The sequence below is a fragment of the Microbispora sitophila genome (assembly GCF_014892245.1).
Lineage (GTDB): Bacteria > Actinomycetota > Actinomycetes > Streptosporangiales > Streptosporangiaceae > Microbispora > Microbispora siamensis.
This window is the reverse complement of sequence record NZ_JADBGC010000001.1, coordinates 57191-114861: the sequence shown is the minus strand read 5'-3', so window position 1 is coordinate 114861 and position 57671 is coordinate 57191. Positions and strand designations below refer to the sequence as shown.

Genomic DNA, 57671 nt, shown 5'->3' with positions numbered 1-57671 from the left:
ACTTCGACCACGTGGACGCGAATCTGCTCAAGAACGCGAGCCCCGACCTGGAGGTCTTCACCTGCCGGGCCGTCGCCGACCAGCTCGGCCAGATCCCGGCGCAGGTCCAGGTCGTCCACCATGGGGACGCCTTCGACACGGCGGGCTTCCACGTGCGGGCGGTCGGCGAGTGGCACGCGCTCAACCTGCCCGACGTTCCGCCCGTACAGAACGTCGGTTTCTTCGTGGACGACGAGGTGTTCTACCCCGGTGACGCCCTCACGCCGCCGGGCGCCGAGGTCCCCACGCTGCTCGTGCCGACCAACGGGCCGTGGCTCAAGGCGGCCGAGACGATCCTCTACCTGCGCTACGTGCGGCCCGCCCGGGCCTACTCGACCCACGACGGGCTGGTCAACGAGATCGGCGCGAAGCTGATCGACAACTGGCTCGGCATGGAGGCGGACAAGCAGAAGGCCGACTTCCGCCGCATCCCGGCCGGGGAGTCCGTCGAGATCTCCTGAGCTCAGACGGCCGAGGCGATCGTGGCGGAGCCGATGACGGCCTCCCCGTCGTACAGGACGGCCCCCTGCCCCGCCGCGACGCCGGTCGCCGGGCGGTCGAGCTCGATGTGCAGCTCGCCTCCCGACACCTGGGCGCGGCAGCCGTACACCTCGCCGTGCGCCCGCAACTGGACCGTACAGGTGATCGGCTCGTACGGCTCCGGCACCGGGCCGTTCCACACCGGCCGCTCCCCCACGATGCTCCGGACCTCCAGAGAGGTGCGGGGGCCGACCGTGACCGTGTTGGACACCGGCTCGATCGACAGCACGTAACGCGGCCTGCCGTCGGCGGCCGGCCGGTCGATGTGCAGGCCCTTGCGCTGCCCGACCGTGAAGCCGTACGCCCCCTGGTGGCTGCCGACCACCTGGCCGGTGAGCGCGTCGACGATCGGCCCCTCGGACGCGCCGAGCCGATCGGCGAGGAACGCCCGGGTGTCGCCGTCGGCGATGAAGCAGATGTCGTGGCTGTCGGGCTTGTCGGCGACGGTCAGCCCGCGCCGCGCCGCCTCCTCGCGCACCTGCGCCTTGGTCGAGCCGCCCAGCGGGAAGATCGCGTGCGCGAGCTGCTCGCGGGTGAGCACGCCCAGCACGTACGACTGGTCCTTGGCCTCGTCGACGCTGCGCCGCAGCACGCCGTCCTCCAGCCGCGCGTGGTGGCCGGTGGCGACGGCGTCGAAGCCGAGCGCGAGCGCCCGGTCGAGCACCGCCTCGAACTTGATCTTCTCGTTGCAGCGCAGGCAGGGGTTGGGGGTGCGCCCGGCGGCGTACTCGCTGACGAAGTCCTCGACGACGTCGCGGTGGAACCGTTCCGCCATGTCCCACACGTAGAAGGGGATGCCGATGACGTCGGCCGCCCGGCGGGCGTCGCGGGCGTCCTCCAGCGTGCAGCACCCGCGGGCGCCGGTGCGGTAGGACTTCGGGTTGGATGACAGCGCCAGATGGACGCCGGTCACGTCGTGCCCCGCCTCGGCGATCCGGGCGGCGGCCACCGCGGAGTCGACGCCGCCGGACATGGCGGCGAGGACGCGGAGCTTTCGTGTGGGACCCATAACAGTTCGAGGTTACCGCCCGCCGGGCCGCGCCCGCGTTGGCATCGAGGCGGGCGGGCTGGGAGGATGCGGGGTCATGCGACTGTTCGGGCGCAAGAGCGAGTCCGCCGACCCCGCCGAGGCCATCGCGGCATTCTGGACCTGGTGGGACCAGGCCCGTCCCCAGATCGACGCGCACGTCGAGGCGGAGGACCCCGAGGCCCTGGCCGACATGATCGGCCCTGCCGTCACCGGGCTCCATCCGTCCCTCGTCTGGGAGATCGCTCCCGGCCGCATGGCCGTGAACGCCCTGGTCGTCAGCGCGTCGAACGAGCCGGAGCTGCGGCCGTTCGCCCACCGGTGGGCCCTGGCCGCGCCGCCGGCGGACGCGATGTGGGAGTTCCATCCGTCGCGGCAGGCGAACCCGCAGGCCGCGGATCTGACGCTCGACGTCGGCGGTCGCGAGTTCGGGCTCGACCGGCTGGTGGTGGCGCTGCGCGTGCCGCCCGGCACGCCGCGTGTGGACGTCACCGCCTTCCACCCGATCTTCCCCGACGTCGACGACGACACGCGGACGGAGGCGACCTTCCTCGCGCTCGACTGGCTGCTGGGCGAGGACGAGGTGGCCCGATGGGTGGGCGAGATCGTGGCCGCGGAGTTCGAGCCGATCGACGCCCTCCCCGCGATCCACCTGCCCGCCGTCGTCGCCGACGTGGCGGAGGGCTTCACGGACGAGCGGTGGGCGCTCCTCGAAGGGCACACCGCGACCGGCGGCCGGCTGATCGCCACCGCCCGCTACCCCCTCAGGCCGGTGGACTTCCCGCTGTTCGACCAGCACATCGCCGTCACGCTGCCCTACCAGGAGGCCGACGGCGACGGCCTGCCGCTCGGGGCCTCGCTCGAGGCGCTGCGCGACTTCGAGGACCGGCTGATACAGCGGCTGGCCGAGGCCGGCTCGGCCGTGCTGGCGGCCCACATGAGCGCCGACCGCAGCCGGGTGCTGCACGTCTACGCCGATCCGACGGCGGCCGTGCCGCCCGTGGTCGAGGAGCTCGCGGCCGAGTGGAAGGAGGGGCGGGCCCGCGTCGACGTGGCCGAGGATCCCTCATGGAGCGCGGTCGCCCCCTTCCTGACCTGAACCGGACATTCGGCGCGTTTCATCACATTTGACCACGGGCACGTCGCGATAGACGCGACGCGCGGGCGAGCGCCCGCGTTCCGCCCGTTCCCGCAGGCTGCGGGGCCGATCCGGCGATGGGATTGGGGTCGGACATGGCTCAGCGCACACTGGACCGGTTGCTGGACGCGATCGAAGGCGATGACCGCCTCGACCGGGCGAGTCATCGACTCGAACAGGGTCTCGCCTTCGCCGAGAACCTCCTCGGGATCACCAGGGGCCGCACCCGCGGTCTCCTGCACGGCGTCTGGCTGGGACATCCTCTCCACCCGGTGTTCACCGACCTCCCGATCGGCTCCTGGACGACGGCGCTGGTCCTGGACCTCACCGGGCAGAAACGCGCGGCGCGCGCAGCCGTGGGAGTCGGCCTCGCCGGAGCGCTGGCCGCGGCGGTGACCGGCCTGCACGACTGGCAGCACACACACGACAACGCCCGGCGCGTCGGCATGGTCCACGGCACGCTCAACACGCTCGCCCTCGTCCTGTACGGCTGGTCGTGGGTACAGCGGGGCCGGGGGCACCACCTGCGTGGGCGGCTCGCCGCCCTGCTCGGCTATCCCGTGATCATGACCAGCGGCTTCCTGGGCGGCACGCTCGTCTACCGCCACAGGATCGGGGTCGACCAGACCGGCAGGCAGCTCGATCCACGCCATTTCACCCCCGTGCTGGCCGAGCGCGACCTGACCGACAATCGCCCCCACCGGGCGCGGGCGGGCGACGTGGATGTCGTCCTGGTCCGCGCGGACGGCCGCATCCACGCCCTGGAGAACGCCTGCCCGCACCTGCGCGGCCCGCTGTCCGAGGGCTGGCTCAGGGACGGCGCCCTCACCTGCCCCTGGCACGGCTCCCGGTTCGAGCTGTCCAGCGGAGAGAGCCTGAACGGCCCGGCCTCCGCGCCCGCGCCGTGCTTCCAGACCCGCGTACGCGACGGGTGGATCGAAGTGCGCCGCGCGCCGGCCGCGGCCACCGCGCCTCCCGGGAGCGCACTGATCCACCAGCAGGAGGTGCAGCCGTGAGGAGGAGGCAGCAGGTGCTCACGGAGGCGCCGCAGGCGCCCGCCCGGCAGGAGCGGAAGACGGCGACGCGGGTGCTCGTGGAGCACCACGAGGTGTTGCGGGGGCTCATGCGGCATCTGCGGGAGACGCCGCGCTCCCAGCCCGGCCGGCGGCGCGCGCTCGCCGACGAGCTGTTCGACGAGCTGTGGATGCACGAGCGGATCGAGGAGGACGTCTTCTATCCCGCCATGCGCCACATCACCCCGGCCATCGCGGCGGCCTGGTCCGAGCACCGCCAGCTCAGCGACCAGCTCGCGGCGCTGGTGTGCGCCGACCCGCGGACAGAGCGGTTCGACCGGGAGCTGGGCGTGATGCACGACGCGCTGGAGTCGCACGCCCACCTCGACGAGGAGCGGCAGATGTTCCCCGAGATCGAGCGCTTCGCGGACGAGGAACAGCTGATCGAGCTTGGCGACCGGCTCCAGGCCCGCCTGGGGCGGCTGCGCTCGTCGCGGCGTGCGCGGGCGATCCTTCGCCTGCAGCGGGCGCTGCTGCGCCGTACGGCCCGATAGGCGCGGCGCCGGCGGCGGGAGGTCACGAGATCCGGCGGAGGCCGCTCGCGGCGGTCGTGTGGCGCTACACCGGGCACCGCGGACAGGTTACGACAAGCCGGCACGGCGGGCGCGCTCGACGACGTGCCCGATGACCTCCGCGACCCGGTCGACGTCCTCCTCCACGGAGGTGTGGCCGAGGGAGAAGCGCAGCGAGCCGCGGGCGCGTACGCCGTCCTGGCCCATGGCGAGCAGCACGTGGGACGGCTGGGCGACCCCGGCCGAGCAGGCCGATCCGGTGGAGCACTCCACGCCCTTGGCGTCGAGGAGCATGAGCAGGGCGTCCCCCTCACAGCCGGGGAACGAGAAGTGGGCGTTGCCGGGCAGCCGGTTCACCGGGTCACCGTTCAGCACGACGTCGGGCACGGCCAGCCGTACGCGCTCGATCAGGTCGTCGCGCAGCGCCGACAGCCGCTCGGCCGTGGCGGGCTGCCGCGCGACGGCCGTCTCGACCGCCGCCGCGAACCCGGCGATGGCCGGCGCGTCGAGGGTGCCGGAGCGGATGTCACGCTCCTGCCCGCCGCCATGCAGGACGGGCACCGGATCGACGCCTCGGGCCAGCAGCAGCGCCCCGACGCCCACGGGACCGCCGACCTTGTGGCCGGAGACGGTCATGGCGTCCACACCGGACTCGGCGAACGAGACCGGGAGCTGGCCGACCGCCTGCACCGCGTCGGTGTGGAAGGGGATGCCGTATTCGTGCGCGATGGCGGCCAGCACGCGCACCGGCTGCACGGTGCCGACCTCGTTGTTGGCCCACATGACGCTCACCAGCGCCACGTCGTCCGGGTCGCGGGCGATGGCCTCGCGCAGCGTCTCCGGATGCACCCGGCCCCGCTCGTCCACTTCCAGCAGTTCGATCCGGGCGCCGTGGTTGTCGCCGAGCCAGTGGGCGGGGTCGAGGGCGGCGTGGTGCTCGACCGAGCTGATCAGGATCCTGGGCCGCTTCCGCGCCCAGAACAGGCCCTTGACGGCGAGGTTGTCGGCCTCGGTGCCGCCGGCCGTGAACACGACCTCGCTCGGGCGGGCGCCGAGCGCGCAGGCGATCGTCTCGCGCGACTCCTCGACGACCCGGCGGGCCCGGCGGCCCGCCGCGTGCAGGGACGAGGGGTTGCCGACCTGCCCGAGCTGGGCCGTCATCGCCTCGATCGCCTCGGGCAGCATCGGTGTGGTCGAGGCATGGTCCAGATAAGCAGCTCCCACGACCCCTCCCTGACACGTATTCAGCCCACCAAGCGTATCCGGGCGAGCAAAGGACACCGGCACGTGTCGCAACTTAACCGTCCAGACGGTACAGTAGAGGGCATGAGGAGGGACGAACTGCTGGACGCGGCCGAGGGCCTGCTGCAGGATCAGGGCGCCCAGGCCCTGACCCTGGCGGCGGTGGCCGAGCGCGCCGGTGTCAGCAAGGGCGGTCTCCTCTATCACTTCGCCAGTAAGGACGCGCTCGTCAAAGGCATGATCGAGCGCCTGATCGCCGATTTCGACGCGCTGATCGAGGCGCAGTCGGAGAGCACCTACACCCGGGCGTACGTCGCCGCGACGTTCGAGGCCGTGGAGACCGGCCGGCTGCGACGATGGGCCGTGGTCACGGGCGCGGCCGGCGATCCCGGACTGCTCGCGCCGCTGCGCGGGGCGATGGACCGCTGGATGCGGCAGGGCCTGGACGACGAGCCCGACCCCCTGACCTCCCAGGTCGTACGGCTGGCCTGTGAGGGCGTCTGGGAGGTCGCCACCCACTGCGCGGCGATCATCGACTACGCCGCGATCCGCGCCAGGCTGCTCGCCCTGTTGTAGCGCGCCGCTTGTGAACCCCTGACCTGCACCTGGTGGTCGCCCTTCCTTCCGGCTCTGCCGTGAAAGGGCGACCTGCTGGTGTCTGCCCGTAAATCCGGGCCCGGAAACCCACTCGACTCACCTGGAAAGGAAGCTGTGATGACCCGCGCTTTGAGGAAGGCCCGTCACGGGGCAGTCCTCACCTTTGTCCTGGCCGGCCTGATGTGTGGAACTTTCACCGTGCGCCTCCCGGCGCTGGCCGACCGGCTCCGCCTGCCGGAGTCGTCGGTCGGGCTCACCCTGCTCAGCTGGGGGATCGGCGCGCTGCTCACCATGCAGCTCATGCGCGTCGTCCTGGCCAGGATCGGCAGCCGTGGCGTCCTGCGCGCGGCCGCTCCCCTGTGCGCGGCGTCACTGGTCCTCGTCGCGTTCGCGCCGTCCCTCCCGGTGCTGGCCGTGGCCGCCGCGCTGTTCGGCATGGCGTTCGGCGCGGTCGACGTCGGCATGAACGCCCAGGGCTCGACCGTCGAGCGGGCGTACGGCCGGCCGATCATGAGCGGCATGCACGCGGGATGGTGCGTCGGCGCGATCTCGGCGGGCCTGCTGGGCACGGCGGCCATCGCCCTGGGTCTGTCCCTCACCGTCCACATCCTGATCGTCGCCCTGGTGTCGGTGCCGGCGGCGCTGGCCCTGAGCCGTCTGCACCTGCCCGACCCCGCGCCCGAGGCGGACGAGGCGGGCCAGGCGCCGGCTCGTGCCCGGCGCAGGCTGCCCGGGGTCGTCTACCTGCTCGGCGCGGTCACCTTCGCCGCGTTCATGGTGGAGGGCGTCGTCGCCGACTGGAACGGCCTCTACCTGATCGGCACGCTGCACGCCTCCGAGGCGGTCGCCGCGCTCGGCTACCCGGTGTTCGAGGCGGGCATGCTGCTCGCCCGGCTGGCCGGCGACCGGCTGCGCGGCCGCTACGGCGCGCGCGGGCTGATCACGTTCTCCGGCGCCGCCACCGCGCTCGCGTTCCTCGCGGTGATCGCCGCGCCGGTGACCGTGGCCGCCGTGGCCGGGCTGTTCTTCATCGGGCTGTCGGTGGCGACGATCTCGCCGATGGCGCTGTCGCTGGCGGGGACCGCGACGCGCGAGCCCGGCCCGGCGATCGCACAGGCGAGCGCGATGGGCTACGCGGGCCTGCTGCTCGGGCCCGTGGTCATCGGCTTCCTGTCCACCGCGGCCTCACTGCGGGTCGCGATGGGTGTGGCGGTCGTGCTCGGCGTCGTCATCGCCGTGGCCGCACGGCTGCTGCCCGCCTCCCGCATGGAGATCATCCCGCTGCGGGCGTCCGCGGAGGACGAGGAGCGGTCCCTTCCCCTGGCCGCGTGACTCCCGGCCCGCCCCGGCAGGCGGAAGCGGGGGGGGGGGGCCCCCCGGCCGCGGCGCCGCGGGGGCGGGGGGGCCGCCCCCGGCCCCCCCGGGGGCGGGGGGCGGCGCGCCGCCCTCGGGGGGCCCCCCCGCTTCCGGCTCGGGTCCTACTTGCGCTTCTCGATCTCCTCGGTGAGCTGCGGGACGACCTGGAACAGGTCGCCCACGACACCGAAGTCGGCGATCTCGAACAGGGGCGCCTCGGCGTCCTTGTTGATCACGACGATGGTCTTGGAGGTCTGCATGCCGGCCCGGTGCTGGATGGCGCCGGAGATACCGGCCGCGATGTACAGCTGCGGGGAGACGGTCTTGCCCGTCTGCCCGACCTGGAACTGGTGCGGATACCAGCCGGCGTCGGTCGCGGCCCGCGAGGCGCCCACGGCCGCGCCGAGCGCGTCGGCGAGCTTCTCGATGATCGCGAAGTTCTCGCCCGAGCCCACGCCTCGGCCGCCGGAGACCACGATCGCGGCCTCGGTCAGCTCCGGACGGGCACCCTTCTCCTGGACGACCCGCTCGACGATCCTGGCCGCGCGGGCGGCGTCCGACAGCGCGACCTCCACCTTCTCCTCGGCGCCGGCCGCGGCGGCGGCGACGGGGGCGGTGCTGTTCGGGCGGACCGTGATGATCGGAGTGCCCTTGGTCACGCGGCTGTGGACGTTGACGCCGCCGCCGAAGATGGACTGCTCGGCGACGAAGCCCTCGCCGACGCCCACCGCGTCCGAGATCACGCCGGAGTCCGTCTTGACCGCCAGGCGGCCGGCGATCTCCTTGCCCTCGCCGGTCGCGGCGACGAAGACCGCCGCCGGGGACCGCTCGGTCACCAGGTGCGCCAGCACCTCGGCCTTCGGAGCCACCACGTAGTCGCCGATCTCGTCGGCCGTCGCCACGTAGATCTTCTCGGCGCCGTACTCGGCGAGCCTGGCCTTCGCGGCGTCGGAGTAGCCGGGGCCGGCCCACACGGCGGCCGGGGTGCCCAGCGACCGGGCCAGGGTCAGCAGTTCGAGGGTGACCTTCTTGACGTCTCCGTCGACGTGCTCGACGAGAACCAGAATCTCACTCATCCCAAGCCCCTCAGATGAACTTCTTCGACGCGAGGAACTCGGCGGCCTTGGCTCCGCCGTCGCCCTCATCCTTGATCACGGTGCCCGCGGCACGCGGCGGGGCGGCGGCGAAGTCGACGACCTCGCTCCAGGAGTTCGCCAGGCCCACCTGGTCGGCCGCGATCTCCGCGTCGGCGACGCCGAGCGTCTCGACCGGCTTCTTCTTGGCGGCCATGATGCCCTTGAACGACGGGTAGCGCGGCTCGTTGATCTTCTCGACCACCGACACGACGGCGGGCAGCGACGCCTCGACCTTGTCGTAGCCGTAGTCGGTGATCCGCTCGACCCGGATCGAGGTGCCCTCGACCTCGACCTTGCTGGCGAGCGTGAGCTGCGGGGCGCCGAGCCGCTCGGCCAGCATCGCGGCGAGCATGCCGGTGCGGGCGTCGGTCGACTCCGAACCCAGGATCACCAGGTCGAAGCCGATCTTCTTCAGGGCCTGGGAGATGGCGTAGGAGGAGCCGAGGGCGTCCGAGCCGTGCAGCGCGTCGTCGTGCAGGTGCACCGCCTTGTCGGCGCCCATCGCCAGGGCCTTGCGGATGGTCTCGGTCGCCTTGGCGGGGCCCATGCTGAGGACGGTGACCTCGCCTCCATGGGCCTCCTTGAGCCGCAGCGCCTCCTCGACCGCGTACTCGTCGAGCTCGTTCACGACGCCGTCGGCGGCGTCACGGTCGAGCGTCTTGTCATCGGACCTCAGCTTGCGCTCGGTCGCCGTGTCGGGGACCTGCTTCACGCAGACGACGATGTTCATGGCCGGTGGCCGACCTCCCCTTTCCGTACGGCTGACGCCGCGGTTCTCGGTACGTGGCGCGGGGTACGCGCACGTGATGCAAGACTGCCAGGTGCTCGCGGGCGCGCCTGTGCAGGTGGCCCGGGTGTCGAGCTGACCCTGGTCCCCCCCAGGCGTATGTTACCCATCGGTAGCTTAGGTGCAAACCTCCAGGTTTTTACGGCCGCGTCCTTCGGTTGAGGAATTACCCAGAACCCGGTCACGCCCACTGCCACCCTACCGAACTATGTTCCGGAGGCGTCGCGGGGTCCCTGTGGCCGGGACCTCCGAGTGGCCCCGCCGTCCACGCCGGCCACTCCATGATCGTAAGCAGGCGGGGCCGCGCGGAGCTCACCGTGCCTAGATGTCCGATATGTTGGCATTCGTAGCGTTGATCTTGGGGGTCTTCGCCGGTGCGTGGGACATGGCTGATCGTGGCTCTTGTCATAAGCCTGTCCGGCTGTGGTGCGGTCACCGACATGGTCGCCCACCGCGCCGACGCGCCGGCCCCGGTCACGTCGCCCCGGCCGACGCCGAGCGCCGCGCCCACTCCCCCGCCGCGGGGCACAAGCCGATCAACGTGACCGGCACCCCGACGATCTACCTGCCCCGGCCGGAGCGGCAGCGGCCGATCGGCGAGTGGTTCATCGCGCGGGCGACCCACAAGGACACCAAGGGGCATGCCCGCCCCCACGTGCTCGCGTTCTTCCGCTCCCCCGGGCAGTCCTTCAGGCCGGCCGTCGCGACTCCGATCCACTGGGGCCGGCGGATGCCGAAGCCGCGGCTCACCCAAGCACGTCAACCAGGTGCTCAACGAAGCACTGCTGGTGCCCAAGGGCAGCAGGACCATCCAGGAGCTCGGCGGCAACTGGTTCTCCTAGCCTCCCCGAGCGGGGTTCAACTCGCGAACACGAGCATGACGAGCAGGAACAGGACGGTGCCGACGGCCATGAGGAGCGTCGCCGTGCTGAACAGCGTGCTGAGCAGCGCCCACACCGCGACGGCCCCGACCCCGCCCGCGAGGTCCACCACGAGCCGCCGCCTCGACTTGCCCAGCACCCCGAACCCCGCGTCCACGAGCAGGGCGATGCCGTAGAGCACCAGCAGGAGAAGCGACACCTCGGGCAGGTTGGCGCGTGCCGCGGCGGCGAACAGGCCGACGACCACCGCGGAGCCGATCACCCAGCGGCGGTGCAGCTTCTCCCGGTGCGCGGCGCGCGGGTCGTCCACCTCTCCCCGCCGGGTTCCCCGGGAGGGCCGGCTCTGCCGCCGGTCACCGGGACGCCACTGCTGGGTGGGCGCCTCCGACAGGTCGGGCCGCGCCGGCTCGACCCCGTCCAGCACCGGCGCGGCGTCCTTGAGGAGCCCGGCCAGCTCGGCCGTCGCCGGGCGGTCGGCCGGATCCGCGCTCAGGCACCGCTCCACGATCGGGACGAGCCAGGACGGCACGCCCGACAGATCGGGCTCGCGGTGGACGACCCGGTAGGCGATCGCCGCGGCCGGCCCGGTCCCGTACGGCTGCCGCCCCGACGAGGCGAAGGCCAGCGTCGCCCCCCAGGCGAACACGTCGGCCTCCGGCCCGGCCTCCCGGCCCTCCAGCACCTCGGGAGCCAGGTAGCCGGGCGTGCCGACGACCGCGCCCGACGCGGTGACCGAGGCCGACTCCAGCGCGCAGGCGATGCCGAAGTCGATCACGTACGGCTCGCGCTCGGAGACGATCACGTTGGCCGGCTTGAGGTCGCGGTGGACGACGCCGGCGGCGTGGACGGACTCCAGCGCCTCCGCCAGCCCCAGGGCGAGCCGCAGCAGGTCGGCCCCTGCGACCGGCCCGTCCTTGGCCACGAGCGTGCTGAGCGGCCTGCCCTGGACGTACCGGGTGACGATGTAGGGCCGCTCCCCCGACAGCGAGACGTCCAGCACTTCGGCGACGTGGGCCCCGCGAACGCGGCGCATGGTCTCCACCTCGCGGGCGAGGCGGGTGATCGCGAACCCGTCGGAGGCGACGTGGGGATGCAGGACCTTCACCGCCACCGTGCGCCCGTCGGGGTCGAGCGCGAGGTGGACCTCACCGAACCCGCCGGAGCCGAGCGCGGAGACCAGACGGTAGGGACCAAGCTGTTCCGGCGTTCCCAAACTGTGTCTCCCGCTTCGCTCGGGGCCTCCGCTTCGCTCGGGGCCTCCCGGTTCACCGAGGGACCGGGGCGGTCAGGTCCAGAAGGTCAGGAAGCCCAGGCCGATCCTGTCCATGATGTCCCCGATCACGCCGCCGATCAGGTTGACGACCGTGTCCTGACCCTTCTGTTTGAGATCCGCGACGATGTGGTCCACCGCCACCGACGGCGGCCGCCAGGGGATCCACGAGGCGTCCGCGGACAGCGCCGTCATGATCGCGAACAGCGCGACCGTGCCGACCGCGATCGTCACGATCATTCCCGCTCCGGGGCTCCGGATCACCGCGCTCAGCGTCCGGGACACCGCCTTGCGGGGGGCTTTCCCGCCGGGGAGGAGGAACAGCCCGGCCACGAAGGCGCCCGCGGCGTACGCGGCGGCCGGGTCGGGCCTGACCCCGCCGAGGTAGTGAAACCCGCCCCACACGCACATCGCGAACATCACGGCCAGCGGCACCTGCACCACCGTCGCCAGCCCGGCCTTGATCAGCGCCCACGGCGTGCCGAGCACCGCGAGGAGCGGGTCGGCCCCACTGCTGCCCCGCGCGGCCCGGCGGTCGGCGAGATCGCCGAGCAGGTACTGCCCCACCCGCAGGCACAGCGCCGCCACGACGGCGAACAGGCTCACCACGACCGGCAGCAGGCAGGCCAGCGCCACGAGCGTGGCCAGCAGCAGGGCCGCGAGCACCGGATGCGGGGCCCGGTAGGGGGCCCGCCTCGGCTCGGGCTCGTGCGGCGCGGCGGGAGCCGGCGGCGGCGCGACCCGGGGCTCCGGGTAGCCCGCCACCCGCTGGTCGGTGTACGGCTGGTAAACGGGTTGCTGGTAGCCGGGAGGCTGGTACGGCGGCGGGGGCGGGCTCGCCTGCCCGTACGGCGGGGCCTGCGGATGCGCCGGAGGCGGCGCGGACACCGGGCGGCGCTGCCTGGGCGCCCGGGGCTCCCGGCGGGGGCGCTCCGGCTCCACGTAGTTCACTGGCGGCAGCAGGTCGGAGTAGCTGTCGTCGTCGGCCGGCAGCATGGTGGTCCGGCTCCCGTTGGCGCCGTTCACCGAGCCACCCCCATTCACCGGGCCGCCCGCGTCCCTGCGCGCCGGCTCGTCGAGCACGCGCGTGCCGTCCAGGATCCGCGTCCCGCCGTCCCGTGGCGGCTCGTGGGCGGTCTCCTGGAGCACGGTGACCGAGGGGTCGAGCGAACGGGTGAGCCGGAGCAACGACGCGCCCGTGGGACGCGACGTGGCCTCGGGCGCCAGCGCGGAGCGCAGCCAGCCCCGCAGCCAGGCCGGCGCGAGGTCCACCTGCGCCTTGCCTTCGAGGATGTTGTAACAGACCGACTCGAACGTGCCCGAGCCGAACGGCGCCTTCCCTGTCGCCGCGAAGAAGACCGTGGCCGCCAGCGCGTGCACGTCGGCGGCCTGGGTGATCTCGGTGTCCCGGATGATCTCCGGAGCGAGGTAGCCGGGCGTGCCGACGAACATCCCCGTCTGGGTCAGCCGGGTGGCGTTGACCAGGTGGGCGATGCCGAAGTCGATCACGAGCGGCTCGCCGTCCACGAGCATCACGTTGGCCGGCTTGAGGTCGCGGTGGATGACGTCGGCCGCGTGGATGGCGACCAGGGCCTCGCACAGGCCCACCGCGAGCCGGATCACGCCGTCGTCGCTGAGCGGCCCGTCCTCCAGCACCGTCTGCTCTAAGGTCCGACCGGGGGCGTACCGCGTCACGATGTAGGGCGCGGCGCCGGTCAGGTCGGCGTCGAGGACCTCGGCGACGCGCTTGCTGCGCACCCGCCGCATGGTCTCGACCTCGCGGGTGAGCCGGTCGCGCGCCTTGAGGTCGGTGGCGACGTGCGGGTGCAGGACCTTGACCGCGACCTCGCGCCCCTCCGCGTCCAGGCCGAGATGGACCACCCCCATGCCGCCCTCGCCGAGCTGCCTGAGCAGCCGGTAGGGCCCGATCCTCTCCGGAGCCTCAGTAGCCGACATGTCGTCCCCCGTCACCCGTTCCCCGCCTGGTTACGCAGGTCTCTCAGTCGTTCCAGTACTGACACAACGTCGATTGGGCCCCAGAAGTGCCCTGCTGTCTGTTTACCCAGAAGGCTGGAGAGCGCGAGCGCCGCCGTCAGCACCGCCAAGGCGCCGATCCCCCAGGCGAGCCCCTTCGCCGCTCCCTCGCCGGGCACCAGCGAGGCCAGCGTCCGCCGCATCTGCCTGCCCGGACCCACGACTCCCGGCCCCGCGCAGATCGTCCACAGGGCCGTCGCGATCCCCCAGCTCAGCGCCGCGAGCCGGAGCGCGGGCGTGGCGCCGAGGAGGACGGTGAGCAGCAGCGTCACCGGCAGTCCCAGGATCAGCGCGTACGGCACGAGCGCGATCGTGACGCCGATCGACTTCACGAGCTCCGCCGGACGGCTCAGCACCCGCAGCACGTCGGCCGCCGCGGCGCCCGCAGGGCGTCGGGAGTTGAGGTGCGGCTGGGCCAGGTCGGCGGCCCGCAGCAGCACCACGGCCGGCACGGCCACCAGGCACACCAGCAGCGGCGCCATGACCGCGAGCGACGTCATCACGACGAGCAGCAGCGCGCTGGCCACGCCGTACGTCTTGGAGCGCTGGAACAGCCCCCCGGGCGTGAACGGCATGGGCGGCACGGTCGGCGGCGGCACCCGCACCGTCGGCATGAACGGCGCGGGGTTCGGCTGGTGGATGTGCGGAGTCCGCTCGTAGATCTCGGGCGCGTGCCCGAAGAGCGCGTGGTCGCGCGCCGCCACGTCCCCCTGGTCGTAGGACCCGTGCTGAGCGGACCCATGCTGCGGCGAGCCTGGTTGCGGCGACCCGGGTTGCGTGAACCCGGGGGACGCCGCGCGTGGTCCCGTGGGATCGCCGCTGACGGCCTGACGCACCTCCTCGGAGGTCACCCGCCGGGTGGGGATGTCGCCCTCCGGGCGCAGCATCGGCGTGGGCCACTCGTCCGGCCGGCCATACGGCGGGGCGGACGGCCCACCGGTCGTGGGAGCCGGGCCCGACACGGGCGAGCCCGGGAACGCGGACGGACCGGACGGGCCGGTCGGCGGGGTGCGGGGCGGAGCCATCCGGGTGGGGATGTCGCCCTCGGCCGGGCTCTCCACCTGGCTGTTCCCTGGGCCGTTCGGTGGAGCGGCCGGCCCGAGGCCCGCCCGGCGCAGGTCCTCTCCGGTCACCCGCACGGTCGGGAAGGGATCGCCGCCCTGGCCCGCCGCGGGCGTCTCGCGCAGCAGTGAAACGAACTCCTCGGCCCGGCCGCCCGGCTGGGACGGCGTGACCGGCGGCGTCGCCACGGGCGCGACCGGCGGGGTGATCGGCGGCATCGGCGACCCGGTCGGCGGCCCGCCCGCGACGGGCCCGCCCGGCCGGCCGGCGCCGGGCGCCTGCTGACCGCCGGTGTCGTCGACGTTGGGCACCGTCGTGATCTCGTCGGGCACCCGGGGCCTGCCGCCCGGCGACTGGGGCATGAGCCACGCGAGCTGCCGTACGAGCTCGGCCGCGGTCGGCCGCCTGGCCGGGTCGCGGTTGAACGCGGCGCGCAGCATCGGCTGGATCGGCGCGGGGGCGGCCTCGACGTTGGCCCGGCCGGAGGTGATGTTGAAGAAGACCATCTCCAGCGTGCCCTTGCCGAACGGCGGCTGGCCGGTGGCGGCGAACAGCACGGTGCCGGCCCAGGCGTGCACGTCCACCTGCGGCCCGGCCTCGTGACCCTCGATGATCTCGGGGGCGAGGTATCCGGGCGTGCCGATGAACATGCCGGTCTGGGTGAGCCGGGTGGCGTCGACCGCCTGGGCGATGCCGAAGTCGATCAGCACCGGCTGGCCGTCCAGCATCAGCACGTTGCCCGGCTTCAGGTCGCGATGGATGACCCCGGCGGCGTGCACGACGGCGAGGGCCTCGGCCACCCCGACGGCGACCTTGAGCACAGCGTCGAGGGACAGCGGGCCGTCGTTCTTGACGATCTCGTCGAGTGGCCGTCCCGGCACGTAGCGCGTGACGATGTACGGCCTGCGCCCCGTGACGTCGGCGTCGACGACCTCCGCGATGTTCGGCCCGCGCACCCGCCGCATGGTCTCGACCTCGCGCGACAGACGCCTGCGCGCCACGTCGTCGCCCGCCACCTCCGAGCGCAGGACCTTGACGGCCACCTGCCTGCCCTGCGGGTCGAGGGCGAGGTGAACCACGCCCATGCCGCCCTCACCGAGCCGCCTCAGCAGCCGGTACGGGCCCAGTCGGTCGTCCTGATTCATTGCCTAAGCACCATACCGACTAAAAGAACGCCCATGAGTGAACCATCGCGCCACATCTCCGCTCAGCACAACGGTGAAAAGACGCCATCGGTTTCCGGGCAGGCTGTCAAATGGTGAGCGCGAGGACCTCCCCCCGCGTCGCCGCGACCAGCGCCTCGCCGGAAAGCGCCAGCTTGGAGCGGCGGACGCCGCTGCCGATCACCACGAACGGCCGCCGGGTCACGTTTTCGTCAACGAGCACCGGCCAGTCCTCGGGAAGACCGATCGGAGTGATGCCGCCGTACTCCATTCCGGTCAGTTCGACGGCCTCCGTCTGCGGGGCGAAGGACGCCTTCCGCGCGTCCAGGTGGCGGCGCACGATTCCGTTGATGTCGGCCCGCCCGGTGGCGAGCACCATGACGGCGGCGTACCGCGTCTCCCCGCCCCGCTTGGCGGCGACGATGACGCAGTTGGCCGAGTCCTCCATCGCCACGCCGTACCGCTCGCAGAACGCGGCGGTGTCGGCGAGCGCGGCATCGATCTCGGCGACCTCCACCTTCACGTCGAGAGAGGCCACGGCCTTGGCGACGGGATCGGCGAGCAGGTCGGGCCGGTCGGACGCGGGAACCCATTCGAGTGGCATTCAGCCCTCCTTGACGGCGCGCTCATGCAGTTGGGTGACCACCTTACGGGCCGACTCCAGCGCCCCCGCCTGCCAGGCGACGAGGTGCGTGAGCCAGTCGCCCGCGAAGTACACCCGGCCGGCCGGCCGCTGCAGGAGCGCGAAGGCGCCCTCGTAGGAGGGCCAGGCGACCCAGGCGCCCTCGATGTGCGGCTGCCGCCGCCAGGCGATCGAGACGCTGGACAGTAGTTCCGAGCGGTACTTCTCGCCGTGGATCTTCTTGCCCTGGGTGAGTGCCCGCCGCTGCCGTTCCTCGTGGGGGAGACGGGCGTACGCGTCGGCGTCCTCGTCGAGGTTGTAGTAGCCGACCACCAGCCCGCGGGTGCCGTGGAAACCGTACGAGGGATACCAGATGTGTGCGATGTCCAGGTCGGTCTCGGTGATGCCGCCGTAGATCCGCTCGTCGGTCTCCCACCAGCGGCGGCGGTACTCCAGCCCGATCTTCCCGGCCGACACCGGGGTGGGCGTCCGCAGGGCCGCGACGACCCGGGCGTCCAGGTTGCCGGGGATCCGGGCGAGCACGTGCGGCGGCAGGGCCGCGACGCAGTAGTCCGCGCGGGTACGGCCGCCCGTGTGCTCGATCTCCACTCCGTCGGGCAGGTTCGTGATCTTCTTCACTTCGGCCGAGGTGCGGACGCGGTCGCGACCGACCGCCTCGGCGAGCTTGACCGCTATGGCGTCCATGCCGCCGACCGGCTGGAACATCGGCATGGCCTGCTCGAAGCCGAAGGGGAACGCGATCGACCGGCCGAGCCCGTAGCCGAGCACCTCCGACAGGGCCGGTGGGCCGTCGAGCGGCGCCCCCGCGCCGGCGCCGGGGTACGTCGCGAAGCCCCTGCGCTCGGACCCCGTGTAGACGTAGCGCTTCCCGATGTCGCCGAACTCCGACAGGAAGTGGAGCAGGCGGTCCTTGTCCGCCGCCGTCAGCCGTGCGTCCAGCGCGCCGGTCCTCGTGGCCTTCGCCAGCAACTCGCTGATGTAGCCGTAGGTGTCGGCGCGCGCGGTGCGGGCCCGCACCGGGGCCCGCATCCCTTTGTTGAAGACGTACGCCCCGGAGTTCTCGTTGACGAACAACTCGATGGGCACGCCCAGCTCGCGGCAGTAGTCGAGGGTGACCATCCACTGGGCGATGCGGGCCGGCCCGGCGTTGAAGTAGACGTCCTCCCCGAACCGCACTTCCTGCGTCGCACCGGACAACTCGGGCAGCCGGTCGCCGCCGCGCAGTGTGAGGCTGCGTCCGCCGGCCCGGTCCCGGGCCTCCAGGATCGTGCAGTCGTACCCCGCCTTGCCCAGCTCGTACGCGGTGGCCAGGCCCGCGATCCCCGCCCCGAGGATCACGACGGACCCGGCGCCCCTCCCGCTGAGCGCGAAGTCGGACCGGCTGGGCGGCGTGTAGTCCTTCTGCTGGTGGTCGGGTGCGAGCCCGAGGGCGCCCATGGCCGCGTACATCGCTCCGGCGCCTCCGGCCGCGCCGACGCCCACCAGGAAGGCGCGCCGCGACAGCGCACCCGTACGCTCCCGGGTCACGCCGTCACTGCCCACCTTGCCTGCTCTTTCACCTGAGGGAACTGGATCTGGGAGGAGACCGGGTGTCAGCCGTAGCGGCCGCTGCCGCAGGCCACCTGACCCCCGATCATCGAGAAGATCCCGAACAGGGCCATGATCTGGTGGTAGTCGTCCGTGGTGAACTCGGTGTGCCGGGGGCCGGCGAGCCGTACGCCGGGCACGATCGAGCAGGCCGCGGCGATGGCGGTGGAGTTCCACTCCACACCGAGGGTGTACGGCGGCTCGACCACGTAGGGCCGGAAGTCGGACAGCCTGCCGAGCGCGCGGGCGGCACCCTCGCGGATGCGCCGCCAGGCGACGGCCGGGGGCAGCAGCTCGGCGGAGAACTTGTCGATGCCCTTCTTCACGGCGACCGTCTCGACCTCGCCGAGCAGTTCCCTGGCCTCCTCGCACACCGCGTCGTCGCCGGTGACGAGCGCGACCGGCACGCCCAGCGAGCCCGCGAAGCCGGCCACGATCCGGGTCTCGCCGCAGACCTCGCCGTTCAGGTAGACGTTCTGGATCTCCTTGCCCATCCACGTGTGGTTGAGCACCCCGTGCGGCACGCCGGCCCGGGCGTGGTAGCCGGCGAAGCAGGCGGCGTCCAAGCCGGCGACCAGGCCCTGCCCCATGCGGTGCGGCTTGCCCGGACCCCTGATCAGGGTGGCCCGCTCGTCCAGCAGGTCGATCCTGAGGTTCTTGGTGGACCCGTGGGCGTCGTTCACCAGCACGGACGCGGCGCCCGCGTCGAAGGCGCCCTGGACCACCGCGTTGGCGTCCCCCGTCATCATCTCGCAGCCGCGCTCGTAACCGCGGCCGCCGTGATGCATCTCCTCGGGGTCGGTCAGCCCGGTGACCCCCTCCATGTCCACCGACAGGTAAATCCTCATCGTGCCCCCCACGTCTCCACCCGGCGTGCCTCGTCCTCCGTCATCAGCCCGATGTTCTCACCGACGTACGCCTCGACCCGGGCCCGCCAGGGCTCGGGGATCTCCCGGAGCGCGGGCGGATAGCAGTGCTCCAGCCACCGTACGGACTCGGCCGTCGCCTGAAGGTACTCCGCCGCCTTGGCGAAGGGGGTGTCCTCGATGCCCGGGACGTGCGCGCACCCGTACTCGATGGTCTCCTGGCCACCGTACGGCGGGGGCTCCTGCCACTTGCGTGCGGCGGGCATCCCGGCGGTGATCGGCGTGTCGAGCGGCCGCCGCTCCACGGCCGCCAGGATCAGCTCCTTGCGCAGGCACTTCGCGCACTTCGTGCAGGGGCCGTCCATGTCCCCCCGCAGGCACCAGCGGACCAGATGCGCGAGGTCGGACTCCATGGCCATCCGCATGGTCACGGGCTCGCTCAGGCCGCCGGCGGGGAGGACCATCGCGACCCCGGCCGCGGCGAACAGGCGGCCCCACGGACCGTCGGCCGCCCACATGGGGTTGTCCGGGCTGTAGCGGTGGGTGTAGCGCTCGCCGCCGAGCCAGCGCGACCCCAGCTCGTGTCCGAAGGCGACGCCGCCGAGGTCGAGGTCGTCGGCGAGCAGGAGCGCGCCCGCCGTCACCGCGTGGTGCTCCGGGAAACCCGGCCGGGGCCGGCTCAGCACGAACTCCAGGTCCGACTGAACGACGTGTGTCTCCCGTCCGCTCTTGTGGACGAGTCGTGCCAGCACCTCGGATCGGTAGTGCGTCCACCGGTTGGGCACCCGGGGGTGGCTCACCCGCTGGAAGTGCACGAACGGCGCGTCGGGGAACATCGCGGCCACGGCCATCGAGTCCGCGCCCCCGCTGTAGGAGATGGCCAGACGGGTGCCGCTCCTGGCGTCCGCCCCGACCGGCCCGGCGTCCACGCCCCACCCCGTACGCAGCGCCTCGGCGAGCCCGGCGGAGATCGGCCGGTCGAACGTCACCCGCCGCCTGACCCACGGCGCGACGACGGTCCACGCGGTGACCGCGAGCAGGTCGGGATGCGGGGACGCGCCGGCGTCCCCGGTCCGGATGTGGCAGGAGTTCGTACGCAACTCGATGGGGTGGCCGTCGGTGCAGGCCCCCGTGGTCTCGTCCTCCGCGTCGAGCAGGAAGACCAGTCGCCAGACGTCCGCGTCACGCGTCCACCGCACCCGCACGACCGGTCACCCCGCCCGTCCGGGAGCGCCCACCCGCGCCGACAGATCGTCGATCGCCTGCCAGATGCGCATCTCGTTCTGCAGCAGCGTGTCCACCGCCTCGGCGGTCTCGGTCGCCAGCCGGTACGCCTCGGCCGCCTTGGGGTCCGCCGTCACCCGGGGCTCCGGTGCCGCCTTGACGGGCGTTCCGGTTCCCCGCCGCAGCCGGTCGACCTCGCCGCGCAGCGCCACGATCTCCCGGCGGAGCATCTGGACCTCCCAGAGGGCGTCCTTCAGGTCCTGCCGGTGGTCGGGCTTGGTGACGTATCGAGAGTCGAGCCGGGACAGCAGCGCCCGGCGCAGCCGTGACAGGCCCAGCACTCGCAACCGCATCATGAGCCGCCACGATAGCGGCATTTTTGAGCGATTCTTTACGCAAAGTACAGAGTTGCTCAAAGGTGGCTGGGAAAAGGCCTGCCGGCCCTCTCGACCGGACAAGGGCGTCGGACGCGACCTCGCCACGCAATACAGTCTGCGGTTGTGCTTTACGGCAGATCGGTGGAAACGGCCGCGATCGACGACCTGATCGATCGGGCCAGGAAAGGCTCCGGGGGCGCGCTGGTGCTGCGCGGCGAGGCCGGTGCCGGCAAGACGGCGCTGCTCGACCTGGCGGCCTCCCGGGGCGGGCCCATGCGGGTCCTGCGGACCACCGGGGTCGAGGCGGAGGCCGATCTGGCGTTCGCCGCCCTGCACCAGTTGCTGCTGCCGGTGACCGGGCTGCTCGACGCGCTGCCGGAACCGCAGGCCGAGGCCGTGTGCGGCGCGCTCGGGCTGGCCCCGGCCGGCTCCGGCGATCGGTTCCTGCTGGCGGCCGGGGTGCTGTCGCTGCTGGCCGAGGCCGCCGCGCCGGACGGGCTGATCTGCGTGGTCGACGATTTCCAGTGGGTGGACCGGCCTTCGGCCGACGCCCTGCTGTTCGCCGCCAGGCGGCTCGGCACGGAGCCGATCGCGATGCCGCTGGCCGTACGTGGCGACGTGCCGGTGAAGGGCCTGCCCTCGCTGGAGATCGCCGGGCTGGCGGAACCGGCGGCCGCGGAACTGCTCGACGCCGGCTTCACGCTCGCGGCGCCGGTCAGGCGAGACCTCGTGACACTGACCGGGGGCAATCCGCTGGCGCTGCGCGAGTCGGCCCGGCTGCTCACCCCCGCCCAGCGGGCCGGCCGGGAACCGCTGCCCGACCCCCTGCCGGGCGGCAACCGGCTCTTCGGCGACCGGGTGGCCGCGCTGTCCGAAGGGGCACGGCTGACGGCCTTGCTGGCGGCGGTCGAGAGCGATCTCGACCTGGTGCTGCGGGCCGCCGACCGGCTGGGCGCGGGCGAAGCGGCGCTGCCCGAGCTCGAGTCCGCCGGGCTCGCGGGCGTGTCCGGGACGCACGTGCGGTTCCGCCATCCGCTGATCCGGTCCGCGGTGTACGAGGCGTGCTCCCCCGCCGAACGCCGCGAAGCGCACGCGGTGCTGGCCGAGCTGTCCGACGGGGACCGGCGAGCCTGGCATTTGGCCGGGGCCGCGCTCGGACAGGACGAATCGGTCGCCACCGCGCTCGCGCGGGTCGCGGAACGGGACCGGGACCGGGGCGGGTACGGCGCCGCCGCCACCGCCCTGACCAGGGCCGCCGAACTCACCCCCGAACCGCTGGTGCGCGCCCGGCGGCTCAAGGACGCCGCCGTGGCCGCCTGGCTCGGGGGGCGTCCCGGCCAGGCGGAGTCCCTGCTGGCCGAGGCCCGAGAGTTCGCGGGGGCGGACCCCGGGCTGATCATGGAGATCGCGCAGCTGCGGGGGCGGTTCGAGCTGAACTCGGGCGACGCCGCCGAGGCCGTACGGATCCTCGCCTCGGGCGACACCCTGGACATGCTGGCCGACGCCTCGGAGGCCGCGTCGTACGTCGGCGACACGGAGGCCATCATCGAGATCGGGCGGCGGGCGGCCGCATTCCCCAAGGGGTTCCTGCGCGACGTGGTCGCCGGCCTCGGCGCGACGCTCGCCGACGGCAGCGGGCACGACCTGCTCAGGCGGGCCCTCGGCCGTACGGGCGAGTTGCGCGAGGCGGCCGAGTTCCTGTGGGCCGCGGCGGCGGCCAGCCAACTGGGCGAGGTAGACCTGTCGGCCGAGCTGGCCGAGCGGGCCGGGCGGGTGGCCAGGGTCTCCGGGATGACGGGCCAGCTGCCCGTGGTGCTGGAGTTCGTCGCCACCGCGGAACGGCTGGCCGGGCGCCTCGCGGAGAGCCGGGCCGTCTCCGAGGAGGCGCTGGAGCTGGCTCGCGAGGCCGGATACGCCAACACCGTGGCCGCGCATCTGGCCAACCTCGCGGCCGTGGCGGCCCTGCGCGGCGAGGAGGAGCTCTGCGCCCGGTACGCCGGGGAGGCGCTGGCCATCGCCGTCCCGCACCGGGTGGGCCTGCGCGCCGGGGTCGCGGCCTACGCCCTGGCCATGCTCGACCTGTGCCTGGGCCGGTTCGCCGCGGCGCACGACCGGTTTACCGCCATCGTCTCGGCGGGGCCCGGCGCCGGGCATCCGGCGGTGGTCTGGCGGGCCACGCCGGACCGGATCGAGGCCGCCCTGGGCGCCGGCGATCCGGACGCCGCCCGCAGGGCGCTGGAGGCGTACGAGCACTGGTCGGCCCACGCGGGGACGGCCGAGTCCCAGGCCTTGCTCGCCCGCTGCCGCGGCCTGGTCCTGCCGGACGACCAGGCGGTCGAGTCGCTCCTGGAGGCGTCACGACTGCACACCAACCCGTTCGAGGCGGCCAGGACGGGGCTGCTGCTGGGCGAGCGGCTGCGCCGTACGCACCGGCCGGGCGAGGCCAGAGCGCACCTGCGCGCGGCGTTCGAGACGTTCCAGCGGGCGGGAGCCGCGCCGTGGGCGCGGCGCGCGTACGGCGAGCTGCGCGCGGCGGGCGAGAGCGTGCGAACGGGTGCGGACGCGCCCGCGGTCGCCGAGGCGATCCCCGAGGTAGGAGGGACGGCGCTGGACACGCTCACCCCGCAGGAGCTGCGCATCGCCACCCTGGTGGCGGGCGGCGCGACCAGCAAGGAGATCGCCGCACGGCTGTTCCTGAGCCCGCGCACGGTCGAATACCACCTGTACAAGATCTATCCGAAGCTCGGCATCACCTCACGTACGGAACTGGCTCGGCTAGTAGTTCTACGGAAGGCGGCGGCGACCGCGGACGACATGCTTTAGCCCATGCCAAACATCTGGAGTGAAGAGTTCGGGGCCGCGGCCGACGCGCCGATCGTGCTGGTGATGGGTTCGATGTCGCAGGGGATCCTGTGGCCGGACGAGTTCGTGGGCCGGCTCGCCGCCGGCGGCCGGCGCGTGATCCGCTACGACCACCGCGACACCGGGATGTCCGACGTCGTCGACTTCGAGAAGGATCCGTACACATGGGACGACATCAAGAACGACGTGCTACGGGTGATGGACGCGCACGGGCTGGACAGCGCGCATCTGGTCTGCCATTCGGCGGGCGGGCTGCTCGGGCAGCTGATCGCGGTGGAGCGGCCGGAGCGCGTGCGGACGCTCACCGTCATCGGCTCATCGCCGCTCGGCGGCGGTGAGGGCGCGGTGCTCATGCGGGCGCTGATGGGCGAGCCGCAGCCCGAGGACAGCCTGCCCGAGCCCACGCCGGAGTTCGTCGCGTTCTACCGCGAGCTGATCACCGCGCCGCCGCCGCGCGACCGGCGGGAGCGGATCGAGCGCATGATCGCGGAGGACCGCGTGCTGCACGGCACCGGGCTGCCGTTCGACGAGGACGCCTCGCGCAGGCTGCAGGAACGCCTGTACGACCGGGCGCGGGACCTCGACGCGGCGGCCAACCACCGGCTGGCGGCAGCGGCGAAGCCGGACTTCGAGCCGGTGGGCGTTCTGCACCGGGTCAAGGCGTCCACCCTGGTCGTCGAGGGCACGCACGAGCCCGCCAAGCCGGGCCACGGCGCCCTCATCGCCGAGCAGATCCCCGGCGCCCGGCTGATGACGGTCGAGGGCATGGGCCACACCCTGCCGCCCGAGGTGCACGCGGAACTGGCCGGCGCCATCCTCGCCCACACAGCCTGACCCGCGAGGAGCGCGGCCCTGTCTGGACTGAGGAGCGCGCGGAGCGAGGAACGAGCGAGCACGCACCGAGGGAAGCGCCCATTGCGCGCCTCCGGCACGACCACGCGGACTGTAGGCGCCCCGAGCCGCCGCGCCGGAGGCGTGGCAAATCAACACAGAGGGGCGCGGCAATGTCACTGGCCGGTGAACTCAGCTGCCCGTGAACTCAGCTTCCTGTGAATTTGGGGCGACGCTTCTCGGCGAAGGCCGTCATGCCCTCCCGGGCGTCCTGGGTGGCGAACAGGCCGGAGAACTGGAGCCGCTCGATCTCCAGGCCGGTGTCGAGGTCGGTCTCGAGGCCGTGGTCGATCGCGAGCTTGGCCGCCCGGACCGCGGCGACGGGTCCCTCGGCGAACGTCGCGGCGAGTTCGAGCGCCGCCGTGTAGACCTCGCCGTCGGGCACCACCCGGTCGACCAGGCCGATGGCGAGCGCCTCGGCGGCGTCCACGTGCCGCCCGGTGAAGATCAGGTCCTTGGCCCGGGCGGGCCCGACGAGCCGGGACAGGCGCTGGGTCCCGCCCGCGCCGGGGATGAGCCCGAGGGTGATCTCCGGCTGGCCGAGCTTCGCGCTCTCTCCGGCCACCCGGAAGTCGGCGCACAGCGCGAGCTCGCAGCCGCCGCCCAGGGCGTACCCGATGATCGCCGCGATCACCGGCTTGCCGATCCGCGCGACGGCGGTGAAGCACTCCTGCAGTGTGCGCGAGTGCACGGCCATGTCGGCGTAGGACATGACCGCCATCTCCTTGATGTCGGCACCGGCCGCGAAGACGCGTTCACCGCCGTAGACGATGACCGCGTGCGTGTTCGGATCGGCGTCCACGAGCCGCGCGGCCTCCGCGATCTCCTCCTGGACCTGCCGGTTCAGCGCGTTCATCTTCGGCCGGTCGAGCCGGATCGTGGCGATGTGCTCGGAGATCTCCACCCTCACGAATTCACCCATGGCCCCCACCATAAAGGGGGATCAGCGGCCGAGCGGGAGGGGCCGCCGGGGAGCGGCCCGCGTCGCGGCCGTGATGCCGTGGTAGACCTGCTCGTATCCCTCGACCATCACGGGCACGTCGAAGTGCCGGACCACGCGGTCGCGCACCGCGTGCGGGTCGAGGGCGGAGACCGCCTCGATCGCGGCGGGAAGCTCGTCGGGCGTGTCGCGGACGTAGCCGGTCACCCCGTCCGCCACGACCTCGGGGACCGCGCCCCGCCGCAGCGCCACCACCGGCGTGCCGCAGGCCATCGCCTCGATCATGACCATGCCGAAGGGCTCGTCCCACAGAAGCGGGAGCACCAGGCATCGGGCCCGGGAGAACAGGTCGTTCTTGAGCGGGCCGTCCGCCTCTCCCAGGTATTCGACGTCGGGCCCGAGCAGCGGCTCCACCCGCTCGTGGAAGTAGGCCTGCTCCGCCCGCTCGGCTCGCCTGCCGACCAGCAGGATGCGGCGCCCCGCCGCCCGCGCCGCCTCGATCGCGAGGTGCGCGCCCTTGTCCGGGCTGAGCCGCCCCAGCCACAGTACCCAGTCGTCCTTGCGCTCCCGGAACGGCCACGCCGCGGCGTCCACCGCGTTGTGCACTCGCCCCACCCAGTTCAGGTCGGGCGCGTGGGCGCGCTGGGCCGAGGAGATGGCCACCAGGGACACGTCCGCGCCGAGGCTCCGGTAGTAGTTCCCGAGTTCCCCGCTCACGTCGTTGTGGCAGGTGACGACCGTCGGCACGAGCCGCCCCGCGGCGGTGAGCGGCCCCGCCAGCGAGTGGTCGTGGACGATGTCCACGTCCAGGCCCCGCAGGAGGCGGGCCGCCTCGGCCGCGTGAACCACCTCGGGGAACGGCTCGCCGATCCGTGCCGAGGGCGGCTCGTCGTAGGTCCGCAGATCCACGTCGCGGCCGGCCCCGATGACGGTGACCCGGTGCCCGCGCCCCCGCAGGCCGCGGACCAGGGCGGCGGTCACCGCCTCGATGCCGCCGTACGTGCGGGGCGGGATGTCGTACCACGGCGGCGCGACCATCCCGATGTGCAGGGCCTGTGCCATGGTGCTGGTCTACCCCTCTCACCTGCCACAAAAGCGGGCGAGAGGGGTAGACCGGGCCAGACACTCCCTAGCGCAGGGTGCCGTTGGTCATGCCGACCGGCTCCTCCGGGACGGCGATGAGGCCGAGCTCCGCCACGGACGCCATCAACGGGTGGAACGGGACCACGCGCACGCTGTAGCCGAACGCGCCGGTGCGGTCCAGCGGCACGACGCCGGTGTAGTGCGCCCGGCCGTCGTCGCCCACCGAGTCGACCTTCAGCGTGACGTAGCCGGGCGAGAGCAGCTCGTCGTGCGCGCCCACCCGGCCGTAGGCGGCCTGGACCTGGACGTCCTCGGGCGACAGCTCGCCGAGGGCGATCGTGGCCCGCAGCTCCAGCCGGGCCCCCAGCTCGGGAGTGTCCCCCACGCCGGTCGCCTCGACGTGCTCGACCCGTACGCCCGGCCACGCCTTGGCCACGCGCAGCTTCCATGCCGCGAACAGCCGGGCGTTGCCGTGGCCGTCGGCCGCGAGCGACCGGGCGGCGGCCGCCGCCGGGGTGTACAGGTCGGTGACGTAGTCGTGCAGCATGCGCCCGGCGAGCACCTTCGGCCCGAGCGAGCTCAGCGTGTGCTTGACCATCTCCAGCCAGCGCCGCGGCAGGCCGTCGGCGGCCCGGTCGTAGAAGCGGTCGGCGACCTCGCGCTCGATGAGGTCGTACAGCGCCGTGGCCTCCAGCTCGTCACGGCGCTCGGGATCGTCCACGCCGTCGGCGCTGGGGATCGCCCAGCCGTTGTTGCCGTCGTACCACTCGTCCCACCATCCGTCGCGGATGGACAGGTTGAGGCCGCCGTTGAGCGCCGCCTTCATGCCGGACGTGCCGCACGCCTCCAGCGGGCGCAGCGGGTTGTTCATCCACACGTCGGAGCCCGTCACCATGAGCTGACCGAGCGCCATGTCGTAGTCGGGCAGGAAGACGATGCGATGCCGCACGTCCTCCGAGTCGGCGAAGCGGACGATCTGCTGGATGAGCTTCTTGCCGCCCTCGTCGGCCGGGTGCGCCTTGCCGGCGATGACGATCTGCACCGGCTTGTCCGGATCGAGCAGCAGCCTGCGGAGCCGGTCGGGCTGGCAGAGCATGAGGGTCAGCCGCTTGTAGGAGGGCACCCGCCGGGCGAAGCCGATCGTCAGCACGTCCGGGTCGAGCGCCTCGTCCACCCAGCCCAGCTCGGCCTCGCTGGCGCCGCGCTGCCGCCACGACTTGCGCAGCCGCCGGCGCGCCTCCTCGACCAGGCGGGCGCGCAGCGTGGCGCGGATGCCCCAGATGTCGGCCTCGGAGAGCTTGTGCACGCCCTCCCAGCCCTGCGCCTTGTCGATCAGCGAGGGCAGTTCCTTGCCGGCGAGCTCCATCATCTCCCGGCCGACCCACGTCGGGGCGTGGACGCCGTTGGTGATGGAGCCGATCGGCACCTCGTCCACGTCGAAGCCCGGCCACAGGCCCTGGAACATCTCCCGGCTGACGTGGCCGTGCAGCTCGGACACGCCGTTGACCCGCTGAGCCAGCCGCATGCCCATGACGGCCATGTTGAAGACCGACTTGTCGGCGTCGGGGCCGTCCGGCTCGGCGCCGAGTTCGAGGATGCGGTCCACCGACACGGTCGGCCAGGCGTTGGACCCGCCGAACTGCCGGGCGATCATCTCGGCGGGGAACCGGTCGATGCCGGCGGGGACCGGCGTGTGGGTGGTGAAGACGGTCCCGGCGCGTACGGCCTCCAGGGCCTCCTCGAACGACAGCCGGGCCTCGGTGAGCTCGCGGATGCGCTCCAGGCCGAGGAAACCGGCGTGGCCCTCGTTGGTGTGGAACACCTCGGGCTCGGGGTGGCCGGTGATCCGGCAGTAGGCCCGGATGGCCCGCACGCCGCCGATGCCGAGCAGCAGTTCCTGCATCAGGCGGTGGTCGCCGCCCCCGCCGTACAGGCGGTCGGTCACGTCCCTGGCGACCGTGTCGTTCTCGGCGACGTCGGAGTCGAGCAGGAGCAGCGGCACCCGGCCGACCTGGGCCACCCAGATCTGGGCGTGCAGGACGCGCCCCTCCGGCAGGCCGATCTTGATGCGGGCCGGCGCGCCGTCCTCCTCCTTGAGGAGCGTGAGCGGCAGGCCACCGGGGTCGAGGGAGGGGTAGTGCTCGAGCTGCCAGCCCTCGGCGGACAGCGACTGGGTGAAGTAGCCGTGCCGGTAGAGCAGGCCGACGCCGAGGATCGGCACGCCAAGGTCGCTGGCGGCCTTCAGGTGGTCGCCGGCGAGGATGCCGAGGCCGCCGGAGTACTGCGGCAGGGCGGCGGAGATGCCGTACTCGGGCGAGAAGTAGCCGATCGCCTTCGGCGCGCCCTCCAGCGACTGATACCACCTGGGGGCGGTCATGTACTCGCGCAGGTCGTCGGCGGCGTCGGCCAGGCGGCGCAGGAAGCGCCGGTCCTGGGCGAGCTCGCGCAGCCTGTCGGCCTCGACCGCGCCGAGCAGCGCGACGGGGTCGTGATCGACACGCTCCCAGACCTCCGGGTCCACCTCGGCGAACAGGTCCATGGTCTCGGGGTGCCACGACCATCGGAGATTTTGGACCAACTCGCCCAGAGGTGCGAGCTGTGAGGGAAGAACGGTTCGGACAGTGAACCTGCGGATAGCTCTCACGGGGCCAGACCCTAGTTACTCAGCGCCACGACGCGCGACCGAATCAAACTTGTCGTACTGCGATGCCAGTTCTCGAACGCTCTCACCACCATCAAACCGGTTCAAACCTCACCAAAGTACCCTTGACCTGGTGATGTGCGCGCCGGACGGCGGTGGCGGGCACGCAATGATCGATCTCCCGGGGACGCCATCCCAAACACGGCGAGCGGTCTTTCGTTCGGCAGGGGTAAGAGTGGACTATTAGGGCAACCCCTGTATGAACGAGGAAGGACCGCGGCCAGCGGATCCTGTCTCCCGCGCTGCCCGCCTGACCACAGCTGTTCCTGCCCCGCAAGCCCCGGCGGCACCCGGTGTGCCGCCCCCGAGTACGAAGTGACGATGATCGGACGCATTCCCATCCAGGACATCCAGCCCGTCGTCGACTGCGGCCAGTGGCCCGCCAAGGCCGCCGCGGGAGAGACCTTCGAGATCAGCGCGACGGTGTTCCGCGAAGGGCACGACGCGGTCGCCGCCGGAGCGGTGCTGATCGACCCGAGCGGCACGCCGGGGCGGATGCTGCCCATGCACGAGGTCGCGCCCGGCACCGACCGGTGGAGCGTGGAGGTGACACTGCCCACCGAGGGCCTGTGGCAGTTCCGGGTGGAGGCCTGGAGTGATCCGATCGCCACGTGGATGCACGACGCGGGCATCAAGATCCCCCGGAACCTGGACGCCGACCTCATGTGCGAGGAGGGCGCCCGGCTGTTCGAGCGGGCGGCCAAGGGCGTGCGGGCGGCGGACTGCGCGGCGGCGGAGGCGGGCGGCACCTGCGGGCACAGGGCCGCGCTGCTGGCCCTCGCGGCCCGCCTGCGGGACGAGGCGGTGGACCCCAGGGCGCGCTTCGCGGTGACCCAGATGCCCGAGACGGCCGCGCTGATCGCCGCGCACCCGCTGCGCGACCTGCTCACCCGGTCCGGCCGCAACCGGGTACGGGTGGACCGGCGGCGGGCGCTGTTCGGCTCGTGGTACGAGTTCTTCCCCCGCTCCGAGGGAGCCGTGGTGGGGCAGGAGGGCGTCGCCCCCAAGTCGGGGACGTTCAGGACGGCGGCCAAGCGGCTCCCGGCGATCGCCCAGATGGGCTTCGACGTGGTCTACCTGCCGCCGATCCACCCGATCGGGACGCAGTTCCGCAAGGGCCGCAACAACACCCTGAACCCCGACCAGTACGACCCCGGATCGCCCTGGGCCATCGGCTCACAGGAGGGCGGGCACGACGCGATCCACCCCGATCTGGGCACGATCGAGGACTTCGACGAGTTCGTCGCCAAGGCACGCGAGCTGGGCATGGAGGTCGCCCTCGACCTCGCGCTCCAGTGCTCCCCCGACCACCCCTGGGTGAAGGAGCACCCGGAGTGGTTCAACATCCGGGCCGACGGCTCGATCGCGTACGCCGAGAACCCGCCGAAGAAATACCAGGACATCTACCCCCTGAACTTCGACAAGGACCCCGAGGGGATCTACGCGGAGATCAAGCGGGTGGTCCGGCACTGGATGGACCACGGCGTGCGGATCTTCCGGGTGGACAACCCGCACACGAAGCCGGTCCGGTTCTGGGAGCGGCTGCTCTCCGACATCAACACCACCGACCCCGACGTGCTGTTCCTCGCCGAGGCCTTCACCCGCCCGGCCATGCTGCAGACCCTCGCGAAGATCGGGTTCCACCAGTCGTACACCTACTTCACCTGGCGCAACTCCAAGCCGGAGGTGGAGGAGTACCTGGGGGAGCTGTCCCACGAGACCTCGCACTTCCTGCGGCCGAACCTGTTCGTCAACACGCCCGACATCCTGCACGAGTACCTCCAGCACGGAGGCGTGCCGGCGTTCAAGATCCGGGCGGTCCTCGCGGCGCTGATGGCGCCCACCTGGGGGGTCTACTCCGGGTATGAACTGGCTGAGAACGTCCCGGTCCGTCCGGGCAGCGAAGAGTACCTCGACAGCGAGAAGTACCAGTACAGGCCGCGTGACTGGGCGGGGGCGGAGCGTGAGGGCCGCAGCCTTGCCCCGTTCATTACCCAGCTCAATTTGTTGAGAAGAGCGCACCCGGCGCTCCAGGAATTGCGTAACCTACGGTTTCACAACGTCGACCAGCCGGACGTGATCTGCTTCTCCAAGCGGCTGCCCGGCGCCTATGACACGGCCTCACGACGGCACGGACTAGGCGATGTCGTGCTGGCCGTCGTCAATCTGGATCCACACAACACACACGAGGCGACGGTCCGGCTCGACATGCCCGCCCTCGGTCTCGACTGGCATGCCGAGTTCGTCGTGGACGACCAACTGTCGGGCGAGTCGTACCGCTGGGGGCAGGCGAACTACGTGCGCCTCGACCCGCACGTCCATCCCGCACACATTCTCACGCTCCGCCACGGGTCAGCGCACCGCCCGTGAGCGCAGCTCGGCACATCCGGGGAGTCAAAAGGTGAGCTCGACGACACCTCAGCCCAGTCACACGCAGCCCAGTCACACACAGCCCGTCCCGAACACCTTCACCGAGGAGGAACCACGGGATCGGCGCTGGTACAAGCGGGCTGTCTTCTACGAGGTGCTTATCCGGGGCTTCGCCGACTCGAACGGCGACGGCACCGGCGACATCCGCGGCCTCATCGAGAAGCTGGACTATCTCCAGTGGCTCGGCATCGACTGCCTCTGGCTGCTCCCGCTGTACGAGTCCCCCCTCAAGGACGGCGGGTACGACATCTCGGACTACATGAAGATCCTTCCGGACTTCGGTGACCTGGGAGACTTCATCAAGCTGGTCGACGAGGCGCACAAACGGGGCATCCGCGTCATCGCCGACCTGGTCATGAACCACACCAGCGACCAGCACCCGTGGTTCCAGGCGTCCCGGCACGACCCCGAGGGCCCGTACGGCGACTTCTACGTGTGGAGCGACACGGACGAGAGGTACAAGGACGCCCGGATCATCTTCATCGACACCGAGGCCTCCAACTGGACGTACGACCCGGTCCGGGGGCAGTACTACTGGCACCGGTTCTTCCACCACCAGCCGGACCTCAACTTCGAGAACCCGGCGGTGCAGGACGCGATGATGGAGGTCATCCGCTTCTGGCTCGACCTCGGCATCGACGGGTTCCGGCTCGACGCGATCCCCTACCTGTTCGAGCAGGAGGACACCAACTGCGAGAACCTGCCGGCGACCCATGCGTACCTGAAGCGGGTGCGGGCCGAGGTGGACCGCCTCTACCCCGACCGGGTGCTGCTGGCCGAGGCCAACCAGTGGCCGGCCGACGTGGTGGAGTACTTCGGCGACCCGGTCACCGGCGGCGACGAGTGCCACATGGCCTTCCACTTCCCGCTGATGCCGCGCATCTTCATGGCGGTGCGGCGGGAGTCGCGCTACCCGATCTCGGAGATCATGGCCCAGACGCCGAAGATCCCCGAGAACTGCCAGTGGGGCATCTTCCTGCGCAACCACGACGAGCTCACGCTCGAGATGGTCACCGACGAAGAGCGCGACTACATGTACTCCGAGTACGCCAAGGACCCCCGCATGCGGGCCAACGTCGGCATCCGCCGCCGGCTGGCGACGCTGCTGGACAACGACCGCAACCAGATCGAGCTGTTCACCGCGCTGCTGCTCAGCCTGCCCGGCTCGCCGGTGATGTACTACGGCGACGAGATCGGCATGGGCGACAACATCTGGCTCGGCGACCGGGACGGCGTCCGCACGCCGATGCAGTGGACGCCCGACCGCAACGCGGGCTTCTCGAACTGCGATCCCGGCCGGCTCTACCTGCCGGTGATCATGGACCCGATCTACGGATATCAGGCGATCAACGTCGAGGCGCAGCAGAAGAGCGCCAGCTCACTGCTCCACTTCACCAAGCGGATGATCGAGATCCGCAAGCGTCACCCGGTGTTCGGCCTCGGCGAGTTCACCGAGCTGAACTCGTCCAATCCGAGCGTGCTCGCGTTCGTGCGCGAGCTGGGCGACGACCGGGTCCTGTGCGTCAACAACCTGTCGCGCTTCCCCCAGCCGGTCGAGCTCGACCTGCGCAGGTTCGAGGGATCCACGCCGGTCGAGTGCATGGGCGGAGTTCCTTTTCCCCCGATCGGTGAGCTTCCGTATCTTTTGACGCTCCCTGGGCATGGGTTCTATTGGTTCACACTGCCCGTCACGCACAGGACGGCCGGCACGAAGGAGGAGTGACGACTTCACTTCAGGGACTCCTGGCCGGCTGGATCACCGGACAACGGTGGTTCGCCGGCAAGGGGCGCGCCATCGACGACCTGTCCATCGACTCCGAGATCGAGATCGCCGCCGGTGACCCGGCGCTGCTCCATCTGATCGTGTGCGTGCGGCAGGGGGAGCGACGCACGCGCTACCAGATCCCGGTCGGGCTGCGCGAGCACCTGCCCGACCGGCTCGGGCACGTGCTCATCGGTACGTGCCGCCGCGACGGCCGCGAGGTGAACGTCTACGACGCGCTGCACGACTCCGCCCTGACCGGGCACCTGCTGGAGGGGATGGCCGCCGACCGCCGGTTCGACGGCCTCGGCTTCCACCCCGCGCACGGGGCGGAGATCGACACCTCGCAACGCAGCCTCGTGCTGACCGCCGAGCAGTCGAACACCTCGCTGGTGTACGGCGACAAGTACATATTCAAGCTGTTCCGCCAGCTCAACCCGGGGGTCAACCCCGAGCTGGAGATCATCACGGCGCTCGCCGACGCGGGCTCGGCCCATGTGGCCAGGCCGTACGGCTGGATCGAGACCGAACTCCAGGGCGAGCCGACCACCTTGGCGATCATGCAGGAATATCTGCAGAACGCCAACGAGGGCTGGTCGATGGCGCTGACCAGCGTGCGCGACCTCTACGCGTGCCCCGAGGGCATGCCGGCGGAGGACGCCGGAGGCGACTTCGCCGGCGAGGCGCGGCGGCTCGGACTGGCCACCGCGCAGGTGCACCGCGAACTCGCGCGGGCCTTCCCCACGGGGACGATCGAGCCGCCCGAGATCAAGCGGATGACCGAGCGGTTCCGCCGCCGGCTGGACAAGGCGGTGGCCGAGGTGCCGCGCCTCGGCGAGCACGCCGCCGTGGCCGCCGAGGCGTTCGACCGGCTGTCCGACATCGGCCACGAGATCCCGGTGCAGCGGGTGCACGGCGACTACCACCTCGGCCAGGTCATGCGCACCATGACCGACTGGGTGGTGCTCGACTTCGAGGGCGAGCCGGGCCAGCCGCTGGCCGAGCGGCGGGCGCTCGATTCGCCGCTGCGCGACGTGGCGGGCATGATGCGCTCGTTCGAATACGCCGCGCGGCACCTGCTGGCCGGGCACCCGAACGCCGACGGGCTGGAGAGCCGGGCCAGGGAGTGGTCGGAGCGCAACCGGGCCGCGTTCCTGGCCGGCTACTCCGAGGGCGGCGGGCGCATCCGCGGCGACGACGCGGTGCTGCTGCGCGCGCTCGAACTGAGCAAGGCGGTGTACGAGGTCGTCTACGAGGCGCGCAACCGCCCCTCGTGGCTGCCCATCCCGCTCGCGGCCTTTCGCTGACAAGATCAGGGTGTTCGGAGGGATATATCTAGGGCAGGTTGGGCGACATGGACTTGGACCGGCTGGCGGGGGGCGCACACCACGACCCCCACTCCATATTGGGGGCCCATCCCGGGCCCGACGGCGTCACGATCAGGGCCCTGCGCCCCTTCGCGGAGAAGGTCGAGGTGCTGGCCGACGGGTCGGCACACGAGATGAGCCACGTCGCGTTCGGGGTGTTCGAGGTGACGCTGCCCGGCGTCGACAAGATTCCCGAATATCGCCTGCGCATCACCTATCCCGACGCCCCGCCGTACGAGACGGACGATCCGTACCGGCACTGGCCGACGCTGGGCGAGCTGGATCTCCACCTGATCGGTGAGGGTCGGCACGAGCGGCTGTGGGAGGTGCTCGGGGCGCGGGTGATCCGCCACGAGGACGTGGACGGTACGGCCTTCTCGGTGTGGGCGCCGAACGCGCAGGGCGTGCGGGTGATCGGCGACTTCAACCACTGGAACGGGGCCGCCCACCCCATGCGCTCGCTCGGCCGGTCGGGCGTGTGGGAGCTGTTCCTCCCGGAGATCGGCGAGGGCACGCGGTACAAGTTCCAGATCCTCGGCCTCGACGGGATCTGGCGGGAGAAGGCCGACCCGATGGCCCGCCGCACCGAGGTGCCCCCGGCGACCGCCAGCATCGTCGAGAGGTCCGCGTACGAGTGGCGCGACGAGGAGTGGATGGCCGCCCGGCCGTCGCACGACGCCCTCGCCGAGCCGATGAGCACCTACGAGGTGCACCTGGGCTCCTGGCGGCCCGGCCTGTCCTACCGCGACCTCGCCCGCGAGCTGGTCGCGTACGTCAAGGACATGGGCTTCACGCATGTGGAGTTCCTGCCGGTCGCCGAGCACCCGTTCGGCGGCTCGTGGGGTTACCAGGTGACCTCCTACTACGCCCCGACCTCGCGGTTCGGCTCCCCCGACGACTTCCGTCACCTCGTCGACGAGTTGCACCGGGCCGGCATCGGCGTGATCGTGGACTGGGTGCCGGCGCACTTCCCGATGGACGAGTGGGCGCTGGCCCGCTTCGACGGCACGCCGCTCTACGAGCACGCCGACCCCGCCCGCGGCACCCACCCCGACTGGGGCACGTACGTCTTCGACTTCGGCCGCAACGAGGTGCGTAATTTCCTGGTGGCCAACGCGCTCTACTGGCTGAAGGAGTTCCACGTCGACGGCCTGCGGGTGGACGCGGTGGCCTCGATGCTCTACCTCGACTACTCGCGGCGCGAGGGCGAGTGGACGCCCAACGTGTACGGCGGCAGGGAGAACCTCGACGCGATCGAGTTCCTCAAGGAGATGAACTCCGTCGTCTACCGCGAGGAGCCGGGAATCGTGACGATCGCGGAGGAGTCGACCGCCTGGCCCGGCGTGTCGCGGCCCGTCCACCTCGGCGGGCTCGGCTTCGGCTTCAAGTGGAACATGGGCTGGATGCACGACTCGCTCAGCTACATGTCCCGCGAGCCGATCTACCGGCAGTATCACCACCACCAGATGACGTTCTCCCTGATGTACGCCTTCTCGGAGAACTTCGTGCTGCCGCTGTCGCACGACGAGGTCGTCCATCTGAAGGGGTCGCTGCTGGGCAAGATGCCGGGCGACGAGTGGCAGCGCTTCGCGAACCTGCGCGCGCTGTACGGCTTCATGTGGGCCCATCCCGGCAAGCAACTGCTGTTCATGGGCGGCGAGTTCGGCCAGGGTGCCGAGTGGTCGGAGGCGAACGGCCTCGACTGGTGGGTGCTGGACTTCGACTTCCACCAGGGCGTACGCCGCCTGGTGAAGGACCTCAACCGCGTCTACCGGGAGTCGCCCGCGCTGTACTCGCGCGACAACAGCCACGAGGGTTTCCGCTGGATCGACGCCGACGACGCCTCGGGCAACGTGCTGTCGTTCCTGCGGTACGGCGCGGACGGCTCGGTGCTGGCCTGCGTCGCCAACTTCTCCGGCGCCCCGCACGAGGACTACCACCTCGGCCTGCCCACCCCCGGGCGGTGGGAGGAGATCCTCAACACCGACGCGTACGAGTACGCCGGGAGCGGCGTCGGCAACATGGGCGCGGTCGAGTCGGTCGAGGAGCCGCGGCACGGGCTGCCCTGCTCGACCCGGCTGCGCGTGCCGCCGCTCGGCGTCGTGTGGCTGCGGCCGGTGGAGAGCCCGACGGCGGTGAGCCCGGAGATGGAGGAGCGGGCGGAGGAGCCGGAGGCGGCGGCCGAGCCCGAGGGCCTGGTCGCCGAGTCCTGAGCCCCGCCGGCCGGGGGTCCGCGGCGCGGACCCCCGGGATTCGGGCGGAGCAGGTCAGGCGCGCCCTCGGAAGAACTCCCGCAGGTCCTCCACGAGCAGGCCGGGCGCCTCCAGGGCGGGGAAGTGGCCGCCCCGGTCGAACTCGGTCCAGCGCACGATGGTGTGCGTCGTGTCGGCGAACCTGCGGATGGCGAAGTCCGTGGGGAAAACCGCCACGGCCGTCGGCACGCTCGATCGCTCGCGCGGCGCCCACATGGACGGGTCGTTGAACCGCTCGAAGTAGGTGTGCGCGGCCGAGCCCGCGGTGCCGGTGTACCAGTAGAGGCTGACGTCGGTAAGGATCCGGTCGCGGTCCACGGCGTCTTCGGGCAGATGGGCGGCCGGGTCTGTCCACTCCTGGAACTTCTCCACGATCCAGGCGAGCTGGCCGGCCGGGGAATCGTGCAGGGCGTGCGCGATCGTCTGCGGCCGGGTGCCCTGGATCTGCATGTACGCGCTCGACCGGTCCTGCCAGTCCTTCATCCGTCCCAGCCGCTCCCGTTCGGCCTCGGTGAGCGCGGCCATGTCGGCCGGGTCCCCCGTCGGGAAGGTGACCAGCGCGTTGAGGTGGACCCCGATGACCCGGTCGGGCGCCGCCCGGCCGATCAGCGGGGCGATGAAGGCGCTCACGTCACCGCCCTGCACGCCGTACCGGTCGTAGCCGAGCCGGTCCATCAGCTCTGCCAGCGCCACGGCGGCACGTCCGTCGGTCCAGCCGACAGCGGGCAGCGGGCCGGACAAGCCGTACCCGGGAAGCGACGGGATCACCACGTGGAAGGCGTCGGCGGGGTCGCCCCCGTGCGCCACGGGGTCGGTGAGCGGGCCGATCACGTCGAGGAACTCCACGATCGAACCGGGCCAGCCGTGCAGCAGCAGCAGCGGCGTGGCGTCCGCCACGGCCGAGCGGACGTGCAGGAAGTGCAGGTCGACGCCGTCGATCGTGGTCGTGAACTGCTGATGGGCGTTGATCGCCGCCTCGTGCGCCCGCCAGTCGTACTTCTCCGCCCAGTACGCCGCCAGGTCGCGCAGGTAGCCGGTCGGCACGCCGCGCTCCCAGCCGGTTCCCGGCAGCTCGGGGGCCCAGCGGGTGCGGGCCAGCCGGTCGCGCAGGTCGTCGACGTCGGCCTGGGGGATGTCGATGCGGAACGGACGGATCTCGGTGTTCGTCATGCGATCACCGTAGGAACGATCGGTGTCAGCTTCGGTCACCAATAGCGGGCACAATTCAGGTCATGCTGGAAACCTCGGCACGACTGCTCCGGCTGCTGTCGCTGCTCCAGTCGCGCGGCGACTGGCGGGGCGCCGACCTGGCCGAACGACTCGGCGTGGGCCTGCGTACGGTGCGGCGCGACATCGACCGGTTGCGCGACCTCGGTTATCCGGTGGACGCGACCCCGGGAGTCGCGGGCGGTTATCGGCTCGGCGTCGGCACGGCGCTGCCGCCGCTGCTGCTCGACGACGAGGAGGCGGTGGCGGTCGCGATCGGGCTGCACACGGCGGCGACCGGCAGCGTGGCCGGGCTGGAGGAGGTCTCGGTGCGGGCGCTGGCCAAGCTCGAGCAGATGCTCCCGGCCCGTCTCAGGCACCGGGTGACCGCGTTCCGAGCGGCGGCCGTGCCGCTGACCGGGCCCGCGCCGGTCACCGAGGCGGTCGATCCGGGCCTGCTGACCGCGCTCGCGGCGGCCTGCCGGGACCACCGGCGGCTGCGGCTGCGGTATCCGGGACGGGACGGCCTGCCGGTCCGTACCGTCGAGCCCCACCGGCTGGCTCACACGCACCGCCGCTGGTATCTGCTGGCGTGGGACGTGGACCGCGACGACTGGCGGACCTTCCGGGCCGACCGGATTCAGGGACCTGTGGACCCGCCCGGCGCCCGGTTCACTCCGCGTACGCCTCCCTCCGGTGACGTGGCGGCGTACATCTCCCAGGCGATCTCGTCGGCGCCCTACCGCTACCGGGCCCGGATCCTGTTCGAGGCCCCGATCGAGGCGGTGGCCCGGCGCTCCTCCCCCACGGCCGGCCGGCTGGAGGCGCATGGCGCCGACGCCTGCCTGTTCCACACGGGCTCCGACTCACTGGAGACGCTGGCCCTGCACGTCGCGGCCAAGGGATTCCCGTTCCGGGTGCTGGACCCGCCCGAGCTGATCCCGGTCCTGCGCGACCTGGCCGACCGGCTGGGCGTGGCTGCCGAAGCAGGCCCCGGAAGGCCGGTCAGACCGTGATGACGACCTTTCCGGGGGCGTGCCCCTGCTCCACGTATCCGATGGCCGCCGGGATCTCGTGGAACGGATAGCTGCGGTCGATCACCGGGGTGACCTTGCCGTCCTCGATGAGTTCGGTCAGCCGCATCAGGTCGCCCCGGGTGTTCCCGCCGTCGGCCACCCGGGTCACGACCACGCGCTGGGACACGAACGGCGACACCGCGAGCGTCGCGATGATGTGGCCGACGGGCTGCAGCCATCGTCCGGCCGGCCCGCCGACGACGACGTGCGTCCCCCGGGGCTTCAGCACCCGCGCGCAGGCCCGCAGCGCGCGGGTGCCCGCGATGTCGAGCAGCAGGTCGTGACGCCGCCCGCGCCGGGTGAAGTCCTCCTTCGTGTAGTCGACGACCTCGTCCCCGCCGATCGACCGCACCAGGTCGGCGTTCCGGCCGCCGCACACACCGGTGACCTGGGCGCCGAACGCCTTGGCGAGTTGCACGGCGAAGGTCCCCACGCCGCCCGAGGCGCCGTTCACGAGGACGTCGTTTCCTGCCTGGACCCCTCCCTGGTCGAGCGCCATCAGTGCGGTGACGGCCGCCATCGGCACCGCGGCCGCCTGCTCGAACGACAGGTTCTCCGGCTTCCGGGCCAGTTCGCTCTCCCGTACGCACACGTACTCGGCGAAGCCGCCCCGCGTCAGCAGGGCGAACACCTCGTCGCCGGGGCGGAACGCGGTGACGCCGGCGCCGACCGCCTCGACCTGTCCCGCCACGTCGGCGCCCAGGATCCCGATTCGCGGTTTGCGCGGGCCGAGCGTGCCGCCCATCAGGCGCGCCGCGTACGGCTCGCCTCTCATGTGGTGCCAGTCGTAGGGCTGGACGGAGGTGGCGCGCACCCGGACCAGCACCTCTCCGGGGCCGGGCACGGGCGTGACGACGTCGGTGAGCTCCAGGACGTCGGGCGGACCGTACGAGCGCAGGACGTACGCCTTCATCGGATTCTCCTCGTCACCTTGCCGGTGGGAGAGCCAGCGTAAGAAGCGCCACACCCAGGGCGTATCGGCCGAAAGTACGCCCGATCGGCAGCCGATCGGGCGGTGCGGATCCGGCCGTTCCGCCGATGAAGCGCCGCCCCCTCGCGGTCCACGATCGGCGCATGACCACATCGACGAAACGGCCCACGCTCGCACCCCGGTGGCTCGTGCCCGCCGCGCTGATCGCGCTCAGCGCCGTCCCGGTGATCGCCGGTGCCACCCGGCTGGGCCAGTTGGCCGGCGGCGGGCCGATCACGCAGGACAGCGTCCGGTATTTCGCGACGCCCGCGCCCGTCGTCGCGCACATCGTCAGCGTCACGCTCTTCAGCGTCCTGGGGGCCCTCCAGTTCGCCCGCGGATCACGCCGCCGCAGGCCCGCCTGGCACCGCGCCGCCGGACGGCTCGTGGTTCCGTCCGGGCTCGTCAGCGCGTTCACGGGTCTGTGGATGACGCTGTTCTATCCCCATCTGCCCAACGACAGCGCCCTCCTCGTGGGCCTGCGACTGGTGTTCGGCACCCTCATGATCGTGTCCCTCGTCCTCGGCTTCGCGGCGATCCGGCGGCGGGACGTCGCCCGTCACCGCGCCTGGATGACACGGGGCTACGCGATCGGCATGGGCGCGGGCACCCAGGTGCTGACCGTCGGTCCCTTGATGGCGCTGGCCGGCGAGCCCGGCCCGCTCCCCCGGGCGCTGCTCATGGGCGCGGGATGGGTGATCAACCTCGTCGTCGCGGAGTGGGCCGTCCGCAGAAGCCCCGAACTCCCGCCTCTGTCCCGAGCGTGACGGGCTTATGCCCGATCGGGACGGCTGTCGTGCAGGAGCGAGCGCAGTTCGGCGGTGTCGATGACGTGCGCCATTCTCGGGAAGACGCCGGTCATCAAGGTCTGGTGAACGTGCGGGTCCGGGTCGGCGACGCCGTCGGACAGGACGTAGAGCCGGTAGTCGCGGTCGGCGGCGTCGGTGACGGTGGACAGCACGACACCGCTGGTGGCGATGCCGGCGATCACCAGGGTGCTGATACCGCGATCCCGCAGTCGCGGGTCCAGGTCCGTCGTGGACAGCGCGCCGTAGCGGGTCTTGCGGACGACGATGTCGCCGGGCTCGGGAGCGAGCCGATGATGGAGGTCTGCGGCGGGATCCGCGTGGTGCATGAGGCGCTGCCGGCCGAGGAAGGAGAACGCCTTGTTGGCCGGCGGGATCGCCGCCCAGTCGGCTTCGGTGAATCCAACGCGCACGTAGGCGATGGCGGCGCCATGCGCGCGCATGTCGGCGACGGCGCCGGCCACCCGGGACAGCAGCGCTTCGGTGTCGGCCGGATCAGGGAACGAGGCCAGGATCGCCTGCTGGAAATCCATGACGAGCAGTGCGGCCGTCCGGGGGTCCGGCGCCGGGGTCGTGACGGTCATCTTCTCTCCTTGGGGTGATGAGATCGCGGTGACGGCCCTGGCGGCCCGTCAGGCGCCGTTCGGTGCGGGCTCCGTCTCCGCGAGCGGCTCGGCAGGGGGCGCGGCGAGGGGCGCCGCGGTGCGTCGGGGGAGCAGCAGCGGGGTCGCCAGCAGGAGCACGCCGGCCAGGCCGATGGCCGTGCGCGGGCCGAGCAGACCGCCCAGCACGCCCCATGCGGCCGTCAGGAGCGCGGTCGAGGCCTTGGTCGTCACCGACCAGGCGGACAGCGTGCGGGCGACCCGATCGGTCGCGGTGCGTTCGAGGCGGTAGGTGGCGCAGACGGGGTTGAAGACCCCGCAGCAGAAGATGAGCCCGAGTTCGACGCCCATCACCAGCAGCAGCCCTCCGGCGCCCGGTCCCACGAAGGCCAGGCCGACGAGCCAGAGCGCGCGCAGCGCCCCGGAGACGACCAGGACCCGGTGCTGCCCGAACCGGGTGACGAGCGGCCGGGCCAGCCGCGAACCCAGCAGCCCGCCGATCGAGGGCGCGGCGAAGGCGAGGCCGTACTGCCACGGCTCGAACCCGAGCCGGCCGAGCATCAGGACGGCCAGCAGCGCGTCGGCGGCCATCACCAGGCCGTTGAACACGGCGGTGTTGAAGAACAGGGGGCGCAGCGTCGCGTCGGCGAGGATGTACCGCCAGCCGTCGAGCAGGTCCCGGGCGCGTATGCGCGCGGCCTCCCGGCGCTCGGGCCGCGGCTCCTGGCCGCCCGTCGCGCGGATGCCCAGGGCCGAGAGCAGGTAGCTGACCGCGTCGGCCACCACCGTCGCCACCGGACCGAGGAGCCCGATCGCGGCACCGCCGAGCGGCGGTCCGATGATCGTGGTCGTCCAGGACGTGGACTCGAATCGGGCGTTGGCCACGAGCAGGTCCCCGGCCGGAAGCAACGTCTTCAGGTACGCGCCGGAGGCGGCGCGGAAGGTGATGTCGGCCGCCGCGACGACGACCGAGACCAGCAGGAGCTGGACGAAGGAGAGCACGCCGAGCGCGAACGCGGCGGGGATCGTCAGCAGCGCCGCGAACCGCACCAGGTCCATCCCGATCAGCACCGGCCGCTTGCGGCGGAACTCCATCCACGGGCCCAGCGGCACCGCCACTGCCGCGCCCACCGCAGCCCCCACGGAGGACAACGCCGCGACCTCCACCGGTCCGGCGTGCAGCACCTGCACCGCGATCAGCGGGAACGCGCCGAAGGCGAGCCATGTGCCGAGCGCGCTGGCCCCGTACGCTCCCCAGAGCCACCCGAACCGCCGCCCCAGCCGGTGCCCGTTCCTCATGCCCGACGCCCCTCGTCACTCGCTCGCACAACCGATCCGCGATCGGAAGCATCAAAGCGAGCAGCATGCCCCGAGATCAAACAACCACAGGGCCGCCCGGCCACAACCAACGGTTGTATCTCTAGGGTGTCCGCATGGACCTCGACACCGTCCGGACCTTCGTCGCCGCCGCCGACGCGGGGCAGTTCCAGGAGGCCGCCGCCGAGCTGGCGGTCACCCAGCAGGCCGTCTCCAAGCGCATCGCCGCGCTGGAGCGCGACCTCGGCGTGCGGCTGTTCACCCGCACGCCGCGCGGCGCCGAGCTCACCATCGACGGGCAGGCGTTCCTGCCCCACGCCCGGGAGCTGCTGCGCGCCGCCGACCGGGCCGTCGCTTCCGTGCGCGCCGGCCGCCGTCCACTACGCGTCGACGTGCTCAACTCGCGCGGCGCGGCCTCGGGCCTGATGCGCGGCTTCCACCGCGCGCACCCCGAGATCGACCTCGACGTGGTGATGCTGTTCGACATCGAGAGGGCCGTCGCCGCCGTCCGGTCCGGCGCGATCGACGCGTCCTTCCGCGCCGTCGTCATGCCCGGCCGGCCCCTTCCCGAGGACATCGAGTCCGTCCGGGTGCTCGACGAGCCGCTCCAGCTCCTCACCGGCCCCGCCCACGCGCTGGCAGGCGCCCGGTCCGTGACCCTCGCTCAGCTCGCCGGGCACCGGATCTGGATGCCCGGCCTCGTCCCCGGGACCGAGTGGGCCGCCTACTACGACGACCTCGTCGCCGAGTTCGGCCTCACCATCGAGGCGACCGGCCCCAACTTCGGCTCCGACGCGCTCCTCGACACCATCGCCGACACCCCGGCCCTGGCCACCTTCATGGGCGGGCAGACCCGCGTCGTCTGGCCCGCCGGCCACGGCCTGCGCCGCATCCCGGTGACCGACCCCATGCCCGTCTACCCGCACTCGCTCCTGTGGCACCGCGACAACCCCCACCCCGCGCTCGCCACCCTCCGCGCCCACCTCGCCGCCACAGCGGCCGGCCACGACGCCTCCGGGACCTGGGTGCCGGACTGGGCGATCCCGCGCTGAACGCCGCCGCCTCGCGACCGGACCGCCGGCCCGGGCGCGGCGCGGAGCCGGGCCCCCGGGTCAACTCCTGACGCGGCCGGTCTCGTAGGCCCAGATAGCGATCTCCACGCGGTTGCGGGCGCCGAGCTTGGCCATCAGGCTGGCGACGTGGGTCTTGACCGTGCTGAGCGAGATGTGCAGCTCGGCGGAGATCTCGCCGTTGGTCCGGCCGCGCGCCACGGCGGCGAGGATCTGCTCCTCCCGGTAGGTGAGCGCCTCGATGGGCTGCGCGGGTGACGGGGCGGGACCGGTGCGGGCGAAGGCCCCGAGCAGCCGCGCGGTGACGCTCGGGGCGATGAGCGCGTCGCCGCCGGCCGCGGCGTGCACGGCCTGCGCGAGCATGTCGGCGCCGGCGTTCTTCAACAGGAAACCCCGGGCCCCCGCTCTCAGCGCGGCGTAGACGTACTCGTCGAGGTCGAACGTGGTGATCACGACGACGGCGAGGGGGTCGGCGACGTCCGGACCGGCGAGGGACCGGGTCGCCTCGATGCCGTCGGTCCCGGGCATGCGGATGTCGAACAGGCACACGTCGGGGCGCAGCCGCCGCGCGAGCTCGACGGCCCGCCGCCCGTCGGCGGCCGTGCCGACGACCTCGATGTCCGGCTGGGCGTCGAGGATCATCGAGAGCCCGGTGCGGACGATCTCCTGGTCGTCGGCGATCAGCACCCGGACGGTCATGAGGCGACGCCGGCCCGGGGAAGCACCGCGGTCACCGTCCACCCCCGACCGCGGTCGGGGCCGGCCGCGCAGGAGCCGCCGAGCAGGTTCGCCCGCTCGCTCATGCCGATGATCCCGTATCCCGGCGACGCGGCCGGGCGCGCGGAGCCCCCGCCGCCGTCGTCGCGCACGCACAGGCGCACCGCCGTCTCGTCGGCGGCGACGCGCACCTCGACCCGGGTGGCGCGGCGCGCGTGCCGTACGGCGTTGGTCACCGCCTCCTGGGCGATGCGGTAGACCGCGGACTCGACCGACGGCGACAGGCCGTCCAGGTCGCCCGATATCTCCACCTCGACCGCCGGGTGGTGGGAGCCGCCCCGGCTCGCGAGCCGTTCGAGCTCGGCGATGCGCCGGCCGGGGGTCAGCTCCGCCGGCCGGTCCCGGCGCAGGACGCGGACGATGCCGCGCATCTCGTCGAGGGCCCGGGCCGCCTCGGCCTCGATCACGCGGAGGGCCTCGGTCGCGGCGTCAGGCCGCGAGGCCGCCGTGGCGAGCCCGGCCTGTGCGCGGATGGCCATCGCGGAGACGTGGTGCGCGACCGTGTCGTGCAGGTCGCGGGCGAGCTGCTCGCGCATCATCAGCTTGACCTGGTCCAGCTCGCGCATCCTCGCCCCGGCCCGATAGCGGAACACGCCGCCCAGGCTGGTGGTCGCGAGCATGACGGCGAACGGCCCGACCACGTCGGCGGGAGCGGCGTGTTTGACGAGCACGGAGAGACCGGCGGCGGCGAGCATGATTCCCAGGCCGGTCACGATCTCCCGGCCCGATCCCCACCGGAACAACGCGTACGGCAGGACCAGCATGTATACCAGCGTGTACATGTCGAGCGTCGTGCCGGTCACGAGGATCGGGATCACGCCCGTGGCGACGAAGCAGATCGCGAGCATCGCCAGCGGCCGGGTCCGCCGCCACAGCAGGGTGGGCGCAAGCCCGACGGTGACGGCCACCTCGAAGAGCCGCCAGGGAAGGTCCGGCCGCAGCACCCCTTCGAGCACCGCGAGCGGCACGAGCATCCCGACGAGCGCCCAGTCCCGCCACACCCGTACGGGTGCATCGGGGGGACGGGGCTCGGACCACACGGAGCGGGCGAAGCCGTACACCGACTCATGGTACGAGAGCCGGTGCCCGCCGCGCCCGCCCCGGAGTGGAGACTCTCCTGTCGCCCGGGCCGGCGCCGGCGACCTTAGCGGAGGCTTAAACGACGCTTAGAAGGGTGCGAGGGCGTTGACCCCTTCGCAGTCTGTGCTTACTCTCCTAACTAATAGGAAACTTTCCTGTCCTTTACCCCCCAAGAGCAGGAGCTCCGTTGCGAAAGATCCTCCTGGGGTCCGTAATCGCGGGCGCAGCGTTACTCGCGCCGATCGCGCTCGGGACCGCCACCGCCGCCACCCCCGCCACCGCCACGTACGCCGTCGACTCCGACTGGGGCTCCGGCTTCCAGGGCAAGTTCACCGTGAAGGCCGGGTCGGACGCCCTGCCGAGCTGGACCGTCGAGATCGACATGCCCTCGGGCGCGACGATCAGCTCGGCCTGGGACGCCACCATGACCAAGAGCGGCAACCACTACACGTTCAAGAACCCCTCCTGGAGCGGCGGCCTCGCGGCGGGCGCCTCGGCGAGCTTCGGCTTCGTCGGCGCGCCCGGCGGCTCGACCCCGCTGAACTGCACCCTGAACGGCGCGCCCTGCACCGGCGGGCCGACCGCCTCCCCCTCGGCCAGCCCGAGCAAGAGCCCGAGCCCCAGCCCGTCCGCCTCGCCCTCGGCCTCGCCGTCCGCGTCTCCGTCCGCGTCGCCGTCGCCCTCGGCGAGCCCGAGCTCGCCCCCGCCGCCCGGCGGCAAGAAGGTGATGGGCTACTTCACCGACTGGGGCGTCTACGGCCGGCAGTACTTCGTGAAGAACATCGTGAGCAGCGGCTCGGCCGCCAAGCTCACCCACATCAACTACGCCTTCGGCAACGTGACCAACGGCCAGTGCGCGATCGGCGACTCCTACGCCGACTACGACATGGCGTACACCACGGCCAACAGCGTGGACGGCAAGGCGGACACCTGGGACAACCCCAACGCGCTGCGCGGCGCGTTCAACCAGCTGCGCAAGCTCAAGGCGATGTACCCGAACATCAAGATCCTCTACTCCTTCGGCGGCTGGACCTGGTCGGGCGGCTTCGGGCAGGCGGCGGCCAACCCCACCGCGTTCGCGAACTCCTGCTACAACCTGGTCGAGGACCCGCGCTGGGCGGACGTGTTCGACGGCATCGACATCGACTGGGAGTACCCGAACGCCTGCGGCCTCAGCTGTGACAGCAGCGGCCCGGCGGCGTTCAAGAACCTCATGGCCGCACTGCGCGCCAAGTTCGGCAAGGACTACCTGATCACCGCGGCGATCACCGCCGACGGCAACTCCGGCGGCAAGATGGACCTCGCCGACTACGGCGGCGCGGCGCAGTACGTCGACTGGTACAACGTCATGACCTACGACTTCTTCGGCGCCTGGGACGCCAAGGGCCCGACGGCTCCGCACTCGCCGCTCACGTCCTACTCCGGCATCCCGGTGGCGGGCTTCTACACCGACAACGCGGTGCAGAAGCTGAAGAGCCTGGGCGTGCCGTCGAACAAGATCCTGCTCGGCATCGGCTTCTACGGCCGCGGCTGGACCGGCGTCACCCAGGACGCCCCCGGCGGCACCGCCACCGGCGCCGCGCCCGGCACGTACGAGGCGGGCATCGAGGACTACAAGGTCCTCAAGACCAGCTGCCCGGCCACCGGCACGGTCGCCGGCACCGCCTACGCCAAGTGCGGCTCGAACTGGTGGAGCTACGACACTCCCGCCACGATCGGCGGCAAGATGACCTACGCCAAGAACCAGGGTCTCGGCGGGGCCTTCTTCTGGGAGTTCAGCGGCGACACCTCCAACGGTGAGCTCATCACTGCGATGTCCAACGGACTCAAGTGACGCCGTCCAGCGGCCTGAAGTAACCGCTTCGAGCCGGTCAGGGCCCCCGTGCGTCTCGCACGGGGGCCCTGATCATCCGGCCATCCCGGCGAAACCTTCGCTTATGGTGGCATTTATGGACGCGACGAGGACGATCGTAGAAACGGTCGGCAAGCTGCGGCAGCGCCGCACCGCGCCGCTCGTGCTGGAACTGGACCTGACCGAGGGGCTGTCGGAAGGCCCGCCCGCCGACCCCGTCACCGCCCTGCTGTCCATGCGCAAGACGCGCCTCACGGAGGTGCTGTCGGGCCTGCGCCGCGCCCGCAAGGACCCTCGTGTCACCGCGCTGATCGTCAAGATCGGCGGCAACCCCCTCGGCCTCGGCATGGTGCAGGAGCTGCGCGCGGCCGTGGTCAAGCTGCGCGCCGCGGGCAAGCGGACCGTCGCGTTCGCCGAGACGTTCGGCGAGTTCGGCGCCGGCACCGTCCCCTACTACCTGGCCAGCGCCTTCGAACGGGTCTACCTCCAGCCCTCCGGCGACGTGGGCCTGACCGGGGTGGCGCTGGAGCAGCGGTTCCTGCGCGACGCGCTCGCCAAGGCCGGGGTGGAGTATCAGATCGGCCAGCGGCACGAGTACAAGACGGCGGCCAACACCTTCACCCAGAACCACATGACCGACGCCCACCGCGAGTCGGCCGGGCGCATCGCCGAGTCGGTCACCGAGCAGATCGTCGCCGGCATCGCCGAGGCGCGCGGCATCGACCCCGAGCGGGTGCGTGAGCTGATCGACCAGGGCCCGTTCATCGGGTCGGAGGCCGTCGAGGCCGGGCTCGTCGACGGGCTGAAGTATCGCGACGAGGTCTACGCGGAGACCGTCGAGGACGGCGCGCACCTGCTCTACGTGTCGCGGTACGCCAAGAGCGCGCTGGCCGGCAGACTCCCCCACCCCGGGGCCGACACGGTCGCCCTGGTCCACGGCAACGGCATGATCCGCCTCGGGCGCAGCGGCCGTTCCCCGCTGGGCGGCGGGGGCGCCATGGGCTCCGACACCATCTGCGCCGCCCTGCGCTCGGCCCGGCGGGACGAGAAGGTCAAGGCCATCGTGTTCCGCGTGGACAGCCCCGGCGGGTCGTACGTCGCCTCCGACGCGATCTGGCGGGAGGTCGTGCTGGCGCGCCGGGCGGGCAAGCCGGTCATCGTGTCGATGGGCGACGTGGCGGCCTCCGGCGGCTACTTCGTGTCGATGGCCGCCGACGTGATCGTGACCCAGCCGGGCACGCTGACCGGCTCGATCGGCGTGTTCGGCGGCAAGCCCGTCGTCGGCGAGCTGCTCGGCAAGCTCGGCGTGGTGACCGAGTCGGTCGCCGAGGGCGCCAACGCCGGGATGTTCTCGCCGTCCACCGCGTTCTCCGACGCCCAGTGGGAGCGGGTGAACGCCTGGCTCGACCGCATCTACGACGACTTCGTGGGGAAGGTGGCGCAGGGCCGCGGCCTCACCAAGGAGCGGGCGCACGAGCTGGCCAGGGGCCGCGTGTGGAGCGGCGCCGACGCCAGGGCGGCCGGTCTCGCCGACGAGCTCGGCGGCCTGGAGGACGCACTCGCCCTGGCCCGCCGCCGGGCCGGGCTGGCCGGCGACGCCCCCGTACGGACCTATCCCCGCATGCACCCGCTGGAGCGGCTGCGCCCGCCGGAGTCCAGCGAGGACAAGTCGGCCGCGCTCGCCCGGGTGCGCCTGGAGGCGTGGGGGCCGCTGGCGCGGATGGCCGGGCAGCTCGGCCTTCCGGCGTACGGCCCGCTCGTGCTGCCGGGCTGGTGGACGATCAGGTAGGAGATCACACCACCGGACGGTAGCGGGAGCGCAGCCGTACGAGCGGGGCCTTCGACCCGTCGACGTAGTCGACGCCGAGGACCTCCCCGACGAACAGCGTGTGATCGCCGGCCGGGACGACCTGGGTCGTCTCGGCCTCGATCGCCGCCACCCCGCGCTCCACGACCAGCGCCTCGCTGTGCGCGCCGCGATGATGGGCGACCCCGGCCAGCAGGAGCCGGGCGCCCGGCCGTCCGGCCGTGGCGAACCTGGAGGCGACCGTCTGCTGGCCGTCCGCGAGGACGCTCGCCGCCCAGCGGTCCCTGCGCAGCAGCACCTCGGCGAGGTATCCGGCCGAGTCGAGGCTGATCAGCACGAGCGGCGGGTCGAGCGACACCGACATCAGGGTCGCGACCGTCGTGCCCAGGTCGTCGCGGTCGTCCTTGACCGTCACCACCGCCACGCCCGCGGCCACCTGTCCCATGGCCTCGGTGAACAGTCCCACGTCGGCGCTCCTTCCCTTCCGGTGTGCGACTGTGCCACCGGGGACCAGGACACGCAACCGAAGTTTTGGTGAATATGTCATGACATAAGGATGACCTATTGCATAGGTGTTAATTGGTCATTACGGTCGAGGCGACATCATCCCCCAAGCGAGGAGGCGCGATGCGTCCCCTGTCCGGGCTGTTCCTTGCCACCCTGACGATCTCCCTGATAGGCGGGGCGGCGGTCCCCGCGTCGAGCAGCGGCGTCGCCACCGTGTACCCGCAGGTGGAGACCCCCGCCCTGTACGACGACGAGGCCGGCGGCAACGCCAACGGCGACGACCCCGCCATCTGGGTGGACCCCCACGACTCGGGCGACAGCGTGGTCATCGGCACCGCCAAGGAGGCCGGGCTCTTCGTCTACGACCTCGACGGGCGGCAGGTCCAGCACCTGCCCGCGCCCGCCGCGCCGGGCCCCGACGACGAGGTCGGCAGGTACAACAACGTCGACGTGGCCTACGGTTTCGGCGGCCGGGACCTCGCGGTGGTCTCCGACCGCGGCCGCGACCAGCTCAGGATCTACGCCATCTCCCAGGGCCGGCTCACCGACGTGACCGACCCGGCCGCGCCGTTCGTCTTCAACTCCACGCAGGAGCAGGTCAACGACAAGGAGACGGCGTACGGCCTGGCCACCTGGACGGACTCCACCGGGACGTACGCGCTGGTCAGCCGGCGGCACCGGACCTCGGTCGGGCTGGTGAAGCTGCTGCCCAAGCCGGGCGGGAAGGTCGGCTACCAGCTCGTCAGGACGCTCGACCTGCCCGCGTCGTTCGCCCTGCCCAACGGCCAGACCTGGGCCCCGTGCGACGAGCCCGGAGTGCAGCCGCAGGTCGAGGGCATGGTCGTGGACCAGGAGAAGGACGTCCTCTACGCCGCCCAGGAGGACGTCGGCATCTGGCGGATGCGGGCCGACCTCACCGGCACGCCGGTGCTGGTGGACAAGACCAAGGAGTTCGGCGTGCCCGGCACGTACGACGCCGCGACCGACGAGTGCACGCCCGGCGCCGACCCCGGCTATGGCGGCAAGCACCTGGCGGCGGACGCCGAGGGCCTGACGATCTACTACCGCGAGGACGGCAAGGGCTACCTGCTGGCCTCCAGCCAGGGCGACAGCACCTTCGCCGTCTACCGCAGAGAGGGGTCCAACGCCTACCTCGGCCAGTTCCGGGTGGGCGAGAAGAACGGCCGCGACGGCGTCGAGCACAGCGACGGCTCGACCGTGCTGAACGTCCCGCTCGGCGACTTCGACGAGGGCCTGTTCGTCGCGCACGACGGGGAGAACACCCCCGCCGAGCCCGACCGGGAGATCACGAACTTCAAGTTCACGAAGTGGGACGACATCGCGGACAACCTCGACCTCGACGTGGACACCGACGGTTGGGACCCGCGCGACTGACGCGGGCACGATAGAAGGCCCCCGGGTGTTCCCGGGGGCCGTTCCGTTCACCGGGTCAGCCGTGGTTGACGCGCCAGAAGTCCGAGACCGTCTGCCGGTTGCGCAGGTCGTCGAGCAGCCCTGCGGGGTCGGTGTGGAAGAGCTGGCCCTTCCAGTCGTTCAGGCCGGCCGGGGTGACCAGCGGCTTCACCGTGCTGTTGCCGGAGACGCCGCCCTCGCCGATCTCGTGCTTCACGCCCTCCTCGGTCATGATGAAGTGGACGTACAGCTTGGCCGCGTTGGGGTGCTTGCTCTTGGCGGCGATCGCGACGTACTTGGGGTAGCTGAAGCCGGCGAACGGGGTCATCCCCTCGCAGGTCGCCTGCGCGTATCCCTTGTCCTCGTTGTTGCGGAACTTCGAGATCGACATGAAGCCGATCTTCTTGTCGGTGGCGTTCGGCGCGCCCACCGCCGCCGAGATGTCCTCGTCGGAGCCGGTCAGAACGGGCTTGTTGGCCGAGATCCGCTTGACCCACTCGTAGGCGGCGCTCTTCTCCTCGGTCTGCAGCGGCTTGCCGTACTTCGCCTGGTAGGCCTGCTCCAGCGCCTGGTTGCCGTGCGCGTCGAGCTGGGTGAAGAACGACAGCACGGTGGGCTTGCCGAGCGGGTCCTGCATGACGAGCTTGCCCGCCCACTCCGGCTCGGTCAGGTCCCACACGTTCTTGATCGGGCACCCGCCGGGCGAGAGCTTGGTGTTGTACGCGAAAACCGTGGCCTTCGACAGCGCGAGCAGCGGGTTCTGGTTCTCGGCCGGGATCTGGTCCTTCAGGTCGGCGGGCACCCATGTCCGGGCGACGCCCTGCGGGATGAGCTGGCCGACCAGCACCCCGCCGTCCTCGTACATGGCCGCGTCGATGGTGACGTTGCCGGCCGCGTGCTCCCTCGTCATCTTCTCGGCGGTCTGCGGGGTGTCGGACTTCACCCCCTCCATGGGGATGCCGTACTTGGCGGTGAAGGCCTTGGCCACCTCTTCGATGTCGCCGCTGGAGTCGTAGACGAGCAGGCCGCCCTCCTTCTTCGCGGCGGCGACCAGCGCGTCCAGGTCGAGGGACGCGTCGATCGAGGGGCCGGGCAGCGCCTGCTCGGCGCTCGTCGCGGAGGACGGCGCGTCCGGGCCGGTGGAGGGCGCGCAGGCGGCGACGGCGAGCGCGAGCAGTGCCAGGGGAACGATCTTCCGGGTACGCCTCAAGGTGGCGTCACTCCTCTTGCCTCTCGGGGGTCGTCGGGCGCCGCCCAGAGCCCCGATCCGGCGCCGCGGTGTGCTCCACGATGAACGTCACGTGAATAGTTTGTCAAGACATAATGACCGCCGTTGCGAACTGGACATCTCCCGTTAATCGGGCCACGGCGGCATTGGTCAAGACATTCTGATGTCAGCTACCGTCGAGGCGTGACAGTCACCAGATTGGACATCGACCTCGACAGGTCGAGCCCCGTGCCCCTCTACTTCCAGGTGGCCGAGCGGATCACGGAGGCCATCCAGGCCGGCAAGCTGCCCCCCGGCTCCCGGCTGGACAACGAGATCCAGCTCGCCGAGCAACTCGGCCTCTCCCGCCCCACCATCCGCCAGGCGATCCAGTTCCTCGTGGACAAGGGCCTGGTCGTCCGCAAACGCGGCGTCGGCACCCAGGTCGTGCACGGCCAGGTGAAGCGCGCGGTCGAGCTCACCAGCCTGTACGACGACCTCCGCAGGGCCGGGCAGGAGCCGGAGACCCGGGTGCTGTCCCTGGACACCGTACCGGCCGAGGAGGAGGTCGCCGTGGCCCTGGGGATAGAACCGGGCACGGAGGTGCTGCGGCTGGAGCGGATCAGGTACGCCATGGGAGAACCGCTCGCCCTGCTGCACAACTGGCTGCCGGTCGGGCTGGCCCCACTGACCGCCGAGTCGCTGATGGAGCGCGGGCTCTACGAGATGCTCCGCCAGACCGGCATCCGGATGCGGGTGGCGCACCAGCGCATCGGCGCCCGCGCCGCCACTCCTGCGGAGGCCCGGTTGCTGGAGGAGCGGCGAGGCTGCCCGTTGCTCACGATGGTCCGCACGACCTACGACGACCAGGGCCGGGCGGTCGAGCACGGCTCGCACGTGTACCGGGCCTCGCACTATTCCCTCGAGGTCACCCTCGTCGAGCGCTGAGTCACGCTTTTATCATCGGGATGATAGTTCATCCGAATGTCAGGACAAACTCTTGACCTTTACCTTCCGCTCATCTAGAACTGGAGGCCCCTGGACGAGGAGCTGACACATGCGTGTGGGTTTGCTGGGCCTTGGTCGCATAGGCGTTTTCCATGCCGCCACCCTTGCCGGTCTCGCGGACGAGCTGGTGGTCTCCGACGTGGACCGGAGCCGGGCGGAGGAGGTGGCGGCACGCTTCTCGGCGGCACGGTCCTCCGTGACGGTCGGCGACCCCTTCGACGCGGACGCGATGGTGATCGCGACCCCGACGTCCACCCACGCGGAGGCGCTCGAACGCGCCTGTGAGCTGGGCGTCCCGGCGTTCTGCGAGAAGCCGGCGGCGCCCACGGTGGAGGAGACGCTGCGGGTCGCCGAGACCGTCGAGCGCACCGGCGCCGTCGTCCACATCGGCTTCCAGCGCCGCTTCGACGCGGGCTACCTGGCCGCCCGTGACGCGCTGCGCTCCGGCGATCTTGGCGTGCTGCACCGCGTCCACCTGATGACCGCCGATCCCGCGCCTCCGCCCGCCGGCTACATCCCGTTGTCCGGCGGCATCTTCCGCGACTGCCACATCCACGACTTCGACATCCTGCGCTGGGTCACCGGGCGCGAGGTGGACACGGTCTACGCGACCGGCGCCAACCGCGGCGAGGAGTACTTCGCCGAGGCGGGCGACGTGGACACCAGCGCCGCGATCCTCACGATGGACGACGGCACGCTGGCGACCCTGCAGGGCTCGCGCTACAACGGCGCGGGCTACGACGTGCGAATGGAGCTGGCCGGCACCCGCGGCGCCTGGGCGGCGGGGCTCGGCGGGCGCACCCCGCTGCGCTCGGCGGAGGGCTTCGCGCCGGACGGCGACCCCTGGCCGGACTTCCAGGCCAGGTTCGAGGAGGCGTACGTCGCGGAGATGACCGCCTTCCTGGAGGCGGCGCGGGGCGAACGGGAGAGCCCCTGCACGGTCCGCGACGCCCTGGCCGCGCTGTACGTGGCCGAGGCGGCGGACCTGTCCCGCCGGACCGACCGTCCCGTCCGCGTGATGGAGGTGGCGAAGTGAGGATCGCCGCCGCCCCCATCTCCTGGGGGGTCTGCGAGGTGCCCGGCTGGGGCCACCAGCTCGCCCCGGAGCGCGTGCTGGCCGAGATGGCCGCGCTCGGGCTGACCGCCACCGAACTGGGCCCGGACGGGTTCCTGCCGCCGGAGCCGGACCGCCGCGCCGCACTGCTCGACGGCTACGGCCTGCACGCGATCGGCGGCTTCGTCCCGGTCGTCCTGCACGACCCGGCGCACGACCCGCTGCCCGGCCTGCGGGACACGGTTGCCGCCTTCGAAGCGGACGCGGTCGTCGTGCTGGCCGCCGCGACCGGGGTGGACGGCTACGACGGACGCCCCGCCCTGGACGACGAGGGCTGGCGGACGCTCCTGTCCAATCTCGACCGGATCGACCGGGAGATCCCCCACCTGGTCACCCTGCACCCCCACGTGGGCACCATGGTCGAGACCGGCGAGGAGGTGGAGCGGGTCCTCGAGGGTGCGGCCGTCTCCCTCTGCCTGGACACCGGGCACCTGCTGGCCGGCGGCGCCGACCCGCTCGACGTCGTCAGGAAGGCCCCTGAGCGGATCGCCCACGCGCACCTCAAGGACGTCGACGCCGGCCTCGCCGGGCGGGTCAGGTCGGGCGAGCTCACCTACACCGACGCGGTGCGGGCCGGGATGTACCGGCCGCTCGGCCGCGGCGACGTGGACGTGGCGGGCATCGTCTCCGGCCTGACGGCCGCCGGGTACACCGGCTGGTATGTCATGGAGCAGGACGTGATCCTCACATCGGCCGACGCCGATCCCGTGGAGGACGTGCGCGCGAGCCTGGCCTACCTCACGGGCCTGGCCTCCCCGGAGGACGCGTGACCGGCACTGAGGCGGGCACTGTGTCGGACACCGCGGCGGCCGCGCCGGAGGTGCTGACCATGGGGCGGGTCGGGGTCGACCTCTACCCACTGGAGGTCGGGGTCTCCCTGCGGCAGGTGACGACCTTCGGCAAATACCTGGGCGGCAGCCCGACCAACGTGGCCGTGGCCGCCGCCCGCCTGGGCCGCCGCAGCGCCGTGATCACCCGCACCGGCGCGGACCCGTTCGGGCGTTTCGTGCACGACGCGCTGCGCGAGTACGGCGTGGACGACCGCTACGTCACCGCGGTGCCCGGCCTGCCGACCCCCGTGACGTTCTGCGAGATCCGGCCGCCGGAGGACTTCCCGCTGTTCTTCTACCGCTGGCCCAAGGCGCCCGACCTGGAGATCCTCCCCGCCGAGCTCGACCTGGCCGCCGTCACCGGCGCCGCGCTGCTGTGGACGACCGTGACCGGCCTGTCCGACGAGCCGTCGCGCGGCGCGCACCTGACGGCGCTGAAGGCCAGGGGACGCGCCCCGCACACCGTGCTCGACCTCGACTACCGGCCGATGTTCTGGCCCGACCCGCGTACGGCCCGGCGGCACGTGCGCGAGGCGCTCGAACACGTGACGGTCGCGGTCGGCAACCTCGACGAGGCCGAGGTGGCCACCGGCCTGCGCGATCCCGAGGCGGCCGGCCGGGCCCTGCTCGACGCCGGGGTCGAACTCGCGATCATCAAGCAAGGATCGGCCGGGGTGCTGGGCATGACGGCCGGCGAGACGGCGGTGGTGCCGCCCGTCGAGGTCGAGGTCGTCAACGGGCTGGGCGCCGGGGACGCCTTCGGCGGAGCGCTGTGCCACGCGCTGCTCGCGGGCTGGCCCCTGGAGCGGACGCTGCGGTTCGCCAACGCCGCGGGCGCGATCGTCGCCGGCCGGCTGGCCTGCGCTCCGGCGATGCCGACCCTCGGCGAGATCGAGACCGTCGTGACACGGGGTTCCGCGCGGGGGCTTCCCCCGCACCCGGGGAACGTCATCCAGGGGGACGTCCCTCGTGGACAAGCAGGAAGGGGGGACGCCGGGCATGCGTGAGGAGGACTACCGCCGCCTGCTCGACGACCGGGCCTGGCACCCGGAGCGGGTGGCCCAGGCCGCCGCGGTCCGCAGGCGCCGTCCGCTGCTGAGCGGGCGCGGCCGGTTGCTGATCATCGCGGCCGACCATCCGGCCCGGGGCGCGCTCGGCGTGGCCGGACGCCCGATGGCGATGGAGAGCAGGATCAGCCTGCTCGACCGGCTGACGACCGCCCTGGCCCGGCCCGGTGTGGACGGGCTGCTCGCCACTCCCGACATCGTGGAGGACCTGCTGCTGCTCGGCGCCCTCGACGACAAGATCGTGATCGGCTCGATGAACCGGGGCGGCGTCCAGGGCGCGGCGTTCGAGTTCGACGACCGCTTCACCGCCTACGACGCCGAATCGCTCGCGGCGATGGGCTTCGACGGCGGCAAGATGCTCTGCCGGATCGGGCTGGAGGACCACGCGACCGCCGCCACGCTGGCGAGCTGCGGGCAGGCCGTCACCCAGCTCGCACGGCACAGGCTGATGGCGATGATCGAGCCGTTCTGGTCCCATCGTGTCGGGGGCGTGGTGCGGCACGACCTGTCGCCCGAGGCGATGATCCGCGCCATCAGCGTCGGCCAGGGGCTGGGAGCGACCTCCGCCCACACCTGGCTCAAGCTCCCGGTGACCGAGGACATGGAACGCGTCCTTGAGGCCACGACGCTGCCCGTGCTGCTGCTCGGTGGCGAGCCCGGCTCCGACGAGATCTGGGACTCCTGGAGCAAGGCCCTGCGCCTGCCGGGCGTGCGCGGCCTGGTCGCCGGTCGGGCGCTGCTCTATCCACCGGACGACGACGTCGCGGCGGCCGTGGACGCCGCGGTCAACCTGCTGGAGACCACATGACCTACATCCCCCACGGCACGGCCGCCTCCGGCCCCTGGGACGTCGAGATCACTCCCGAGGCCGCGGGCTGGACGTACGCCGGGCTGCGGGTCGTGGACCTGGCGGACCGGCCGGTGGAGCTGTCCACCGGCGAGGAGGAGATGCTCGTCCTGCCGCTGTCGGGGGCGTGCGACGTCGTGGCCGACGGCCTGCGGCTGTCGCTGACCGGACGCCTCTCGGTGTTCTCCGGGCCGACCGACTTCGCGTACCTGCCGGTCGACGCCCGGGTCACGATCACCGGCAGGGGCAGGATCGCCCTCCCGGCCGCCCGGG

47 protein-coding genes (2 of these 47 running past the window's edge) are annotated in these 57671 nt (G+C 72.0%); 24 read left to right on the top strand and 23 right to left on the bottom strand.

Features of this window, described 5'->3' with window-relative positions; genetic code table 11:
* Positions 1-500, top strand: the 3' portion of a protein-coding gene (locus IL992_RS00490; protein WP_193201324.1) for an MBL fold metallo-hydrolase. It extends 133 nt beyond the left edge of the window; only the last 500 of its 633 coding nucleotides appear in the window; its start codon lies off the left edge, out of view; its stop codon occupies positions 498-500.
* 2 nt (positions 501-502) lie between these two features.
* Here IL992_RS00490 and mnmA read toward each other — a convergent pair whose 3' ends face one another.
* The gene (gene mnmA / locus IL992_RS00485; RefSeq protein ID WP_264294874.1) at positions 503-1588 is read right to left on the bottom strand and encodes a tRNA 2-thiouridine(34) synthase MnmA; all 1086 of its coding nucleotides are present in this window, start codon (positions 1586-1588) and stop codon (positions 503-505) included.
* Between the two features lie 76 nt (positions 1589-1664).
* Here mnmA and IL992_RS00480 point away from each other — a divergent pair, with 76 nt between their 5' ends.
* The 3 genes from IL992_RS00480 (at position 1665) to IL992_RS00470 (ending at position 4311) form a co-directional block, all read left to right on the top strand.
* Positions 1665-2705 (top strand): DUF695 domain-containing protein, encoded by a 1041-nt coding sequence (locus tag IL992_RS00480; protein WP_193201323.1) that lies wholly within the window; start codon positions 1665-1667, stop codon positions 2703-2705.
* A gap of 134 nt (positions 2706-2839) precedes the next feature.
* The gene (locus IL992_RS00475) at positions 2840-3760 is read left to right on the top strand and encodes a Rieske 2Fe-2S domain-containing protein (RefSeq protein WP_193201322.1); all 921 of its coding nucleotides are present in this window, start codon (positions 2840-2842) and stop codon (positions 3758-3760) included.
* Positions 3757-4311 (top strand): hemerythrin domain-containing protein, encoded by a 555-nt coding sequence (locus IL992_RS00470; protein WP_193201321.1) that lies wholly within the window; start codon positions 3757-3759, stop codon positions 4309-4311. The genes IL992_RS00475 and IL992_RS00470 overlap by 4 nt, the downstream gene beginning before the upstream one ends.
* Before the next feature lie 87 nt (positions 4312-4398).
* Here the strand turns inward: IL992_RS00470 and IL992_RS00465 are convergent, their stop codons facing one another.
* Positions 4399-5553, bottom strand: a complete 1155-nt coding sequence (locus IL992_RS00465; protein ID WP_193201320.1) for a cysteine desulfurase family protein — start codon at positions 5551-5553, stop codon at positions 4399-4401.
* 102 nt (positions 5554-5655) lie between these two features.
* Between IL992_RS00465 and IL992_RS00460 the strand changes: the two genes are divergently transcribed.
* Both IL992_RS00460 and IL992_RS00455 read left to right on the top strand, forming a co-directional pair.
* Positions 5656-6147, top strand: a complete 492-nt coding sequence (locus IL992_RS00460; protein WP_193201319.1) for a TetR/AcrR family transcriptional regulator — start codon at positions 5656-5658, stop codon at positions 6145-6147.
* Between the two features lie 138 nt (positions 6148-6285).
* Entirely contained in the window at positions 6286-7500 is a 1215-nt protein-coding gene (locus IL992_RS00455) for an MFS transporter (protein ID WP_193201318.1), read from the top strand.
* Positions 7501-7646: 146 nt separating this feature from the next.
* Here IL992_RS00455 and IL992_RS00450 read toward each other — a convergent pair whose 3' ends face one another.
* The 10 genes from IL992_RS00450 to IL992_RS00405 all read right to left on the bottom strand — a co-directional run bounded on the left by IL992_RS00450 (position 7647) and on the right by IL992_RS00405 (position 20533).
* A complete protein-coding gene (locus IL992_RS00450; protein ID WP_193201317.1) occupies positions 7647-8600 on the bottom strand; it encodes an electron transfer flavoprotein subunit alpha/FixB family protein in 954 nt (317 codons plus the stop codon).
* Between the two features lie 10 nt (positions 8601-8610).
* Complete coding sequence (locus tag IL992_RS00445) at positions 8611-9390, bottom strand: electron transfer flavoprotein subunit beta/FixA family protein (RefSeq protein WP_193201316.1); 780 nt, start codon at positions 9388-9390, stop codon at positions 8611-8613.
* Positions 9391-10305: 915 nt separating this feature from the next.
* Positions 10306-11541, bottom strand: a complete 1236-nt coding sequence (locus IL992_RS00440; RefSeq protein ID WP_193201315.1) for a serine/threonine-protein kinase — start codon at positions 11539-11541, stop codon at positions 10306-10308.
* Between the two features lie 72 nt (positions 11542-11613).
* Positions 11614-13554: a serine/threonine-protein kinase gene (locus IL992_RS00435; protein ID WP_193201314.1), complete on the bottom strand. Its 1941-nt coding sequence runs from the start codon at positions 13552-13554 to the stop codon at positions 11614-11616.
* An 11-nt stretch (positions 13555-13565) separates the two neighbouring features.
* A complete protein-coding gene (locus IL992_RS00430; protein WP_193201313.1) occupies positions 13566-15839 on the bottom strand; it encodes a serine/threonine-protein kinase in 2274 nt (757 codons plus the stop codon).
* A 106-nt stretch (positions 15840-15945) separates the two neighbouring features.
* The gene (locus tag IL992_RS00425; RefSeq protein ID WP_193201312.1) at positions 15946-16461 is read right to left on the bottom strand and encodes a YbaK/EbsC family protein; all 516 of its coding nucleotides are present in this window, start codon (positions 16459-16461) and stop codon (positions 15946-15948) included.
* Positions 16462-18042, bottom strand: a complete 1581-nt coding sequence (locus tag IL992_RS00420; protein WP_319018231.1) for a flavin monoamine oxidase family protein — start codon at positions 18040-18042, stop codon at positions 16462-16464.
* 50 nt (positions 18043-18092) lie between these two features.
* Positions 18093-18935 carry a M55 family metallopeptidase gene (locus tag IL992_RS00415; RefSeq protein WP_193201311.1) on the bottom strand — a complete coding sequence of 281 codons (843 nt, stop codon included), beginning with the start codon at positions 18933-18935 and terminating at the stop codon, positions 18093-18095.
* The gene (locus IL992_RS00410; protein ID WP_193201310.1) at positions 18932-20158 is read right to left on the bottom strand and encodes a DUF6395 domain-containing protein; all 1227 of its coding nucleotides are present in this window, start codon (positions 20156-20158) and stop codon (positions 18932-18934) included. Before IL992_RS00410 ends, IL992_RS00415 begins: the two co-directional genes overlap by 4 nt.
* 6 nt (positions 20159-20164) lie before the next feature.
* Entirely contained in the window at positions 20165-20533 is a 369-nt protein-coding gene (locus IL992_RS00405; RefSeq protein ID WP_226872035.1) for a hypothetical protein, read from the bottom strand.
* 144 nt (positions 20534-20677) lie between these two features.
* Here IL992_RS00405 and IL992_RS00400 point away from each other — a divergent pair, with 144 nt between their 5' ends.
* A complete protein-coding gene (locus IL992_RS00400; RefSeq protein WP_193201309.1) occupies positions 20678-23377 on the top strand; it encodes a helix-turn-helix transcriptional regulator in 2700 nt (899 codons plus the stop codon).
* 3 nt (positions 23378-23380) lie between these two features.
* Entirely contained in the window at positions 23381-24250 is an 870-nt protein-coding gene (locus IL992_RS00395) for an alpha/beta fold hydrolase (RefSeq protein ID WP_193201308.1), read from the top strand.
* 205 nt (positions 24251-24455) lie between these two features.
* On the opposite strand, the gene IL992_RS00390 is transcribed toward IL992_RS00395, so the two are convergent.
* The 3 genes from IL992_RS00390 to glgP form a co-directional block, all read right to left on the bottom strand.
* Complete coding sequence (locus IL992_RS00390) at positions 24456-25229, bottom strand: enoyl-CoA hydratase/isomerase family protein (protein WP_193201307.1); 774 nt, start codon at positions 25227-25229, stop codon at positions 24456-24458.
* A gap of 21 nt (positions 25230-25250) precedes the next feature.
* A complete protein-coding gene (locus tag IL992_RS00385) occupies positions 25251-26309 on the bottom strand; it encodes a glycosyltransferase family 4 protein (RefSeq protein ID WP_193201306.1) in 1059 nt (352 codons plus the stop codon).
* 67 nt (positions 26310-26376) lie between these two features.
* The gene (gene glgP / locus IL992_RS00380) at positions 26377-28974 is read right to left on the bottom strand and encodes an alpha-glucan family phosphorylase (RefSeq protein ID WP_193201305.1); all 2598 of its coding nucleotides are present in this window, start codon (positions 28972-28974) and stop codon (positions 26377-26379) included.
* Positions 28975-29352: 378 nt separating this feature from the next.
* Between glgP and IL992_RS00375 the strand changes: the two genes are divergently transcribed.
* From IL992_RS00375 to glgB, 4 genes are read left to right on the top strand one after another with little or no spacing between them, the layout of a single operon-like run.
* Complete coding sequence (locus IL992_RS00375) at positions 29353-31401, top strand: alpha-1,4-glucan--maltose-1-phosphate maltosyltransferase (RefSeq protein ID WP_193201304.1); 2049 nt, start codon at positions 29353-29355, stop codon at positions 31399-31401.
* Between the two features lie 31 nt (positions 31402-31432).
* Positions 31433-33184 carry a maltose alpha-D-glucosyltransferase gene (gene treS, locus IL992_RS00370; RefSeq protein WP_193201303.1) on the top strand — a complete coding sequence of 584 codons (1752 nt, stop codon included), beginning with the start codon at positions 31433-31435 and terminating at the stop codon, positions 33182-33184.
* Positions 33181-34530, top strand: coding sequence for a maltokinase N-terminal cap-like domain-containing protein (locus tag IL992_RS00365; protein WP_193201302.1), 1350 nt, complete (start codon positions 33181-33183; stop codon positions 34528-34530). The genes treS and IL992_RS00365 overlap by 4 nt, the downstream gene beginning before the upstream one ends.
* Before the next feature lie 47 nt (positions 34531-34577).
* Positions 34578-36803 (top strand): 1,4-alpha-glucan branching protein GlgB, encoded by a 2226-nt coding sequence (glgB, locus tag IL992_RS00360; protein ID WP_193201301.1) that lies wholly within the window; start codon positions 34578-34580, stop codon positions 36801-36803.
* Between the two features lie 54 nt (positions 36804-36857).
* On the opposite strand, the gene IL992_RS00355 is transcribed toward glgB, so the two are convergent.
* Complete coding sequence (locus IL992_RS00355; RefSeq protein ID WP_193201300.1) at positions 36858-38012, bottom strand: epoxide hydrolase family protein; 1155 nt, start codon at positions 38010-38012, stop codon at positions 36858-36860.
* A 62-nt stretch (positions 38013-38074) separates the two neighbouring features.
* On the opposite strand from IL992_RS00355, the gene IL992_RS00350 reads away from it, so the two are divergent.
* On the top strand, positions 38075-39064 hold the full coding sequence (locus tag IL992_RS00350; protein WP_193201299.1) for a helix-turn-helix transcriptional regulator: 990 nt from the start codon (positions 38075-38077) through the stop codon (positions 39062-39064).
* Here IL992_RS00350 and IL992_RS00345 read toward each other — a convergent pair.
* Positions 39054-40037 (bottom strand): NAD(P)-dependent alcohol dehydrogenase, encoded by a 984-nt coding sequence (locus tag IL992_RS00345; protein ID WP_193201298.1) that lies wholly within the window; start codon positions 40035-40037, stop codon positions 39054-39056. The two genes, IL992_RS00350 and IL992_RS00345, sit on opposite strands and share 11 nt — an antisense overlap.
* A 161-nt stretch (positions 40038-40198) precedes the next feature.
* On the opposite strand from IL992_RS00345, the gene IL992_RS00340 reads away from it, so the two are divergent.
* The gene (locus IL992_RS00340; RefSeq protein WP_193201297.1) at positions 40199-40861 is read left to right on the top strand and encodes a DUF2306 domain-containing protein; all 663 of its coding nucleotides are present in this window, start codon (positions 40199-40201) and stop codon (positions 40859-40861) included.
* Positions 40862-40866: 5 nt separating this feature from the next.
* Here IL992_RS00340 and IL992_RS00335 read toward each other — a convergent pair whose 3' ends face one another.
* Positions 40867-41484, bottom strand: coding sequence for a cysteine hydrolase family protein (locus IL992_RS00335; protein WP_193201296.1), 618 nt, complete (start codon positions 41482-41484; stop codon positions 40867-40869).
* Between the two features lie 48 nt (positions 41485-41532).
* Positions 41533-42801 carry an MFS transporter gene (locus IL992_RS00330; protein WP_193201295.1) on the bottom strand — a complete coding sequence of 423 codons (1269 nt, stop codon included), beginning with the start codon at positions 42799-42801 and terminating at the stop codon, positions 41533-41535.
* Positions 42802-42935: 134 nt separating this feature from the next.
* Between IL992_RS00330 and IL992_RS00325 the strand changes: the two genes are divergently transcribed.
* The gene (locus IL992_RS00325) at positions 42936-43871 is read left to right on the top strand and encodes a LysR family transcriptional regulator (RefSeq protein WP_193201294.1); all 936 of its coding nucleotides are present in this window, start codon (positions 42936-42938) and stop codon (positions 43869-43871) included.
* Between the two features lie 60 nt (positions 43872-43931).
* On the opposite strand, the gene IL992_RS00320 is transcribed toward IL992_RS00325, so the two are convergent.
* The gene (locus tag IL992_RS00320; protein ID WP_193201293.1) at positions 43932-44588 is read right to left on the bottom strand and encodes a response regulator; all 657 of its coding nucleotides are present in this window, start codon (positions 44586-44588) and stop codon (positions 43932-43934) included.
* A complete protein-coding gene (locus tag IL992_RS00315) occupies positions 44585-45727 on the bottom strand; it encodes a sensor histidine kinase (RefSeq protein WP_319018230.1) in 1143 nt (380 codons plus the stop codon). The genes IL992_RS00320 and IL992_RS00315 overlap by 4 nt, the downstream gene beginning before the upstream one ends.
* A 206-nt stretch (positions 45728-45933) precedes the next feature.
* Between IL992_RS00315 and IL992_RS00310 the strand changes: the two genes are divergently transcribed.
* Positions 45934-47580, top strand: coding sequence for a glycosyl hydrolase family 18 protein (locus IL992_RS00310; protein WP_193201292.1), 1647 nt, complete (start codon positions 45934-45936; stop codon positions 47578-47580).
* A 115-nt stretch (positions 47581-47695) separates the two neighbouring features.
* Positions 47696-49387: a S49 family peptidase gene (locus IL992_RS00305; protein WP_193201291.1), complete on the top strand. Its 1692-nt coding sequence runs from the start codon at positions 47696-47698 to the stop codon at positions 49385-49387.
* Positions 49388-49391: 4 nt separating this feature from the next.
* On the opposite strand, the gene IL992_RS00300 is transcribed toward IL992_RS00305, so the two are convergent.
* Complete coding sequence (locus IL992_RS00300) at positions 49392-49871, bottom strand: flavin reductase family protein (protein WP_319018229.1); 480 nt, start codon at positions 49869-49871, stop codon at positions 49392-49394.
* Between the two features lie 161 nt (positions 49872-50032).
* On the opposite strand from IL992_RS00300, the gene IL992_RS00295 reads away from it, so the two are divergent.
* On the top strand, positions 50033-51307 hold the full coding sequence (locus IL992_RS00295) for a phytase (protein WP_193201289.1): 1275 nt from the start codon (positions 50033-50035) through the stop codon (positions 51305-51307).
* A 55-nt stretch (positions 51308-51362) separates the two neighbouring features.
* Here the strand turns inward: IL992_RS00295 and IL992_RS00290 are convergent, their stop codons facing one another.
* Positions 51363-52535 carry an ABC transporter substrate-binding protein gene (locus tag IL992_RS00290; protein ID WP_193201288.1) on the bottom strand — a complete coding sequence of 391 codons (1173 nt, stop codon included), beginning with the start codon at positions 52533-52535 and terminating at the stop codon, positions 51363-51365.
* Positions 52536-52736: 201 nt separating this feature from the next.
* Here IL992_RS00290 and IL992_RS00285 point away from each other — a divergent pair, with 201 nt between their 5' ends.
* From IL992_RS00285 to iolB, 6 genes are all read left to right on the top strand, one after another.
* Positions 52737-53480 carry a GntR family transcriptional regulator gene (locus tag IL992_RS00285; protein ID WP_193201287.1) on the top strand — a complete coding sequence of 248 codons (744 nt, stop codon included), beginning with the start codon at positions 52737-52739 and terminating at the stop codon, positions 53478-53480.
* 109 nt (positions 53481-53589) lie between these two features.
* Complete coding sequence (locus tag IL992_RS00280) at positions 53590-54576, top strand: Gfo/Idh/MocA family protein (protein ID WP_193201286.1); 987 nt, start codon at positions 53590-53592, stop codon at positions 54574-54576.
* Positions 54573-55424: a sugar phosphate isomerase/epimerase family protein gene (locus IL992_RS00275; RefSeq protein WP_319018228.1), complete on the top strand. Its 852-nt coding sequence runs from the start codon at positions 54573-54575 to the stop codon at positions 55422-55424. Before IL992_RS00280 ends, IL992_RS00275 begins: the two co-directional genes overlap by 4 nt.
* A gap of 59 nt (positions 55425-55483) precedes the next feature.
* Positions 55484-56491 (top strand): 5-dehydro-2-deoxygluconokinase, encoded by a 1008-nt coding sequence (gene iolC, locus IL992_RS00270; protein ID WP_193201749.1) that lies wholly within the window; start codon positions 55484-55486, stop codon positions 56489-56491.
* Positions 56484-57359, top strand: coding sequence for a Cgl0159 family (beta/alpha)8-fold protein (locus IL992_RS00265; protein ID WP_193201750.1), 876 nt, complete (start codon positions 56484-56486; stop codon positions 57357-57359). Before iolC ends, IL992_RS00265 begins: the two co-directional genes overlap by 8 nt.
* Positions 57356-57671, top strand: the 5' portion of a protein-coding gene (gene iolB, locus IL992_RS00260) for a 5-deoxy-glucuronate isomerase (RefSeq protein ID WP_193201285.1). It continues 497 nt past the right edge of the window; only the first 316 of its 813 coding nucleotides appear in the window; its start codon is at positions 57356-57358; its stop codon lies off the right edge, out of view. The genes IL992_RS00265 and iolB overlap by 4 nt, the downstream gene beginning before the upstream one ends.

Bases quoted from the DNA above. Each gene is read 5' to 3' on its own strand.
- mnmA (WP_264294874.1), bottom strand. From the start codon at position 1,588: ATGGGTCCCACACGAAAGCTCCGCGTCCTCGCCGCCATGTCCGGCGGC.
- IL992_RS00480 (WP_193201323.1), top strand. From the start codon at position 1,665: ATGCGACTGTTCGGGCGCAAGAGCGAGTCCGCCGACCCCGCCGAGGCC.
- IL992_RS00475 (WP_193201322.1), top strand. From the start codon at position 2,840: ATGGCTCAGCGCACACTGGACCGGTTGCTGGACGCGATCGAAGGCGAT.
- IL992_RS00460 (WP_193201319.1), top strand. From the start codon at position 5,656: ATGAGGAGGGACGAACTGCTGGACGCGGCCGAGGGCCTGCTGCAGGAT.
- IL992_RS00455 (WP_193201318.1), top strand. From the start codon at position 6,286: ATGACCCGCGCTTTGAGGAAGGCCCGTCACGGGGCAGTCCTCACCTTT.
- IL992_RS00450 (WP_193201317.1), bottom strand. From the start codon at position 8,600: ATGAGTGAGATTCTGGTTCTCGTCGAGCACGTCGACGGAGACGTCAAG.
- IL992_RS00445 (WP_193201316.1), bottom strand. From the start codon at position 9,390: ATGAACATCGTCGTCTGCGTGAAGCAGGTCCCCGACACGGCGACCGAG.
- IL992_RS00435 (WP_193201314.1), bottom strand. From the start codon at position 13,554: ATGTCGGCTACTGAGGCTCCGGAGAGGATCGGGCCCTACCGGCTGCTC.
- IL992_RS00430 (WP_193201313.1), bottom strand. From the start codon at position 15,839: ATGAATCAGGACGACCGACTGGGCCCGTACCGGCTGCTGAGGCGGCTC.
- IL992_RS00425 (WP_193201312.1), bottom strand. From the start codon at position 16,461: ATGCCACTCGAATGGGTTCCCGCGTCCGACCGGCCCGACCTGCTCGCC.
- IL992_RS00415 (WP_193201311.1), bottom strand. From the start codon at position 18,935: ATGAGGATTTACCTGTCGGTGGACATGGAGGGGGTCACCGGGCTGACC.
- IL992_RS00405 (WP_226872035.1), bottom strand. From the start codon at position 20,533: ATGATGCGGTTGCGAGTGCTGGGCCTGTCACGGCTGCGCCGGGCGCTG.
- IL992_RS00395 (WP_193201308.1), top strand. From the start codon at position 23,381: ATGCCAAACATCTGGAGTGAAGAGTTCGGGGCCGCGGCCGACGCGCCG.
- IL992_RS00390 (WP_193201307.1), bottom strand. From the start codon at position 25,229: ATGGGTGAATTCGTGAGGGTGGAGATCTCCGAGCACATCGCCACGATC.
- IL992_RS00385 (WP_193201306.1), bottom strand. From the start codon at position 26,309: ATGGCACAGGCCCTGCACATCGGGATGGTCGCGCCGCCGTGGTACGAC.
- IL992_RS00375 (WP_193201304.1), top strand. From the start codon at position 29,353: ATGATCGGACGCATTCCCATCCAGGACATCCAGCCCGTCGTCGACTGC.
- glgB (WP_193201301.1), top strand. From the start codon at position 34,578: ATGGACTTGGACCGGCTGGCGGGGGGCGCACACCACGACCCCCACTCC.
- IL992_RS00355 (WP_193201300.1), bottom strand. From the start codon at position 38,012: ATGACGAACACCGAGATCCGTCCGTTCCGCATCGACATCCCCCAGGCC.
- IL992_RS00350 (WP_193201299.1), top strand. From the start codon at position 38,075: ATGCTGGAAACCTCGGCACGACTGCTCCGGCTGCTGTCGCTGCTCCAG.
- IL992_RS00345 (WP_193201298.1), bottom strand. From the start codon at position 40,037: ATGAAGGCGTACGTCCTGCGCTCGTACGGTCCGCCCGACGTCCTGGAG.
- IL992_RS00340 (WP_193201297.1), top strand. From the start codon at position 40,199: ATGACCACATCGACGAAACGGCCCACGCTCGCACCCCGGTGGCTCGTG.
- IL992_RS00335 (WP_193201296.1), bottom strand. From the start codon at position 41,484: ATGACCGTCACGACCCCGGCGCCGGACCCCCGGACGGCCGCACTGCTC.
- IL992_RS00330 (WP_193201295.1), bottom strand. From the start codon at position 42,801: ATGAGGAACGGGCACCGGCTGGGGCGGCGGTTCGGGTGGCTCTGGGGA.
- IL992_RS00325 (WP_193201294.1), top strand. From the start codon at position 42,936: ATGGACCTCGACACCGTCCGGACCTTCGTCGCCGCCGCCGACGCGGGG.
- IL992_RS00320 (WP_193201293.1), bottom strand. From the start codon at position 44,588: ATGACCGTCCGGGTGCTGATCGCCGACGACCAGGAGATCGTCCGCACC.
- IL992_RS00305 (WP_193201291.1), top strand. From the start codon at position 47,696: ATGGACGCGACGAGGACGATCGTAGAAACGGTCGGCAAGCTGCGGCAG.
- IL992_RS00295 (WP_193201289.1), top strand. From the start codon at position 50,033: ATGCGTCCCCTGTCCGGGCTGTTCCTTGCCACCCTGACGATCTCCCTG.
- IL992_RS00280 (WP_193201286.1), top strand. From the start codon at position 53,590: ATGCGTGTGGGTTTGCTGGGCCTTGGTCGCATAGGCGTTTTCCATGCC.
- iolC (WP_193201749.1), top strand. From the start codon at position 55,484: ATGGGGCGGGTCGGGGTCGACCTCTACCCACTGGAGGTCGGGGTCTCC.
- IL992_RS00265 (WP_193201750.1), top strand. From the start codon at position 56,484: ATGCGTGAGGAGGACTACCGCCGCCTGCTCGACGACCGGGCCTGGCAC.